The organism is Pseudomonas entomophila (assembly GCF_029478665.1).
Classification (GTDB): domain Bacteria; phylum Pseudomonadota; class Gammaproteobacteria; order Pseudomonadales; family Pseudomonadaceae; genus Aquipseudomonas; species Aquipseudomonas entomophila_F.
In genome coordinates this window covers 1-41,745 of the sequence record NZ_JARPQB010000049.1, presented here as the reverse complement: position 1 = coordinate 41,745, position 41,745 = coordinate 1, and the positions used below count along the sequence as shown (strand labels likewise).

Below are 41,745 nucleotides of genomic sequence, written 5' to 3'. Positions count from 1 at the left end.
GCGCCGCGCGGGCGGCGCTCGATTTTATAGGCGCGGCAAAGGTTCCGGCGTGCACTTGGTGACCCTTACTCGGCCAATAATCCTCGCACTCAAAGACCTTGAAAGGGCTGAGTCTTACAGCGAAATCGGCCGGCGTCCCGCGAACGCATGGGCCAACGTCCCACCATCCACCAGCTCCAGTTCCCCACCCAACGGTACGCCATGGGCGATGCGCGTTGCGGTCAGGCCCTTCTCGGCCAGCAGTTGGGCGATGTAGTGGGCGGTCGCCTCCCCTTCCACTGTCGGGTTGGTGGCCAGGATCACCTCGCTGAAGGTGCCCTGCTCTTCGATCCTGGCCATCAGCTGCGGAATACCGATAGCCTCCGGCCCCAGGCCATCCAGCGGCGACAGGTGGCCCTTGAGCACGAAGTAACGACCGCGATAGCCGGTCTGCTCCACCGCATAGACGTCCACCGGCCCCTCGACCACGCACAGCTGCGTGTCGTCACGGCGCGGGTCGGCGCACTGCGGGCAAAGCTCCTGCTCGGTCAGCGTGCGGCATTGTCGGCAGTGACCGACACCTTCCATGGCCTGGCTCAGGGCCTGGGCCAGGCGCGTGCCGCCGCTGCGGTCGCGCTCCAGCAGCTGCAGGGCCATGCGCTGGGCTGTTTTCTGCCCGACCCCGGGCAAAATGCGCAAGGCGTCGATCAGTTGGCGGATCAGGGGGCTGAAGCTCATGGGAAAGGCCTGACAGATCAATAAGACGCGGTTTATACCGAGCGTGGCGGACAGCGTCAAATCAAAGGCAAACGATGACCAACCGTTGCGGTTGACCCTTGAACCTGCCCTGCGTTCACAAGGCATATGCCGAGCGGTGAAAAATCCCGCAAGGACCGACCGCCTCCACACCTCGGTGGTATGCAAGCGGCCGTTGATGCAGATGTACGCGACACTCAAGCCGCGTACATTCCCGCTCTTACTGCCAATTGCTGGCAATGACGACGTCGAGCGCCTCCTTGTAGTTCTGCGGCAACGTCATCTGCCCTGCCGCGGGCGGCGCGAACGCCGCCATCGCCGAGACCAGCTGATCGACCTGGCCATCGAGCAATACCTTGCCATCGTTGGTGCGGAACTGTTCGATGTGCTGCGCCTTCTCCCAGTTGCCTTCACCCCAGAACGACCATTTGGATACCGTCACTTTGTCGGACGTGCCAATGACACTGACTTCAAGGTCCCAGCCGTTCTTGCGGAACCACAGCTGTTCGGTCAAAATTCCCGGGCCAAATTGCAGCACATCGATGTTGGTGTCCGCGTCGAAATCATTGATGACGTCCTGCCCTCCGCCACGTTCGAACTTGTAGAGATCGTCACCGACACCCCCTTCCAGACGGTCATTGCCAGCGCCACCATCGAGGGTGTCGGCGCCACTGTCACCAAACAGCTCGTCAGCGCCTTTGCCACCCAACAGCGTGTCATTGCCGGCGAACCCATAGAGTTTGTCGTCACCGTCAAGCCCATTGAGCACATCGGCCTGCGTTTCGTCACCGAACAGTTGATCGTTACCCTGGGTTGCGGAGCCCTTGGTCATTGCCTTGATCGTGTCGACGTTCCAGCGGGTGCCGTCGGCGAAGCGAATCTGCTCGACCTGGTACGAGGTGTTGGAGAACCAGTTGTTCACCTTCAGCGTGTCGGTGCTGCCTTTGATGCCGATGTACAGGTTGGACAGATCTCGGCTCAGGCTGAGGTCGGACGGCGCGATACCCCCTGCGACCTCGATCACATCGAGGTTGCCGGCCTGGGAATCGTAGTCGCTGATCTCGTCCTGCCCGGCACCCCGGTAGAACAGGTATGTGTCATTGCCAGCATCCCCCTGAAGCTTGTCATTGCCGACACCGCCGTCGAGGATGTCCGCCCCTGCCCCCCCAGAGAGCATGTCGTTGCCAGCACCGCCGTTAAGCGTATCGTTGCCCGACAGCCCGTAGAGCTTGTCGTCCCCTCCCAGGCCGTTGAGTGTGTCGTCGACGGATTCCGCACCTTGCAGCACATCGTCGCCCTGGGTGGCCACGCCTTTGACCAGGGCTTGCATGGTAGCCACATCCCATGACGTGCCATCGGCGAACTGAACCTGTTCTACCTGGTTGTCCTTGGCGTAGAACCAGTTGCTGACAGTCACCTTGTCGGTCGAGCCGATGATCGCCAGTTCCAGATGGTCGCCTTGACGCGATGCCTTGACGTCGGCCGCGGCAATGCCCTGGCCGAACTTGATTACATCGAAATTGCCCGTGGTCCAGTCACGGTCGGATATCGTGTCCTGCCCACCACCGCGCTGGAACAGATAGGTGTCGTTACCCGAACCGCCCGACAGCGTGTCATTGCCGATGCCTCCATCGAGGATATCGTTACCGTTGCCGCCATCAAGCTGGTCGTTGCCAGCCCCACCTATGAGCACGTCGTCTCCGGCCAGGCCATAGAGCTTGTCATCGCCCGCCAGGCCATCGATCCGCTCGTTGCTGTCGTCGCCATAGACGGTGTCGGCGGCTTCGCTCGGCGCTACCCGCGACAGACGCCGAAGATCGTCGACTGTCCAGACGCTACCGTCGGCGAAGGCCACACGTTCCACCTGGTAATTGGCGTCGGTGTAGCTGCGGATGGTCATCCGGTCCGTGGTGCCTTTGATGCCCAGCTGCAAGTCCCAGAGATCGCGGGTCAGGGTGATATCCGCCGCACTGATCCCCGCAGCAACCCTGATCGTGTCGTTGTTGCCGACGCTCATATCGAACTCGCTGATGCTGTCCTGCCCCATCCCTCGATAGAACAGGTAGACATCATCGCCCTGACCACCACTGAGGGTGTCATCACCGGCCCCGCCATCCAGGATGTCATTGCCGGCATCGCCGTTGAGCGAATCGTTGCCGTCGCCACCCTCGAGGGTGTCATTGCCCGTCTCACCGTACAGGTTGTCGTTACCGAGCCCACCGATGAGGCGGTCATCGCCGGCACCGCCATAGATCCGATCGTTACCCGCCAACCCGTCGAGCACATCGGCACCAATATCCCCGTACAGCGTATCGGCCCCCTGGCTGGGCGTGCCGCGCGTCATGTTCTTGAGCGCCTCGAGGTCCCAGATCGTACCGTCGGCGAACAGCACACGCTCGAAGCTATAGTTGACATCGTTGAAGAAGGTGATCGTCACTTTATCGGACGTGCCTTTGATCGCCAGGGTGAGGTAACCGCCGTCCCGGGTCAGCAGCACATCAGCCGGCGTGATGTCGGCGGCTACTTGAAGGGTGTCGACATTGCCCACGGTCGGATCGAAGTCGATGATCGTGTCCTGCCCCATGCCACGGTAGAAGCGATAGGTGTCGTTGCCGGTGTCTCCCGACAACCGATCGTTGCCTGCCCCACCATCCAGGATGTCGTTGCCAGCATCCCCATAGAGCGAGTCGTTGCCATCACCGCCGTTGAGTACATCATCCCCGGCACCACCGTAGAGGTAATCGTCGCCGGCCAAACCATTGAGCGTGTTGGCCTGGGCATCCCCACGCAGGTTGTCGGCACCTGCTGTGCCATTGATCACGGTAGTGGCAGGACTCACGACAATATCGAAAACATCGCTGACCTCGGCCGCCGATTGGTCCACCGCCGTGACCTTGATCGACAGCGTGCCGCCATCGAGCGGCGTGCCACTGAAGGTGCGGCTGGCTGCATCGAACACCAACCAGCTCGGCAGGGCCGCTCCGTTGGCCAGGGTAGCCCGGTAGCTCAGCCGGTCGCCTGCGTCGACGTCGCTGAAGGTATTGGCCGGCAGCACGTATTGCAATGCCTGGCCACTCTTGAGATTCAGGTCGACGATGGCATTGGCCAACTGCGGTGCATCATTGACGTTGGCGATGTTCAGGCTGAAGGCATCGGACACTGCGGCCCCCGCCTTGTCGGTCGCCGTGACCAGGATGTCCAGGCGACCGACTTGGGCATTGCCCGGCGTCCCGCTGAAGGTGCGGGTTGCCGCATCGAAGCTGAGCCAGCCCGGCAACGGCTTGCCATCGGCCAAGGTGGCGCGCAGCGTCAGGGCATCTCCAGCATCGGCGTCGATGAACGTGTTCGCGCCCAGGGCCAGGACAAATCGACTGTCCTCGGCCATGTTCTGGTCGGAAATCGCAGAAGATACCGTGGGCGCGCGGTTGGCCAGCGTGGCCAGGGTCGCGGTGTTCCATATCTTGCCGTTGGCGAACTCGATGCGCTCGATGGCGTGACCGCCAGCGGCGGTCCAACCCGAGACGATCTGCTGGCCGTCGTTCAGCCGCAGGATCATGCCCTGGGCCGAGTGCTCGACCGCCACATCGCGCTCCTCGATACCTGCCTCGAAGACGATGCTGTCGTTACCGCCCGCGAAACCAAGCACCTCACTGATGACGTCCTGGCCATGCCCCACACCGAATACATACCGATCGTTGCCACTGCCACCTTGCAGGAAGTCGTTGCCCGCGCCACCGTAGAGGCGGTTGTCCAGCGCATTGCCGATCAGTTCGTTGTCCGAGCTGTTGCCGGTTGCATTCAAGGCAGGCCCTACCAGTTCCAGGCGCTCGACGTTTGCCCCGAGGGAGAAGTCCACGCTGGCGAAGACACGGTCGAAGCCACTGTCGAGCACCTCGATGGCCTGGTCACCCAGATGATCGACAAAATAGCTGTCGTTGCCCCCGCCACCATACATCTGGTCCGCCCCCTGGGCGCCATCCAGCCGGTTGTCCCCACGGTTGCCGCGCAGGATGTTGTCGACCGCGTTACCGGTACCGTTGATGTCAGCATCGCCAGTCAGCTCGAGGTTCTCAAGATGGGTGGCCAAGGTGAAGGAGACCGAGCTGCGGACGCTGTCCGTGCCTTCATCGGCCGACTCGACGATGCGGTCCGCGCCATCATCGACCACATAGATGTCATCGCCCAGGCCACCCACCATCACATCCGCGCCCCCGGCGCCATCGAGCACGTTGTTGCCCGCGTTGCCAACCAGCCGGTTGGACAAGCCATTGCCCGTTCCGTTGATGGCCGCCGAACCCTGCAACTGCAGGACCTCCACCTCATCGGCGAGGACATGGCTAATGCTGGACTTGACCACATCGTAGCCACCACCGACCACTTCCATCACGACATCGCCAGGGTGATCGACGATATAGGTGTCATCGCCCAGCCGCCCCTCCATCACATCGGCACCGGTACCACCGTCCAGGATATTGCCCCCGGCATCCCCCACCAGCAGATCGTTACCCGCCGTTCCAGACAACAGCACCTTGGGCTGCGCGCCCCCCTGACCAAAAATGAAGTGGCTGGCTGACAGTTGGCCGGCACTCACGCCCTTGAGCGTCAGGTATTGGGTACCGCTGGCCATGGCCCCGAGCCAGACCCGCAGGTACTGCTGGCCATCAACGGTGACAGTACTGAAATTGAGGTCGGTAAAACCGCGCACCGCATGAATCTGCGACAGGTCGATCGTTTCCTTGGGGTTGCCCACCTCGAAGTCGTCGATCAGGTTGGCCATGACGCCTTGCGAGGCACTGTCACGCAGGTCTTCGACCAGCACGAAGCGATCGTTGCCGGCACCACCGGCCACCGAGGCGCCAGTGTGGGTCGCCGCGCCGTTGAGGTTGATGTTCGGGGACAGCAACGTGGTGGTAGCATGGTCGCTGATCGCCTGGTCACCCTCCAGATACAAAGTGTCGTCGCCGGCATCGCCACCCAGGTAATCCAGCCCGGCGCCACCGTGCAGCACATCGTCACCCGCCCCCCCACGCACGACATCGTTGCCTTCGCCGCCGTTGATCACGTCATTGCCACCGATGGGTGAGTCAGTCGAGGTCTCACCCACCAGCACATCGTTGCCCAGGCCACCCTGGATCGTGTCGCCACCGGTACCGCCGAACACCCGCTCACCCGCATCGTTGGTCCAGTACCGGAAGCCACCGCTGGTGTTTGGCAAGTTGCGCTCGGTTGCCGTGCCGTCCAGGCCGAAACCGTAGCCCGAGGCTTGCGACAGCTGACTCACGCGCACGGCCTCCGGCGTGTGGATGAAGCTGCTCAATGTAAGGCCGGCGGCCTGGACATTCCTGAGCATCAGCACCTGCCCATCGCCGAGCTCCAGGCGCGCATCGGCGCCCTGCTGGGAAATGGTCATCGTCGCATAGGTATCGGCGGTGAAGCCGGAGAGCACGATACGGTCGGTACCGATCACGAAATCGGTCAGGGTGTCGGTCTCCCCGGCAGCCTTGTCGATGATGAAGTAATCGGTATCGGCGCCACCGGTCAGGGTATCGTTGCCCTGCCCACCGACCAGCGTGTCGACACCGGCACCGCCGGCCAGCACATCATTGCCGCGCCCACCCACGAGGGTGTTGTTGGCCGCGTTGCCGGTCAGCGTATCGGCAAACTCCCCACCGATCAGGTGCTCGATCTGGCCTGGATTGGCAAGGGTCAGGCGCGCACCAGCCAAAGTGGCCTCGCCCTTGGACAGGTCAATGGTACTGGCACTGGAAATGGCCGCCACATTGATCGTGTCCTGCCCACCATCGGTGTCGTTGAGTACATTGCGCGCGCCTGTCCCGGCGAGCTGGGCAAACTCGTTGGTGTACACGTACTGGTCGTCGGCATTGGCGCCCCTGCCAAAGACATTCAGGCTCCAGTTGTTCAGCGTGCCAATGTCGCCCGTCGTGCTGTCGATCACTTGCAGCGTCCAGTTGCCTTGTACCGCCTCACCGCGCAGCAGCGCGGTGCTGAAGACATAGTCCAGGGTCTGCGCGCCATCGAAGCTGGCATTGCCTCGATCACTGGCGTCACTGCCGGGGACCTTGCCGGGTCGATTCATCAGAATCGACTCAGTGCCCGAGGGCGAGATCAGCTTGAGGATCAGGTCGCCGGGCCGGGCATGGGTCAGGCTCACCTTGACCTCGACATGCTCGGCCTGCAAGTCGACATTCCCCATGTTAAGCGAATGGCTGATCCCAGCGCCTTGCCCGTCGCTGATCGCCCGATTGAGCACGCCCGATTCCAAGGGTTTGGCCAGGCTGAGTTCGTTGGTCAGGATTTGCTGGCTGTTCCAGGTTTCCGCCAGACGCACCGCCGCGCGGGCGTCGACTTCGCCGTAGCCGTAGTCATGGCTGACGTGCATTCCACCACCGTTCCAGTTCTGGCTACCATTGGTCTGCCAGTGGGTGGCGCTGTCATTTACCTTGCGGGCAGAGATCGCAAGGATCTGCTGAACGTCGCGATAGCCCAACGTGGGGTTGGCTTCCAACATCAACGCAACGATGCCCGATACGATCGGCGCCGCGAAGCTGGTGCCCTGGGAAACGCTGGTGTCACTACCGAAGGTCGAGCCATTGTCGTTCTGAACCAGGCGCGAGGTCGATGTCACATTTGAACCCGGCGCACTGACCAGGATGCTGGCCCCCGGACTGGAGAACGGCTTGCCGCCCAGTTGCAATGCCCCCAGGTCGGTGGTCGCGTTGATCGCGCCAACGATGACACTGCTGCGGCTGTTGGTGAGATTCGAGTAGTTGGTGTTGCCGCCTTTCTCGCGGTCGTTGCCACCGGCCGTGACGATCACCGTGCCCAGGCCATCGCGGCCTTCGCCAATAGCCTGCTTGAACGGCGTGGGCATCAACCCCAGCTCGGTCGGCGTGAACTTCAGGTCGAAATGGTTGCTGCTGCCCCAGCTGTGGTTCACCACATCGTACTCGCGCATATGCGAAAGATTGCCGAAGTCATGCTTGTCGACCCAGTAACCGGCGATGCTGGCGTCATAGGCCACGCCGACACTGCCTTCACCGTTGCGCGAGGCGACCATCACGCCGGCGACGAGCGTCGCATGATCGCTGAACTTGCCGCCACTGCCCTCGCCAGCCATCTGCCCCGGGGTAGCGTTGGCCAGCCACTGCGGGTCGAGGTTATTCTTGAGGTCGGCGTGGTGGTAATCGAGGATTTCCCGAGTGGTGCCGAACGGGCTCTGGATTTCGACCTGGGCGATGCGTACGCCTTTGCCGGTGTAATCCTTCCAGACCGGCAGGATATTGGCCTGGGACAGGTACCACTGGTCGGTCACCAGCGGATCGGCCGGCAGGTCGGCGGTGCGCAGATAGACGGCAGCGCGCATCGTCGCGCTCTCACCAGTCCCCATGTTGACGACCGTAGTGGCCGCATTGCCCTTGGCGTCGGCCACGGTGTACTTGAAACCCATCACGCCCGTGAAGGTCGCATCCGGCGTGAACAGCACGTCGCCCGCCTGTGTCAGGCTGGCGCTCCCGCCCACCACCTCGAACAGGCCAGTGATGTGCAGGGCATCGTGCTGCCAATCGATATCGTTCTGCAGCAACTGCTCCTTGCCGATCAGGTGCGCGCTGGTGCGCTCGAAGGCGACACCCGCCCGATCCTTGCCCAGGACATCCTTGACCAGCAGGGGGTTCTCGCTGCCTGCGCTGATGGCGCTCGGAATCTCCACCTGCTTGAGGTTGCGGAAGTTGGCGCTCTCGACGTTCTTCAGGAAATCCGTGCCATCGCGGCCCGCCACCGTGTCGCTGATCCAGACACCTTCTGCGGTGCGGGTCAGACGGTAGTCGGCAAAATCACCCGACAGCTCCACGACGTCCAGGCCATCGCCACCTTCGATCATATCGTCACCGGCACCACCGATCAGCACATCGTCCCCGGCGCCACCGTTGAGGCTGTCGTCATCGAGGCCACCTTCGATCAAGTCGTTGCCTTCACCACCGAACAACTGGTCACGCCCACGGTGGCCACGCAGCACGTCATTGCCTGCGTTACCGTTGATGAAATCGTCGCCATCCTCGCCAGAGAGAGCATCGTTGGCCGAACCGCCGACCAGCACGTCGTCGCCGTCGCCGCCCCGCATGTAGACCGTGCTGTTGCCACCACCGATGAATACGTCATCACCACGCCCGCCCTGGGCAATCTCCACACCGGCCTCGGCCAGGTTCAGGCGTACCCCTTTGTCACCGAGCACCTGCACGATGTCGGTGCCGTCGCCACCGTGAATGTTGCCGGGCAGGTCGTCACCATCGATCAGCAGGACATCGTCACCGGCCCCGCCATTGAAGCTGTCGCGGCCTTGGCCTCCGGCCAGCCAATTGCTCTGGGCATCACCCAGCAGCACATCGTTGCCTGCCCCCCCGGTGGCGTTGTTGACCCCTTTCTGCGCCACATCGATGCGCTCCCCAGTGGTCGAAGCAGAAACATAGCCCTTGACCGGCGCCACCTGCCCGGATCCCTGGGTCGAAATGACCGTGCCGTTGCCATTGGCGCTGAACACGTGTCCGTTTGGGTTGGCCACGAAGTTTGCAGCGATGGCTTCCTTGGTCACGCCATTGTGCACAAAGGTGCCGCGCGCCAGGACTTCGTTGCCATCACGCACTTCGCCACTCTGTGCTTGGTTTCCGAGGTTGATCCGGGTGATGCCCAGTTCGGTCAGCGACTTGAGCTCGCTGGTTTCACCGGCCTCGATGGCGCCATTGCCGTTGAGGTCTAGCCAGCTCTTGCCATCGTGATTGCCATCGACCCAGACCTTGACGCTCGACCAGGCCGCATCCTGCCTGTCGAACACCCCGTCGGCATTGCTGTCGAGACTGGCCAGCGCAGCGAAACCATTGGCGAAACGCTTCTGCCCGGCATCACCATTGCTGCCTGGCGCCCCACCAAAGTATTCGGAAAGGGTCTCGCTGATGTTGTCGATCTTGCCATTGGCATTGGTGTCGACCACGACAATGCCATCCTCGGTACTGACCCAACCGGTTTCCTCGAGGCTGCCACCATCGTTGTCCGCGTCGAAGAACACCGGGGCCGTCAGGTAATCGGTCAGGCGCACGCCATCGCCATTCAGGTCCAGGACCAAAGGGTCGGTAGGCAGGGTCAGGCGTGCGCGGGCATCGCCTGAGTTCAGCAGTGCTCCCAGGGTGCTGCCATAGGATAGCCCCTGGCTGGAGCCACGCAGGCTGAAGTCGAACACGTCGCTGGCCGTGTTGATGTTGCCCGGGCGATAGCCGTCGGCAAGGATCTGGGTCGCGGCGGCAGTGAAGGTGTTGTTGACCCAGTTGCCCTGCATCTGGTTGATATTGAGCTTGTTGGGGTCGTAGGTGATCTTCCAGCCACCACCGTTGCGCACCAGACCATCGGCCACCTGGGCGGCATTGCGCTCGTGGTCGGTGGCGCCCTTCTCGGTCACGCTGCCCGCATTGTTGATATCGAGCTTGAAGTAATTGTCACTGACCGACGCAATGGGGGTAGAAGGAACGCCCACGTATTTCTTGATCTGCGCGGCATTCTCAAGGTAGACCTCGCCCCCGCTTACACCGCCACCGGGCTTGGGTGCGTACTGGCCACCGGGGTTGTCGGCGGCAAACTTATCCGCCCTGGCGGTAGCCCACTCCTTGCCATTGTTGTAGTAGGTGATCAGTACCGCATCCTGGGTGTCCTGATCGTAAGAGGCCCAGGCGGCACCCGCTCGCTCCGTATAGAAAGCGCGACCTTCCTGCAACATCAGTGCGGCGAACTTCAGGCTGGCACTGTTTTTTTCATCAGAGAGGTCACTGACCAGCGACTTGTAGTCGCCGTTATAACCTTTCAGGCCCAACGGGTCGTTCTCGGGGTTGCCAGCATTGTACTTTGCCAGCAGGTCGATCGCGGTCAGGATCTTGATATTGCCTGGCCCGACATCATTGAGTACCGGGTTGTCCCATTTGATCAGGCCTTTCTTGATCGAACCGGCCGAGACCACATCACGCAGGATCTGCTGATCCTTCACCACGCTGTCGTAGTTGTTTTTGATTTCTTCATGGCTGAAAGCGGAAACCCGTGCCGTCTGGATCTTATCGACGGTACCTAGCGACTCATACTCTTCGCCGATCGCCCCGAGTATGCCCTGGGCGGTGACATCCGCCGCGCCAAGCTGGTTGGCAATCGCCTTGGCCTGCTCGGTCTGGCTCTTTATGTATTCGAATGTAGACTCTCTGAACACCATCACTCAATTCCTTCTGACTAGATAACTTGACCAACCTTTGCAGGGGGCCGGGTCATGAAGAGCCATACCCAAACATCATGATCCCCCCCAGAAAAACGCCATGCCCCACAACGGAGACCATGGAAACGACCAGGCCGGCCCTTTTCCAGGCAAGCCAGCGGCCCATGCGCCACACCACGTCACACAAGCCGCCCAACCAACCCAATTGCGCCAGTGCCAGAAGCTGGATGAACAGCATCGGCAGCGTCCAGTGGTCACCGCCACTGCCGTGGATCCAGACCAGGTAGGAGAATGCGGTCAGCGGCAGGCTGCATCCCCAGATGAACAAGGACGCCGCGTGCACGGGCCTGAACGTCAACAGCACCAGGCTCGCCAGCAACACGCCGAGATACACGGGGCCGACCACGGCCCCCAGCAACGCCTTCAGTTCCAACATCCAGGACTCTCCAATGCGGCTATTACACCCACCAGCAGGCTGCGGCCTCAGCGTTCCCGCAGGCTTTCATTCGCATACTGTTGCAAGGGGCTCAGGAAGTAATCGATGACCTTGCGCCGATCGGTCTTGATCTCGACCGTAACCGACATGCCTGGCGACAGCGCAACCTTCTGGTCGCGCACCCAGATGAAGTCCTGCAACAAGCGCACGCGGCTGCTGTAGATCAGCCCGCGTTTTTCATCGTCGATGGCGTCGTTGGAAACGCTGACAACTTCGCCCACCACCGTGCCGTACTTGGTGAAAGTGAAGGTTTCCACTTTCACGCTGGCCTGCTGGCCCTCTCGGACAAACCCCACATCCTTGTTCTCCAGCATTGCCTCTATTTCCACTGGCTGGTCGCTGGGTACGATGACCATCAACGGTTGCGCGGCAGTCACGACGCCACCGATGGTATGAATCGCCAATTGCTGCACGGTGCCGTCCACAGGCGCGGCGAGGCTCATCAGATGGTCACGCTGTTCGGCCTTTTTCAGTTCCTGGGTCAGCGAGGCCACCTGCTGCTCCGCTTGCTGCTGCAGGTCAAGCATGCTGCGACGGGTCTGCGCCAGGGTGCCCTCGCGACGACGCTCGGCCTCCTTGCGGCTGGCCGTCAATTCGATCACCCGTGCCTGCTGCACAGCCAGGTCACGCTCCTGGTCGAGCAGGGCCTGCTGCTTTTCCAGGTAGGCATGCCGCGGCACATACTGCTGTTCGAGCAAGGAGCGGTAGTCATCGGCCAGGCGGCGAGTGATCGGCAGCGTCTGCTGCAAGGAGGCGACAATGGCCTTGGCCGACTGAATCTCCGCCGAACGCTGCTCGATCTCTGCACTCACCTGGTCCAACGCATTGCGCATTTCCAGGTACTGACCCTGCAACCAGCGTTGCGCCGCTTGCACCTGCTCAGCCCCAGCCCCCGGCAGGTAACCCGCCAGAGGGCCTGGCGCCTGGTTACCCTGAATCGAATCGAGCAAAGCGCTGGCGCGCGCACGATCGACCTGCGCGGCCAGCAACTCGCTTTGCAAACGCTTGACATCGGCGCCGGAGGCGCTCGTGTCGAGTTCCACCAACACATCGCCAGCCTTCACCACTTGGCCGTCATAGACCCGAATCGCCTTGACCACCGCCACCTCGCTCGGTTGGATGGTCTTGCTCTTGCCGCTGGCCACCACCTTGCCACGGGCCGTCGCCACGACTTCGATCTCGCCCAGGCATGCCCAGGCCAGCGCCAGTGCGGCAAATAGCATGATGGCCCACAGGATGTAGCGCGGCGCCGGGTGCGTGGGCTGCTCCTGCAGGGCCAGCGCGGCCGGCAGGAACTGCACCTCATGCGCCAGGCGTGGTGGTGCGTCCAACTGTTTTCGCCGGCGCCAGGCCTGGCTCCAGGCGCGCCGGTAGCGCTGCCATAGTTCACGTTTGGCGGAGGGTTCACGCATGGCCACTATCCTTGTTGCAAACGGTGCAGGCGCGCGTAGTGCCCCGCCTGGTGTTCCAGCAGTTGCGCATGAGTGCCCTGCTCGACGATTTGCCCGCGGTCCATCACCACGATCCGGTGGGCATCGCGCACCGCCGACAACCGGTGCGCAATGATGATGACCGTGCGGCCCTTGCAGATGGTCTGCATGTTCTGCTGGACGATGCGCTCGGACTCATAGTCCAGCGCACTGGTCGCCTCATCAAAGATCAGGATCCGTGGGTTGCCGATGAGTGCCCGGGCAATCGCCACTCGCTGGCGCTGGCCACCGGACAGCGAGGCGCCGTGCTCACCGACGGTGGTGTCGTAACCTTCCGGCAACTCCAGGATGAAGTCATGCGCACCGGCCATCCTGGCGGCATGCATCACCGCCTCCAGCGGCGCGCCGGGATCGCTGAGCGCGATGTTCTCGCGGATACTGCGGTTGAACAGCATGTTGTCTTGCAACACCACACCGATCTGTCGGCGCAACGACGAGACATCGGCCAAGGCCAAATCCATGCCGTCGACCAGCACTCGACCTCGTTCAGGCACATAGAGACGCTGCAGCAAGCGGGTCAGCGTGCTTTTGCCCGAACCCGAGCGCCCAACTACACCAATGACCTCACCGGCCCCGATGTCCAGGCTGACACTACGCAATACCTCGGAGCCGTCGGGCCGGTAGCGGAAATGCACCTGGTCGAACTCGATACGCCCCTTGAGCGTCGGCAACGCGCTGCGGGTCGTCTGCGACAGCTCGGTCTGAGTATTGAGAATATCGCCCAGGCGCTCGACCGAAACGCCCGTCTGCTGGAAGTTGGTCCACAACTGGGCCAGGCGCATGATCGGCTGGGCCACCCGCCCCGCGAGCATGTTGAACGCGATCAGCTGACCGACGGAAAGCTGCCCGTCGATCACCAGGCGTGCACCGAGCCAGAGCGTCGCCACGGTCACCAGCTTGCCGATCAGGGAAACACTTTCATTGGCGACGGTGGACAAGGTCTGGGTCTTGAACCCGGCACTGACGTACGCCGCCAGTTGGTTGTCCCACTTGCGTGTCACCTGCGGCTCGACCGCCATCGACTTGAGCGTGTCGATGCCATTGACTGTCTCCACCAGGAATGCCTGGTTTTCCGCGCCACGGGCAAAGCTCTCGTTCAGCCGCGCACGCAGCATCGGGGTGATCACCAACGAGACGACGAAGTAAAGCGGCAGTGACAACAGCACCACCAGCGTCAACCAGCCGCTGTAGAAGAACATCACGGCGATGAAAACCACCGAGAACAGCACATCCAGCAGCAGTGTGATGGCATTGCCGGTCAGGAAGCTGCGGATATTCTCCAGCTCACGCACCCTGGCAACCGAGTCACCGACGCGCCGGGCCTGGAAGTACGACAGCGGTAGCGTCACCAGGTGCCGGAACAACCTGGAACCCAACTCGACGTCGATACGGCTTGCCGTATGGGCAAAGACATAGCTGCGCAAGCCACTCAGGATGGTTTCGAAGAGCATGATGCCCAGCAGACCGATGGCGATCACATCCAGTGTGGTCAAGCCGTGGTGCACCAGCACCTTGTCCATGACCACCTGGAAGAACAGCGGCGTCAGCAGCGCAAAGATCTGCAGCACGAACGACACCAGCAAGACTTCACCAAGCAGCTTGCGGTATTTCACGATGGCAGGAATGAACCAGGTGAAATCGAATCGCGACAGCTCCGCCGCTAGCGATGCCTGGGAGCGCAACAGGATCATCTCGCCCCCCCAACGCGCCTGCAATTGCTCGACATCGAGCAATTCCGGACGCTGGGAAAGGGGGTCGTGGATCAACACCTTGCCCTCGTCGACACGGGCGATGATGAAAAAACCTCCACCGCTGTCACAGGCGATGGCTGGCAATGGTGTTCGCGCCAGCCGATCGAAGGTGGTACGGATGGCCTTGGCCTTCAGATCGAGCTGACGGGCGGCTAGCAGAATCTCGGCCCTACCGAAGGCCTGGCCCTGCACGAGATACTCATGGGCCAGTTGCTCGGGTGAAACCGCGAGGTTGTGAAAGCGCGCCAACATGGCAAGACAGGCCAAACCTGTGTCGACTGCGCCTTTGGTTTGGGCCGCATCGGCCCCGGGTCCTTGCATAAGTGCTTCCATGCTGGTGAATCATCGAATACGCCGGTTGATCTTGCCCTTGGCGTGCCCCGGCCACGGGAGGAGCACACTCCCACCTCATGCCCGAACAGACCAGGCATGGCAGCAGGGTTCTGGCTAACGCCGGGATAATCCCGCAACGGAGGCCGACATCAGCTCCGGCGGTAGAAAGTCGCGTTGTGGCTCGTAGTCAGCTTTCAGATAGCTGGCGAGCGACTGCAAATCATCAGCAGCCAGCATGCCGGCCGCCTGTTTCAATCTCAGGTTGTTGAGGATGAAGTCGTAGCGGGCGTTGTTGTAGTCGCGCACGGCCTTGAACAACTGGCGTTGGGCATTGAGTACATCGACGGTGTTGCGCGTGCCGATATCGGCCCCGACCTTCGAAGCTTTCAACGATTCCTGGCTCGACAGGATCGTCTGCCTGCGCGCATGGATCTGCTCGATATCCGAGTTGACGGCACGGAAGAAATTACGCGCATCGAGGACCACCTCCCGGCGCTGGCCCTCGCGCTGCTCTTCGCTCTGCGCCAAGCGTTGGTAGGCCTCGCGCGACTGCGAGCTGGTGCGCCCACCGTTGAACAGCGGGAGGTTCATTTCCAGGGCGACGCTGCTCTGGGCGACGTTGCCGCGATAGCCGTCAAGCCCGAAGTCGCTTGGGTTGCTGTAACCAAAACTGTCATTGTCGCCACGCCGATAGGACACCACCGCATCGACGGTCGGGGCGTGGCCAGCACGACGCTGGCTGAGGTTTTCCTCCGCCGCTTGCACGGCATAGTTGCTGGCCTGCAGCGTCAGGTTCTTCCCCAACGCCGCATCGACCCAGGCTTGGGTGTCATCGGGGACTGGGGCATGCACGGGCATCTGATGACGCATGCCTTCAATGCTCGCGTAAGGTTTGCTCGTCAGACGAATCAACTGTTCAAAGGCATCGTCCACCTGCCGCTGCGCCAGTTTGCGGTTGGCCATCGCATTGTCGTAGGCCGATTGTGCGTCCAGCACGTCGGTAATACTCGACAATCCGCCCTTGAGCCGAGCCTGCGCCTGGTCACGCTGCTGCTTGAGTGCGGTCTCTTCGGCAACCGAGGTAGCGTGCTCATCTGTGGCGCGCAGCGTCTCGAAGTAGACCTCGGCGGTCTTCAGGATCAGCGCCTGCTCCTTCGCCGACAACTCCAATGCCGCTTGTGCAGTGCTGGCCTTGGCCGCCTTGAGCTCGAACCAGAAAGCGGCGTTGAAAAGCGGTTGCTTGAGATTGGCCTGGACCGTCGTGCCGCTGCGCGCCCGGGTCAGCTCGGGTTTGTCGCGGGTCAGGCGAGTTGATTCGACGGTCGAGCCGACGCTGATGGCAGGCAGCAGATTGGCCCGCGCCTGGGGCAAGGCCTCCTGGCGGGCGGCAAAATCGGCACGAGCAGCCGCGATCTCAGTGTTGTGCTCAACAGCTTGCCGATAGACAGCCATCAATTCGGCGCGCTCCGATACCGGTACGGCCAGGGCACATGAGGAGAACAGCCAGGCTAGAACGACGACCCGTTGAGCACGAAACATGAACACATCCTTTTGCACATACCCAGCATCCTGCCTTCCCGAAAATCTGCGCCTTTGGATTGTTGGCACCGAACGGTACCCTGCACAACTGGGGAGTCTCGAGCAATGGCACATTGCCATTTGAGGGGGTGCGGCATACTAAGCGATCAATGCTGGCAAAATCAATTAAGAACCAATACTGTTTGCAGCGCTCCAGTGCCTTTTTCGAGTGGTAAAAAAACCCGATGCACGCATCGGGTTTCTCAAAGGCCCCCACTCACCCGCGGGGGCATCTGGCGTTGCCTGGACAGCGCCTCAGAACGGCATCTTGAAACCAGGCGGCAACTGCATGCCAGCGGTCATGCCGCCCATCTTTTCCTGGCTGCTCTGCTCGATCTTGCGCACGGCGTCGTTGAGTGCAGCGGCGATCAGGTCCTCGAGCACTTCCTTGTCGTCGGCATCGGTCGACATCAGGCTCTGGTCGATGCTGACGCGCTTGACGTCATGGCGACCGGTCATCACCACGCTCACCAGGCCGCCACCGGACTGGCCAGTGACTTCGGCGTTGGCCAGCTCTTCCTGCATCTTCTGCATCTTTTCCTGCATCTGCTGGGCCTGCTTCATCAGGCCGGCCATGCCACCTTTCATCATGGGGGTATACCTCGATTGGGTCATGTGATGCGGCCCGGCACGGGGCGGGCCGCATGGTTATTCGTTCATTGCCCCGGGTTGGCCAGGGCGTCCACAGGCTCAATAGTATCCTGCCTCACCGTCGCGCCGAACTGCCGGATCATCTGCTGGATGAGCGGGTCCTGCTCGATCGACACCACGGCCTCGTGCTGGCGCTCCGAGCGCTTGCGCGCGGCGGCCTGGGCCGGAGTCTCCTGCTCAGGGCGGATCAGCTCGATCTTCAGACGGATTTCACGCCCGAGCTGCTGATTGAGCGCGTCGTTCAGGCGCCGCTGTTGCGTGCTGTTGAACAGCGCGCCCTGCCCTGGGTCCAGGTGCAGCAGCCAATCGTCACCGTCGGCGGCGATCAATGTACAGTTCGCGGCGATGTTGCCTGTCATACCGGAGACAGGCAACTGTGGGAATAATTCCAGCCATTGCAGGGCCAGGCCGGTGGCCGGCTTGGATGCAGGCAGGGGTTCCGGGGCTTTGACCGGCTTTTCTTCCTGCACATGCTCGGCCAGTTCGTCCAGGTAGCTGAAGCCTGCCGGGTCGCTGTCCGCAACGTAGTAATCCTCGTCCATCGGCGGCTCGTCGTCACGATCCATGCCGACCGCGCCATAGGCAGCCGGATCGAACGGTGGTTCGTCGTAGCCCGGCGGGCTGGCGACGGGCTCGGCGGCTGGCGCCTGGATGACTTCGGGTTGTGGCTCGACGGCTGGAGGCGCGGAAGGTTCTTCCCACGGCAGGTCGACCACCTCCTCGACCGGCTGCGGCTCGGGCACCGGCTCAGGTGCTACCGCAGGGGCAGCCTGCACTACAGGCTCAACAACCGGTTCAGGCTGGCGCTCGACTGGCGCAGGGGCTTGCTCGGCGACTTGAACGACGGGGTCGGCAACGGGTGTCTCGACGGCAACGGCCGCCACTGCCACCGATTGGGCCGGATCAGCTGTGGCCTGGCTGATCCCCACCGGCTTTAGTACCGGTTTCGGCGCGTCGTCGCTATCGGCCGGGCGGAACGCCAGCATCCGTAGCAGCACCATCTCGAAGCCACCGCGCGGGTCTGGCGCCAGCGGCAAGTCGCGACGGCCGATCAGGCCCATCTGGTAATAGAACTGCACGTCTTCAGCCGGCAGCGCCTGGGCCAGGGCCAGCACGCGATCGCGGTCGCCCTGGCCGTTGTCGACGGCCTCGGGCAACGCCTGGGCAATGGCAACGCGGTGCAGCACGTTGAGCATTTCCGAGAGCACGCCGTTCCAGTCCGGCCCTTGCTCGGCAAGGTCGCGAACGGCCTCCAGGAGCGCCCGGGCATCGCCCTCCAGCAGCGCCTGCAGCACGCCATAGACCTGGCCGTGATCGAGGGTGCCGAGCATCGCCCGTACATCGGCGGCCAGCACCTTGCCTTCACCGAAGGCGATGGCCTGGTCGGTCAGGCTCATGGCATCGCGCATGGAGCCATCGGCGGCACGCCCGAGCAACCACAGGGCATCGTCCTCGAACGGCACATTCTCGGCGCCCAGCACGTGACTGAGGTGCTCGACCACCCGCTCCGGGCTCATGTTCTTCAGCGAGAACTGCAGGCAGCGCGACAGGATGGTCGCCGGCAGTTTCTGCGGATCGGTGGTGGCGAGGATGAACTTGACGTAGGGCGGCGGCTCTTCCAGCGTCTTGAGCAAGGCGTTGAACGAGTGCGTCGAAAGCATGTGCACTTCGTCGATGAGATAGACCTTGAAGCGCCCGCGGCTGGGCGCGTACTGCACGTTGTCGAGCAGTTCGCGGGTGTCCTCGACCTTGGTGCGGCTGGCGGCGTCGATCTCGATCAGGTCGACGAAGCGCCCCTCGTCGATCTCCCGGCACACCGAGCAGGTGCCGCAAGGTGTGGAGGTGATGCCGGTCTCGCAGTTCAGGCACTTGGCGATGATCCGCGCGATGGTGGTCTTGCCCACCCCGCGGGTGCCGGTGAACAGGTAGGCGTGGTGCAGGCGCTGGTTGTCCAGGGCGTTGATCAAAGCCTTGAGCACATGGGTCTGGCCGACCATTTCGCGGAACGAGCGCGGACGCCATTTACGTGCAAGAACCTGATAACTCATCAAAAAACCATCGTGACCGGAGCGGGCGGAAAGAGCGCTAATGCTAGCGGAGCGGGGCCGAAATTGCACCCTGCCGATCTCGTCTAAGCTCAGTGACGGGCACGCGAGCGGACAGATCAGGGAGGATGCGACGTGCGCCGAGTCCTGGCCTTGCTGTTGTTGTGGACCACCCAGAGCCTGGCCGAGCCGCTGGCGCTGCGCTTCTCCATCGCTGAAAGCTGGAGCATGCCGTTGATGCGCACCGAGCAGGAGCAACCGGTGGAGGGCATCCTGTTCGACCTGATCCAGGCCCTCGCCCGCGAGGTGGGCGTGCGCCCGCAGTACCACGTGATGGCCCGCCTGCGCCTGCAAGAGGCCATGCAAAATGGCGATATCGACGTGCGCTGCTACGTCTCCCCCCAGTGGCTGAGCGAGCGCCCAGGTGACTACTTGTGGAGCGTCCCGCTCATCGAGCAGCGCGACTTGCTGGTTGGCCGTGCCGGCGACAGTGGCCCGGCCAGCCCTGGCGACCTGACGCCCCAGGCCATCGGCACCGTGCTTGGCTACACCTACCCTACCCTCGAACCCCTGTTCAGCAGCGGCCGCCTGCAACGCGAGGACAGCCGCAACCAACTGCTGGCGCTGCAGAAGCTCCAGGCCGGGCGCTATCGGCATGCCGTAAGCAACCAGCTGTCGCTGCAGTGGTTCAATCGCCAACTGCCGGCGGCGCAGCGGCTGCGTGGCCTGAACGTACTGCAGGAACAGCCGTTGGGCTGCATGGTGCGCAACGACCCGGCGCTGCCGACCCAGGCGCTGCTGAGGGCCCTGGTGCGGCTGAAGCAGTCCGGAGAGATCGCGCGGATCATCGAGCGCTATACCCGTGAGCCCCCGCAAGGGCACCTGGCCGAGGGCGACAGATACTAGCCTGTCACCCGGGCCACGCCGAGCGCAGCCAAGTACAGGCCAAGGCCGAACACACTGTGCGTCGCCAGGCTGCGCAGGCAGCTCTTCAATGGCGCGGGCGTTCTCGCCGCAAAATAACCCGCCCCCAGTGCCGGCTGGACCACGCACAGGGGTACCAGCACCGACACGACCCCGAACAGCAGCGCCGGCCTGAGTGTCGGGTCGAGCAGCCAGCCCTGCCCGACCACTCCGATCAACAGCCCGGCGAACAACAGCCCGGTGGCATAGTGGATCAGCCACCCCCATATCCGTTCGCCCTCGACCGGGGCCGCCTTGACGATTGCCGGGTGCCGCCAGCGGCCCTGGAGCAGATGCCCGGCCCAACGTCCGATCATGGCGTAGTTCAGGGTGGTGACGCCCAGGCGCCGGAGCACGAACGTCCACAGGTCCATGACCAGGGTGGCGCCTATACCGATCGACAGGATGGAGGGAATCAGGGGAATGGTGGTCATGGCGAATACCCTTGGCGGATTGACGGAAAAGTCCATGCCGCGCAGCATGCAAGTTGAAGTCGACTTCAAGTCAAGGAATCAACAATGGACATTGCCGATGTCGCCAGGCGCACGGGAGTACCGGCCTCCACGCTGCGCTACTACGCCAACAAGGGCTTGCTCAGGTCGTTGTCGGTGCGTGGCCAGCGCCGGCAGTTCCCGGCCGATACGCCGGAGCGCCTGGCATTGATCGCCCTGGGCCAGGCGGCCGGTTTTTCGTTGGACGAGGTGGCGGCGATGCTGGTGGAGCAGCAAGTCGACCGGCAGATGCTGTTGGTCAAGGCCGACGAGATCGACCGCCGGGTCAGGCGCTTGCAGGCAATGAGCAAGGGGTTGCGCCATGCGGCGGCGTGCCCGGAGGAGAATCATCTGCAGTGCCCGACATTCCAACGCCTGATACAGGTGTCAGCCGCTCAGGGCAAACGACGCAAGCACCTGTAGGAGCCGACCTTGCCGGCGAACACCGGCAAGGTCGGTGCCATCGAGCGGTGATGCCCCTGTTCGCCGGCAAGCCGGCTCCTACGGGAGGTGAGGCTCAATTAATAGCCATGAAGCTCACGGAACAGCTGGCTTTTATGGTAGTTGATCCATTCTTCCACATCATAGGGTAGATACACTTGGCGGCGCGCCCGAGACAATGCGATATACACCTCGCAGATCCGCGCATCAAAGGCATAGGCATCCTTGAAGCGGTTAACCGACATCAGCTCCGGCGTCAGAAGTACCCGCTCGAACTCCAGGCCTCCGGCGTCTTCAGCCTGAATCAGAATCAAACTTGACGGATGGTTTCGCACACGCACGCACAACGATGCGACATCGCCCATCAAGAAGCCACTTTCAAGGGCTGCCTCGACCCACCGGAAGGACTCATCGTATTGATTTGATTCTCGGACCTGCGCCCAATCCAGCATCTGTGAAAAATAGGGATGCATCGGCTCCTGACCCGCCTCGGTCTGCGGATAGAAGTCAGGTCTGAACAGACCTACAACAGAACGCATGAAATGCGCCATGTTGGTAAAACGCAGCTCATCGAGTGCCGTTGCGCTGCCAGGATCTTCGGAAAAACTTATCCACCCTTGAGGTGCCAGTTCCATTGCCCACTTCATGGTGTCCCATGGAGAGGCCGTCAGAATCACGCAGCCCGAAGGCGGCACGAAACCTTCGGGAAAACGCTCGATGACAACGTCGGCACTACCAGCTCCTTCGAAGGCAAGTTTTGACTTACTGCTGTGTTGGCTGATAAGAGGATTGATCAGTTTCTCAACCTTTGGCCCAGAGCGAACGGAAAAAGCTACGTCCCTTCGTCGAACCTCGCGCTGCCATTGAATACCTGGCCCTTTGGGCTTCTGGTATTCATCACCCAAGGTAATCAATGCTTGCTTGCCACGCTCGATGATCTGCATGAGAGACTGTGGCACATCCTGACTTTCGTCGATGAGGATGTGGCTAATCTGACGCGCCACCATACAACCCGCAAGGCTCGCCCGCTTGACCTTAAGTAGAGACTCAAAGCCGGTAAAACGGTCCCAGTCCATGCATGCATTCAGACGCTTCCAAAGCCTGCTTGTATACTCGAGTAGCACTTGCTGCTCCATAGAGCTCAAAGGGCGTGAAAAGTGCGGTAAATGCCGACGCGAAATCGCATGATCGCGGGACTCACAATAGCGCCTTAGAACATCAAGGCAGATATCGATGGCCTTCTCCGGCTCATAATGACGAAATCCCAGAATACCGAGTTCAGCGGCCAGCTGTGCCTTACCTTGCCAACGCATCTGCTCAGCAAGAATCTCATGACCAGCTAGCAGGCTCTGCGCAAACTCACCGAAAGTTTGCTCCCGAAACCATGTACCAGCACCTATCCGCTTCCGTAAAGCAAAAAGCTTGCTTTTCGTGCGTGCGAGAATGAGCACACGCCCCTTCGGCAATATGTCCTTCAAAGCGCCCAGCAAGTGGCTTTTTCCAATACCCGCATAGCCTTGCACATCCAGATGCTCGTCCAGGTTGGCTCGGAGAGTCCGCAACAACTTATCCTGTTCGGTAGTCAACCAGCGCTCTCTATTTAGCCCTGTTATGACTTGCTGACTGAAGGGATTGCGTGCATGAAACTGGTTTACCCTGAAGCAAAAATCCCATTTTCCGCTCGGTAACAAATATTCCCGCGCCAACACCTGCGCCGACTCTAGAAAGCGAACTCTGGAAGCTTTAAGCACATCAAGACCGAAATACAGCTTGCGCGCGTCGTATAACCTGCGAGCCTCCGACAGCAAGCTGACATTTTCCGAGTGTTTGCCATCGACATCCCAAGCGATCAGTTTGCCCAGAAATACTTCCGCCTTCACATGATCGACTTTGCCGCCGGTCATCGGCAGCTTCTGGATGACCAATATTGCGGCGAGCTCCGGCCCGCTCAGGGATTCCAGTGCCACCTCTCCTTGAAGCACGCCCTCGCATGTCTCTGCCGTAACTGGGAGATAGATCGGACTGGCAAAATCGAAGTGTTCTGGCTGCATACGTGCTCCGGCACGAAGGATTTTTCAGGGTTTGGTGCCGTGGGACTCTGATCCGACCAACAGTTCAAACTGGTAGGCGCCCAACGAACCCGACATGCCTCCTGGGCAAGTGCTACCGGACGGCGACTCATCTAGAACCCCGTCAAGTTCGTGCAGTGCCAGCTCCAGCAACTTGCGCAGATCGTGAACGCTCTTTGCCGAGACCTGCAACTGTAATTGGAGCCGCGTGTCAGGGATCGTCACAGAAGCAGGCCGCGTCGCCTGCTCCAGGATGCGCTCATGCTCCTCTTCCATCTGGTCGAGCACCCGTGACAGCTCCAGCACTCGCTCCGGATGGGCGATCATCTGGTCCTTGATCTCCAGGCGGCGCATCTGCCATTCCCGGATCTTGTGACGGGTAATTTCGTCGACATGTTCCACGGTCACTTTCTCCTGGCCGAACGGACTGACACGATGGGTGCATGATAAGGCGCTGCGCAGGATTGTGCAGGCGTAAAGGCGTGTTTGGATGTAAAGGCGGGGATGAAACGAGAGCGGGCGAGAAAAAGCCTACGCCCAAAATGGAGGCGGCCCCACCAGCCACACCCCGGCACTCGATGTTCCCGCTATGGCTGCTCCCTTCCGGGCCTGACCAGGTTAACGGGTAATCAATGCGGGGGGACCGATGGGGCCACCACGACGGCTCGCCATGTGACGAGCCGCGCTATTGTACAGCGCCGGGAAGAAGTTACAACCTTTGAGCGAGAAAAAACCATCATTTCTCAAGGACTTGTGGGCATGACGCAATAGCGGCGCCGGCCCGAACCCTGTAGGAGCGGCTTCAGCCGCGAAACAGCCACCGCGCAGCCTGGCACCCGCTTCGCGGGTGATCGCGGCTGAAGCCGCTCCTACACCTGTCAGCAGGTCAGGGTCAGAGGGTGATACCTTGGTCGGCCATGAAGGCCACGAACTGCTCTTCATCCAGCACCTTGACCCCCAGCTCATTGGCCTTGGTCAGCTTGGAACCGGCGCCCGGCCCGGCGACCACGCAGTAGGTCTTGCCGGACACCGACCCGGCCACCTTGGCGCCCAGGCCTTCCAACTTCTCCTTGGCGACATCGCGGCTCATGCGCTCCAGGGTTCCGGTCAGCACCCAGGTCTGGCCGGCCAGGGGCAGGCCTTCGGCGGATTTCTTCTCGCAGGACCAATGCATGCCGAAGTCCAGCAACTGGGCCTCGATGGCACGGGCCAGCAACTGGTTGGCCTCGTCCCTGAAGAACTCGCGCACCCCTTCCGCCTGCTTGGTATTCAAGGCCTGGCGCAGGTCGATGCCATCGGCGGCGATGATCTTGTCCAGGGTGCCCAGCTTGTCCACCAGCTTTTCCGCGCCGGTCGGGCCGACCGAGGGAATGTCGAGCTTGGCCAGCATGCCGGCGAGCGTGGTGCTGGCGGCGAACTCGGCGCCCAGCTCACCCTCCTCCTGCAACTGCATGCCGCTGGCCAGCAGTTGCGCGATGACATCGCGGTTGTGCGCATCCTCGAAGAAGTTGTGGATCTCGTAGGCGACCTCCAGGCCGATGTCCGGCAGATAGGTGAGCACCTGCGGCAGCGCCACCTGCACCCGCGCCAGGCTGCCCAACGAGCGCGCCAGCACCTTGGCGGTCTCCTCGCCCACATCAGGGATGCCCAGGGCATAGATGAAGCGAGCCAGGCTCGGCCGCTTGCTGGCCTCGATGGCCTCCAGCAGCTTGCGGCTGGACACCTCGGCGAAACCTTCGAGCGCGACCACCTGTTCGAATTCGAGCGTGTAAAGATCAGCTGGCGAACGGATCAGGCCTTCATCGACCAACTGTTCGACACTCTTCTCGCCCAGCCCGTCAATATCCATGGCGCGACGCGACACATAATGAATGATCGCCTGCTTGAGCTGAGCGGCGCAGCTCAGGCGACCGACACAGCGATACACAGCACCCTCGCTGATGGTTTCCTTGCCCTTGCTGCGCTTGACCAGCTGGGTGCGCTCGACCTGCGAACCACATACCGGGCATTCGCTGGGCACTGCTACCGGGCGGGCATTTTCCGGACGGCGGTCGAGCACCACCTGCATCACCTGCGGAATCACATCGCCGGCGCGGCGGATGATCACCGTATCACCGATGCGCAAACCCAGGCGTGCGATCTCATCCATGTTGTGCAAGGTGGCGTTGGAGACCATCACACCCGCCACCTTGACCGGCTTGAGACGCGCCACGGGCGTGACCGCGCCAGTGCGGCCGACCTGGAACTCGACGTCGAGAACCTCGGTGAGCTCTTCCATGGCCGGGAACTTGTGGGCGATCGCCCAACGTGGCTCGCGGGCACGGAAGCCCAGCTCGCGCTGCGACGCCAGGCTGTTGACCTTGAACACCACGCCGTCGATCTCATAGGGCAGGTCGTTGCGGCGCGCCCCGATGTCACGGTAGTAAGCCAGGCATTCTTCGATACCGGCAGCGTGCCTGAGCTCGCGACTGATCGGCAGGCCCCAGGTCTTGAGTTTTTCAAGGATACCGATATGGCTATCACCGAACGGCTCGGATACCTGGCCCACGCCATAGCAGCAGAACTCCAGCGGACGGCTGGCGGTGATCTTCGAGTCCAGCTGGCGCAGGCTGCCGGCCGCGGCATTGCGCGGGTTGGCGAAGGTCTTGCCGCCGGCTTCGGCCTGGGCTGCGTTGAGCCGATCGAAACCGGCCTTGCTCATGTACACCTCGCCACGCACTTCCAGCACGGCGGGCCAACCCTCGCCCTGCAACTTGAGCGGGATGTTGCGCACGGTGCGCACGTTGCTGCTGATGTCCTCACCGGTGGTGCCATCGCCCCGCGTGGCGCCCTGCACCAGCTGGCCATCGCGGTACAGCAGACTGACCGCCAGGCCATCGAGCTTGGGTTCGCAGCTGTAGTCCACGGCGGCCTGCGCGGCGAACAGGTTACCACCCGGCAGGTCCAGACCCTCGACCACGCGACGGTCGAAATCGCGCAGGTCGTCCTCTTCGAAAGCGTTGCCCAGGCTGAGCATCGGAATTTCGTGGCGCACCTGGCTGAATGCCGCCAGTGCCGCACCACCAACACGCTGGGTCGGCGAATCAGCGGTCACCAGGTGCGGGTGCTCGGCCTCCAGCGCCTTGAGTTCATTGAACAGGCGGTCGTATTCGGCGTCGGGCACGCTGGGCTCGTCAAGCACGTAGTAGCGATAGTTGTGCTGGTCGAGCTCGGCGCGCAATGCATGAATTCGGGATTCGGCGTTCATTCTTCGTCTTCTCTTGCAAAGCAAAAGAGCAGCCCCAGGCTGCTCTTTTGCTTGAATCATCGCGGCGTGGACCGAGGCAAGGCCCACCCGCTCGGTAACATCAGCGTTTCTGCGTGAGCGCGCGGCGCTCGAACTCGACGATACGCTGGCGGTAGTGCTCGATGGTCTGGGCGGTCAGCACGCTGCGCTGGTCGTCCTTGAGCTCGCCGTCGAGCTCGTGGGCGAGCTTGCGGGCAGCGGCGACCATCACGTCGAAGGCCTGCTTCGGGTGACGCGGGCCGGGCAAGCCCAGGAAGAAGCTCACCGCACGGGTGCTGAAGTGGTCGATGTCGTCCAGGTCGAACACGCCCGGCTTGACCGCGTTGGCCATGGAGAACAGCACTTCGCCGTGGCCTGCCATGCTCTCGTGACGGTGGAAGATGTCCATCTCGCCGAAACGCAGGCCGCTTTCCAGAATGTTCTGCAGCAGCGCCGGGCCCTTGAAACCGCCTTCGTCACGGGAGATGACACTGATCACCAGCACTTCCTCGGCCGGTGGCAGTTCCTTGACCGGCGTACTGGGCGTGGCAGCGGCGCCATGGCGATTGTTGTCAGCGACAAAGTTGTCCTTGTCGTCGGCGAACAAGTCCGGCTCACGGGCCTCGGCAGCCAGGTTCAGGTCGCCCTGCTGCGGCTCGCTGTGATTGCGCTTGCCGCGCTTGGAGGCCTTGGCCGGCTTGGGTTCGCGCTCACGCTCACGCGCGGGCGCGCTGACCGACGGCAGGTCGGACTCGTCCAGCTCAGGTTCTTTATGCGTCTCCAGCACGCGCGAAGGGCCGAGCACCTCGGCGCCGCCTTCATCGTCCGGCGCGTTTGCATAGCTACGGTCCAGGCGGAACTTCAGCTTGCCCTTGCCGCCGCGCATGCGCCGCCAGCCGTCGAAAAGAATACCGGCGATGACAATGATGCCGATGAGGATCAGCCACTCGCGCAGACCGATTTCCATGTAATCCCGTGCCTCTATAAAAAATATGCTTGAAAACAAAGGCTTCAAAGGCCTTTAACACGTGGCGCCAACTCTATGTTCTGACAGGCGTTTTACCACGCAAAAAACAAGTGACATTAAGCTAGCACGACCAAAGGCAACTTTACACCGTCTGTCGCACCTGCTGGGGATTTTGCCTACAGGTTCGCACCCCTATTCGCTCATCAGGCGTCGACCATGGCCATCGCCTCCTCCACATCGACGGCGACCAGGCGTGAACAGCCCGGCTCGTGCATGGTCACCCCCATCAATTGCTCGGCCATTTCCATGGCGATCTTGTTATGGGTGATATAGATGAACTGCACGCTTTCGCTCATTTCCTTCACCAGGCGCGCGTAGCGCCCAACGTTGGCATCGTCCAGCGGCGCGTCGACCTCGTCGAGCATGCAGAACGGTGCCGGGTTCAACTTGAAGATGGCGAACACCAGTGCCAGTGCCGTCAGTGCCTTCTCGCCGCCGGACAGCAAATGGATGGTGCTGTTCTTCTTGCCCGGCGGGCGCGCCATGATCGTCACCCCTGTATCGAGTAGATCTTCGCCCGTCAGTTCCAGATAAGCGCTGCCGCCACCGAAAACTTTTGGGAAAAGTGCCTGCAATCCGGCATTTATCTGATCAAAGGTATCCTTGAAGCGGTTGCGGGTTTCCTTGTCGATCTTGCGGATGACGTTTTCCAGGGTCTCCAGCGCCTCGACCAGGTCGGCGTCCTGAGCGTCCAGATAACGCTTGCGTTCGGACTGCTGCTCGTACTCCTCGATGGCCGCCAGGTTGATCGCCCCGAGGCGCTGGATGCGCGCCTCGACCTGCTCCAGCTCCTGTTCGGTGCCCTGCTCGCTGGCCTGCGCATCGAGCGTCGCGAGCACACCCTGAAGATCGTAGCCGTCGCCCAGCAGTTGTTCCTGCAAGGTCTTGCGGCGCACGTCCAGCCCTTGCGACTCCAGGCGCTGCTGTTCCAGCTGGCCGCGCAGCAGCTGGGCCTGCTGTTCGGCCTGGGTACGGCGCCGCTCGGCATCGCGCAGCTCGCGGTCGGCTTCGTCCATGTGCAGGCGGGCCTGGCGCATTTCCTCGTCGACGCTCATGCGCCGCTCGAGCAGTTCCTCGAGTTTCAGGCGCAACTCTTCCTGCGGTGCCTCGCCTTCCTCCAGGTTCAGGTTCAACTGCTCCTGGCGCTCGCTCAGGCGCGCGGCCTGTTGCTCCAGGCGCTCCAGCGCCTGGCGGGTGGAATCGTGCTGGGCACGCAGGGAGCCCATGCGCACCGCCAGCTGGTGGGCATGATCCTTGTGCTGGCGGGCCTCCTGGCGAACGCGGTCGAGGCCCTCGCGCAGGGTGTCGCGACGCGCCATCAACTGCTCGCGCAGCGCTGTGTCCTGGGCCATCAGGTCCAGGGACTCTTGCAACAGCAACCGCGCTTCACCCAGTTGCTCGTGCTCCAGGGCGCGTTGTTCCTGCACCTCCAACAGCTCTTCCTGCAGCCTGCGCAGGCGCAGCTCAAGTTGTTCGGCACGGGCATGGCCGGCAGAAAGGCGGGCCTTGAGCTCGCCATGCTGGCGGCTTTCGTCCTGACTGCGCCGGCGCAATTGCTCGCGCTGGTCTTCGTGGTCGAGTTGCTGTTCGCGCAGGCGCTGCAACTGTTCGTCCAACTGTTCGAGCAGCGCCTCCTGCTCCAGTTGTTCCTGGCCAAGGCGTTCGATTTCCTGGCCACGGGCCAGCACGCCGCCCTGGGCCTCACCACCACGACTGATACGCAGGAAATGGCGCCCGACCCAGTAGCCATCGCGGCTGACCAGGCTCTGGCCATCGCCCAGCGAGGCCCGCAAGGTCAAAGCCTGCTCCAGGCTTTCCACCGGTCGGACCTGACCGAGCCAGGGCGACAGGTCGGTGCGACCCTCGACCTTATCCAGCAGACTACCCGGGATTCGCGCGCCATCGCCCGCGCCCAGCAGCAAGCGCAGCTCGCCCTGTTCCAGGGTGGTGAAGTCGAGGTTGTCGAAATCGTCGAGCAGCACGGCCTGCAGGTCGGCGCCCAGCACCGTTTCCACCGCCAGCTCCCAACCCGGCTCGACCCGCAGGCCTTCCGCCAGCCGGGGGCGCTGTTCCAGCCCTTGCCCGCGCAGCCAGTCGGCGGCATCGGCGCCAGGCTCCAGCGCGGCTTGTTGCAAGGCTTCCAACGAAGCCAGGCGGCCACCCAGGCGCTGCAGATCGCCCTGCTGCTGTTGCTGGGCCTGGCCGGCCTGCTGCAACTGCTCACGCACCGTATCGAGCTGCTCGACCACCTGGCGCTCCTGAAGCTGCAGTGCTTCGAGCAGCAGTTCGCTGCTGGCCACCTGCTCGCTGAGGTCGGCCATCTCGACATCCTGCGGGTCGGCGCCCAACTGGTCGCGCTCCTCGCCCAGCTTGCGCTGGCGCTCGGCCAGGCGCTCCAGGCTGGATTCGAGCTGCGCCAGGCGCGCCTGCTGCACTTCAGCCTGGCGGCGTGGCTCGGCGGAGCGGGTGTTGAAACCGTCCCACTGCTCCTGCCAGCCGTGCATGCCCAGCTCGGCTTCCTCGAGCGTCGCGGCGGCCTCTTCAGCTGCGGCCAGGGTGAGTTCCTGCTCCGGCTCGAGCATCGCCAGCTCCTCGCCCAGGGTGGCCAGCAGCGTGCGATCGTGGCCCAGGTGCGACTCGGTCTCCAGGCGGGTGCGTTCGGCTTCCTTCAAGTCGTCCTGCAACTGGCGCAGGCGTTGCTGCCCATGCTGGATGCTCTGCTCGACCCGGGCGATATCGCCGGCCACCGAATAGAAGCGCCCCTGCACCTGGTTGAACCGTTCGGACAGCTCATGGTGGCCATCGCGCAGGCGCTCGATGCTGGCATCGGCGTTGCGCTGCTCGGCCACCAGTGCCTCGAAGGCAATCTCCTGGTCGCCGATGACCATCTCGCGCTGGCGCACGCGCTGATCCAGGTCACGCCAGCGCAGCGCTGCCAGGCAGGCCTTGAGCTGGCGCTCCTGGGCCTTGTACTCGCGGTACTTCTCGGCAGCCTGGGCCTGGCGGTGCAGGCGTTCGAGCTGGCGCTCCAGCTCTTCGCGCAGGTCGGTCAGGCGCGCCAGGTTCTCTTGTGTGCGGCGAATGCGGTTCTCGGTCTCGCGGCGGCGCTCCTTGTACTTGGAGATGCCCGCCGCTTCCTCGATGAAGTTGCGCAGTTCCTCGGGCTTGGCTTCGATCAGCTTGCTGATCATGCCCTGCTCGATGATCGAGTAGCTGCGCGGCCCCAGGCCGGTGCCGAGGAAGATGTCGGTGATATCCCGGCGCCGGCATTTGGCGCCGTTCAGGAAATAGGTGTTCTGCCCGTCGCGGGTGACCTTGCGGCGGATGGAAATCTCGGCGTAGGCGGCGTATTCGCCCACCAGCGTGTTGTCGCTGTTGTCGAACACCAGCTCGATGCTGGCCTGGCTGACCGGCTTGCGGCTGGTGGAGCCGTTGAAGATGACGTCGGTCATCGACTCGCCACGGAGGTTCTTCGCCGAACTCTCGCCCATCACCCAGCGCACCGCGTCGATGATGTTCGATTTGCCGCAACCGTTGGGGCCGACCACGGCCGCCATGTTGCTGGGGAAGTTGACCGTGGTCGGGTCGACGAACGACTTGAACCCGGCCAGGCGAATGCACTTCAGACGCATCGGTCAGGTCCGCGCCAGCGCCGCCAGCACCAGCTCGCAACTGCGCTGGCAATACGCGGTGAGCACCTCGCGGATGCGCGGCAGGTCACGGGCGACCACGGCACCCAGCAGGCTGGCGAACAGGTCGAGATAGTCGACCATGTTGGCCTGGCGCTGGTCGAGGGCCAGGTAGTAGGCGCGGCTCATGGCCGGCTGCAGGTTCTCGACGGTCTCCTGCAGGTAGGGGTTGTTGGCGAACGGATAGGCGGCGCGCATCACCGCGAAGCTGTCGGCGACGAACGTCTTGATGTCCCGACCGGCATGGGCCTGCTGCAGGCGCTGCTGGATGTCCAGGAACGGGCGCAGGTCGCTTTCGGTGCGCCAATGCTGGGCGACGGCGTTGCCCAGCAGGATATAGAACTCGCCCATCAGCTCGCACAGGCTGCGTACGCTGTTCTCGTCCAGTTCGGTCACATGGGCGCCACGACGCGGCAGGATCGCCACCAGGTGGCGGCGCTCGAGAATGAGCAACGCCTCGCGCACCGAGCCACGGCTGACATTCAACGCCTGGGTGACCTTCAACTCCTGGATGCGCTCGCCGGGCGCGAGTTCGCCGCGGATGATCCGCTCGGCCAGGTAGTGGGCAATTTGCTCGGAGAGGCTGTCCGGCGCCTTGAACGTCATGGTTTTCCTTCGCAATCTGGATAGCTGTGCACAAGGGCGCGATTGTAGCGCACTTGGTCCGCCTGCGCGCAGCGGAACATGGGGCTTTGTGCGACTTGCCGGTCAACCGTCGAGCTCGGCGCGAACTATGCTTGGGGAAAGGCTGATCGAGGTCGTTCGGTGCTGCTCGAGCAAAATCTTGACTCGAAGGTCAGAAATTTATTGACCACAAGGTCAGGCGTTGCTTAGAGTCCGCCCGAACAACAATAAAATCATTGCGAGGCCCTCCCCCGTGATCCAGTTTCTCGTCAACCAGGAGCTGCACAGCGAGCACGCCCTGGACCCGAACATGACGGTGCTGCAATACCTGCGCGAGCACCTGGGCAAGCCCGGCACCAAGGAAGGCTGCGCCAGCGGCGACTGCGGCGCCTGCACCGTGGTCGTGGGCGAACTTGTCCAGGCCCCGCAGGGCGGCGACAGCATCCGCTACCGCAGCCTCAACTCGTGCCTGACGTTCGTCTCCTCCCTGCATGGCAAGCAACTGATCAGCGTCGAAGGCCTCAAGCACCAAGGCGAGCTGCACAGCGTGCAGAAAGCCATGGCCGATTGCCATGGCTCGCAGTGCGGCTTCTGCACCCCCGGCTTCGTCATGTCGCTGTTCGCCCTGCAAAAGAACAGTGAAGGCCACGACCTGCATCAGGCCCAGGAAGCCCTGGCCGGCAACCTGTGCCGCTGCACCGGCTACCGGCCGATCCTCGCCGCCGCCGAACAGAGCTGCGCCCAGCCCTGCCGCGACCAGTTCGACGCGCAACAGGCGCAGACCATCGCCCGCCTCAAGGCCATCGCCCCGCAACACACCGGCGAGCTCAACAGCGGCGACAAACGCTGCCTGGTACCGCTGACCGTGACCGATCTGGCCGACCTCTACAGCTCGCACCCCGAGGCGCGCCTGCTGGCCGGCGGCACCGACCTGGCGCTGGAGGTCACCCAGTTCCACCGCGCCTTGCCGGTGATGATCTACGTCGGCCACGTCGCCGAGCTCAAGCGCATCGACAAGACCGCCACGCACCTGGAGATCGGCGCCGCCACACCATTGACCGACTGCTACACCGCGCTCAACGAGGAATACCCCGACTTCGGCGACCTGCTGCACCGCTTCGCCTCGCTGCAGATCCGCAACCAGGGCACCTTGGGCGGCAATATCGGCAACGCCTCGCCGATCGGCGATTCGCCACCCCTGCTGATCGCCCTGGATGCGCAGATCGTCCTGCGCCAGGGCGAACGCCAGCGCACCCTGGCCCTGGAAGACTACTTCATCGACTACCGCATCACCGCGCGCCAGGACAGCGAGTTTATCGAGAAGATCATCGTGCCGCGCGCCAGCAATGACTGGACGTTCCGCGCCTACAAAGTGTCCAAGCGCCTGGACGACGATATTTCCGCAGTCTGCGCGGCATTCAACCTGAGCATCGAGAACGGTGTGGTCAGCGGTGTGCGCATCGCCTTCGGCGGCATGGCGGCGATCCCCAAGCGCGCCCGTGCCTGCGAAGCCGCCCTGCGCGGCAAACCCTGGAACCAGGCCAGCGTCGAGCGCGCCTGCCAGGCCCTGGCCGAGGACTTCACCCCGCTCAGCGACTTCCGCGCCAGCCGCGAGTACCGCCTGCTGACCGCGCAGAACCTGCTGCGCAAGTACTTCATCGAACTGCAATCGCCGCACATCGAAACCCGGGTGACCGCCTATGTCTAACCATCACGCCGTCAAGAGCCAGGCCGAGATGGCCGCACTGTTCAGCCAGGACCTGACCACCGGGGTTGGCCGCAGCCTCAAGCACGACAGCGCCGACAAGCATGTGGCAGGCGAGGCGGTGTACATCGACGACCGCCTGGAATTCCCCAACCAGCTGCACGTCTACGCACGCACCGCGGACCGCGCCCATGCGCGCATCCTGCGCATCGACACCACCCCCTGCTACCAGTTCGAGGGCGTGCGCATCGCCATCACCCACGAGGACATTCCGGGGCTGAAAGACATCGGCCCGGTGGTTGCCGGCGACCCGCTGCTGGCCATCGACAAGGTCGAGTTCTTCGGCCAGCCGGTGCTCGCCGTGGCCGCCCGCGACCTGGACACCGCCCGCCGCGCGGCGATGGCGGCGATCGTCGAGTACGAAGACCTGGAGCCAGTGCTGGACGTGGTCGAAGCGCTACGCAAGAAGCACTTCGTGCTCGACAGCCACACCCACCAGCGCGGCGATTCGGCCGCGGCCCTGGCCAGTGCGCCACACCGCATCCAGGGCAGCCTGCACATTGGTGGCCAGGAGCACTTCTACCTGGAGACCCAGATCAGTTCGGTGATGCCCAGCGAAGACGGCGGCATGATCGTCTACTGCTCCACGCAGAACCCCACCGAGGTGCAGAAGCTGGTCGCCGAGGTGCTCGACGTGCCGATGCACAAGATCGTCGTCGACATGCGCCGCATGGGCGGCGGCTTCGGCGGCAAGGAAACCCAGGCCGCGAGCCCCGCCTGCCTGTGCGCGGTGATCGCACGCCTGACCGGCCAGCCGACCAAGATGCGCCTGCCCCGCGTCGAAGACATGATGATGACCGGCAAGCGCCACCCGTTCTACGTGGAGTACGACGTCGGTTTCGATGACAGCGGCCGCCTGCACGGGATCAACTTCGACCTGGCCGGCAACTGCGGCTATTCGCCCGACCTGTCCGGCTCGATCGTCGACCGCGCCATGTTCCACTCCGACAACGCCTACTATTTGGGCGACGCCACGGTGCACGGCCACCGTTGCAAGACCAACACCGCCTCCAACACCGCCTATCGCGGTTTCGGAGGCCCGCAAGGGATGGTCGCCATCGAGCAGGTGATGGACCATATCGCCCGACACCTGGCCCTCGACCCACTGGCCGTGCGCAAAGCCAACTACTACGGCAAGACCGAGCGCAACGTCACCCACTACTACCAGACCGTCGAGCACAACATGCTCGAGGAGATGACCGCCGAGATCGAGGCCAGCAGCGACTATCACGAGCGCCGCGAATCGATCCGCCGCTTCAACGCCAACAGCCCGGTGCTGAAGAAAGGCCTGGCGCTGACCCCGGTGAAGTTCGGCATCTCGTTCACCGCCACCTTCCTCAACCAGGCCGGCGCGCTGATCCACATCTACACCGACGGCAGCATCCACCTCAACCACGGCGGCACCGAGATGGGCCAGGGCCTCAACACCAAGGTCGCGCAGGTGGTGGCGCAAGTGTTCCAGGTCGACTTCAACCGTATCCAGATCACCGCCACCAACACCGACAAGGTGCCCAACACCTCGCCGACCGCCGCCTCCAGCGGCGCCGACCTGAACGGCAAGGCCGCGCAGAACGCCGCCGAGATCCTGAAAAAGCGCCTGACCGAATTCGCCGCGCGGCACTACAACGTGACCGAGGAGGACGTCGAGTTCCGCAACGGCCATGTGCGGGTACGCGACCAGATCGTCAGCTTCGAGCAACTGGTGCAACAGGCGTACTTCGCCCAGGTCTCGCTGTCGACCACCGGCTTCTACCGCACGCCGAAGATCTTCTACGACCGTTCCCAGGCCCGTGGCCGGCCGTTCTACTACTTCGCCTTCGGCGCCGCCTGCGTGGAAGTGATCGTCGACACCCTGACCGGCGAATACAAGATGCTGCGCGCCGACATCCTGCACGACGTCGGCGACTCGCTGAACCCGGCCATCGACATCGGCCAGGTGGAAGGCGGCTTCGTCCAGGGCATGGGCTGGCTGACCACCGAAGAGCTGGTGTGGAACAACAAGGGCAAGCTGATGACCAACGGCCCGGCCAGCTACAAGATCCCGGCCATCGCCGACATGCCAGTGGACATGCGCGTGAAGCTGGTGGAGAACCGCAAGAACCCCGAGGACACGGTGTTCCACTCCAAGGCCGTGGGCGAGCCGCCGTTCATGCTGGGAATCGCCGCCTGGTGCGCGATCAAGGACGCCGTGGCAAGCATCGCCGACTACCGCGTGCAACCGGACATCGACGCGCCATCGACACCGGAGCGGGTGCTGTGGGGCTGCGAGCAGATGCGCAAGGCGGTGGCTGCGGCGCAGCCTGCCGAGCAGGAACTGGAACCCGTGACACACTGACGACGCCGCCCCCTGCAGGAGCGGCTTCAGCCGCGAAGCCGGCATCGCGGTGCCTGGCAGCCGCTTCGCGGCTGATCGCGGGTGAACCCGCTCCTACAGGGACCGAGTCGTTTGAAAGAGGATTTGGATCATGCACCAATGGATCAACGCCCTCGCCGACCATCAGGCCCGCGGCGAGCCCTGCGTCCTGGTGACCATCATCGAGGAGCGCGGCTCCACGCCACGCAACGCCGGCTCGAAGATGGTGGTCAGCGCCAGCAGCCTGTACGACACCATCGGCGGTGGCCACCTGGAGTTCAAGGCGCTGCACATCGCCCGGCAGATGCTTGAGGAGCACCGCAGCACGCCGCACCTGGAGCGCTTCAGCCTGGGCGCCAGTCTCGGCCAGTGCTGCGGCGGCGCCACCGTGCTGCTGTTCGAACCCATGACTGGCGTGCAGGCGCAGATCGCGGTGTTCGGCGCGGGTCATGTCGGCCGCGCTCTGGTACCCTTGCTCGCCGCGCTGCCCTGCCGGGTGCGCTGGATCGATTCGCGCGAGCAGGAGTTCCCCGAGCAGATCCCCAACGGGGTCAGCAAAGTGGTCAGCGAGGACCCGGTCGACGAAGTCGCGGACTTGCCCGCCGGCAGCTACTGCATCGTCATGACCCACAACCACCAGCTCGACCTGGAACTGACCGCCGCCATTCTCAAACGCAATGATTTCACCTGGTTCGGCCTGATCGGTTCGAAGACCAAGCGGGTCAAGTTCGAACACCGCCTGCGCGAACGCGGCTTCGACGACGCGCTGCTGGCGCGGATGCGCTGCCCGATGGGCCTGGCTGAAGTGAAGGGCAAGCTGCCGATCGAGATCGCCGTGTCCATCGCCGCCGAAATCATTGCCACCTACAACGCCTGCTTCGGCCAGCACGACGCTGCCGTGAACGCAGGCCCGATCGCCCAATTGCTGCCGCCTTCCCGGCGCAGCCAGACCCACTGACGAGCGTACCCATGACCGCAACACGCAAAGCCTACCGCGCCGCCATCCTGCACAGCATCGCCGACCCGGCCGAAGTCGGCCTGGAGGCCTCCCAGGAGTACTTCGAGGATGGCCTGCTGGTGGTCGACAACGGCCGCATCAAGGCCCTCGGCCACGCCTGCGACCTGCTGCCGACCCTGGATGACGCCATCGAAGTGGTGCACTACCCGGACACCCTGATCACCCCGGGCTTCATCGACACCCACATCCACTTCCCGCAGACCGGCATGATCGGCTCCTACGGCGAGCAACTGCTGGATTGGCTGAACACCTACACCTTCCCGTGCGAGAAGCAGTTCGCCGACAAGGCCCATGCCGACAAGGTGGCGAAGATCTTCCTGAAGGAGCTGCTGCGCAACGGCACCACCACCGCCCTGGTGTTCGGCAGCGTGCACCCCGAGTCGGTCAACGCCCTGTTCGAGGAAGCCGAGCGCCTGGACCTGCGCCTGATCGCCGGCAAGGTGATGATGGACCGCAACGCCCCCGACTACCTGACCGACACGGCCGAATCCGGCTACACCGAGAGCAAGGCGCTGATCGAGCGCTGGCACGGCAAGGGCCGCCTGCACTACGCGGTGACGCCGCGCTTCGCCCCCACCAGCACCCCGGAACAACTGGCCCTGGCCGGCCAATTGCTCAAGGAGCATCCGGGCGTGTACATGCACACCCACCTGTCCGAGAACCTCAAGGAGATCGAGTGGGTCAAGGCGCTGTTCCCCGAGCAGAACGGCTACCTGGATGTCTACGACCACTTCGAACTGCTCGGCGAGCGCTCGGTGTTCGCCCACGGCGTGCACCTGTGCGACGACGAGTGCAAGCGCCTGGCTGAAACCGGCTCGGCCATCGCCTTCTGCCCGACCTCCAACCTGTTCCTCGGCAGTGGCCTGTTCAACCTGCCCCAGGCCGAGCGCTTCAAGGTCAATGTGGGCCTGGGCACCGACGTGGGCGCCGGCACCAGCTTCTCGCTGCTCAACACCCTGAACGAGGCCTACAAGGTGATGCAGCTGCAAGGCGCGCGCCTGCACCCGTTCAAGTCGCTGTACCTGGCCACCCTCGGGGGTGCCCGCGCCCTGCGCCTGGACGACCGTATCGGCAGCCTGCGCCCGGGCAACGATGCCGACTTCGTGGTGCTCGACTACAAGGCCACGCCGCTGCTGGACTACCGCATCCAGCAGTCCAACAGCATCGAGGAAACCCTGTTCGTGCTCACCACCCTGGGTGACGACCGTACCGTGCGTGAAACCTACGCCGCCGGGCGCTGCGTGCACCAGCGCTAAGGTTGCTTGGCCAAACCCCGGTAAAGCACGCCGCCGATCGCCGCCCCGATCAGCGGCGCCACCCAGAACAGCCACAGCTGTTGCAAGGCCCAACCACCGACGAACAAAGCGGGCCCCGTACTGCGTGCGGGGTTCACCGAGGTGTTGGTCACAGGGATCGAGATCAGGTGGATCAAGGTCAGGGCCAGGCCGATGGCGATCGGTGCGAAACCGGCCGGCGCACGGGCATCGGTCGCACCCATGATCACCACCAGGAACATCGCCGTCATCACCACTTCGCTGATGAAGCCTGCCGCCAGCGTGTAACCGCCAGGCGAGTGCTCGGCGTAGCCATTGGACGCCAGCCCGTTCGACAGCTCGAAACCCGCCTTGCCGCTGGCGATGAAGTAGATCACCGCCGCCGCGATGATCGCGCCGATCACCTGGGCGATCACGTAGGGCAACAGCTCTTTGGCCGGGAACCGCCCACCCACCACCAATCCGAACGACACGGCGGGGTTGAGGTGACAGCCGGAGATATGGCCGATGGCGAAGGCCATGGTCAGGACAGTCAGGCCGAATGCGAAGGCGACACCGAGGACACCGATGCCGACAGGTGAGCTGGCGGCCAGTACCGCGCTGCCGCAACCACCCAGCACCAGCCAGAAAGTGCCGACCAGTTCGGCACCCATGCGCACACCGAGGGACGTAGTCATGAACCCTTCCTCACGTAGTTGAACGCAAAAGCTGCGCAAGCCCAACTACATTTTTCAGGGGTCTGCAACTAGTAAATTTATCAGGTATCTGGCCGAAGGCCAGTCATGACAAGGGCCGCTGCGCGCCCCATCATCAGCGCGCCGCCCCTGCAGGGGCCGGCTTGCCGGCGATGGGCTGCGATGCGGCCCCAATGGCTTGCCTACCGAGGCAAACGATCAACCCTTGGCCGAGACCTTGGGTTTTTTCTGCAGCAGGTGCGAGAACACCGCGTGGAGGTCGTCCGAGGCGCTTTCCTCGTCGAGGTTGAGCTTGCTGTCGATGTGGTCCATGTGATGCATCATCAGGCTCACCGCCTGCTGCGCGTCACGCGCCTCGATGGCGTCGATCAACTGCATGTGCTCGTCGTAGGAGCAGTGCGAGCGGTTGCCGCTTTCGTACTGGGCGATGATCAGCGAGGTCTGCGACACCAGGCTGCGCTGGAAGCTGACCAGTGGCGCGTTGCCAGCTGCCTCGGCCAGCTTGAGGTGGAACTCGCCGGAGAGGCGAATGCCCGCGCCACGGTCGCCACGGGAGAAGCTGTCGCGCTCCTCGCGGACCATCTGGCGCAGTTCGTTGAGCTGCTCGACGGTAGCGTGCTGTACCGCCAGTTCGGTGATGGCGCGCTCGACCATGCGCCGGGAGAAGAACACCTGGCGCGCCTCCTCGACCGTCGGGCTGGCCACCACCGCGCCGCGGTTGGGCCGCAGCAGCACCACGCTCTCGTGGGCCAGGCGCGACAAGGCGCGTCGGATGATGGTGCGGCTGACACCGAAGATTTCGCCCAGCGCTTCCTCGCTCAACTTGGTGCCCGGCGCGAGGCGTTGCTCGAGGATCGCCTCGAAGATGTGCGCATAGACGATGTCGTCCTGGGTACCACTGCGGCCGGCCTTGCCAGTGCGCGCAGGTTTTTTCAGAGGTTGCAGCTGTTCGTTCATGGGCTCTCGAGCACGAAGGATCTGCCTGTCGGACCGTGACTGTAGTACCTGTCAGCGGGTGGGGCGAGTCCGGGAAAAAGATGAAGGACCAAGGTATGGCGCCATTGTACACAGGCTGACCCGTTTCTGCAGGTGGCCTACTCCCTATATAGCCGTTGTACGAGCGTTTGTGCGCACAAAAGATAAAACATTATTTGCATTCTTTGTACACAAAAGCATAATCCTGCGAGCAACTTTCTGACCCAGAAGTCAACAAAATGGTCGGACGTCTGCCACACCCTCCCTCGCGAAGCCCCCAAGTGCATTGGCTCAGGACCAGGCTTCGAACAACAAGAACGACTTGAGGAGTACTCGCTGTGGAAAGCCGCAAATCCGAAGCCCCTGCGCTGGATCTCGCCCCACCGCTCGAAACGAGCTGGCTGGAGCGGATTTTCAAACTCAAGCGACATGGCACCACCGTCAGGACCGAACTGATCGCCGGGGTGACCACCTTCATCACCATGGCCTACATCATCTTCGTCAACCCCAACATCATGGCCGACGCCGGCATCGACCACGGGGCGGCCTTCGTCGCCACCTGCATCGCCGCCGCGCTGGGCTGCCTGCTGATGGGCCTGTACGCCAACTGGCCGGTCGGCCTGGCACCGGGCATGGGGCTCAACGCCTTCTTCACCTACACCGTGGTCGGGACCATGGGCTACACCTGGCAGGCCGCGCTGGGGGCTGTGTTCATCTCGGGCGTGCTGTTCATGTTCCTGACCTTGTCGCGGGTGCGCGAATGGCTGCTAAACAGCATTCCAGTGAGCCTGCGCCACGCGATGGGCGCCGGCGTGGGCCTGTTCCTCGGGCTGATCGGCCTGAAGACCGCCGGTATCGTGGTCGACAGCCCGGCCACCTTGATCAAGCTCGGCTCGCTGCACGAGCCTGGCCCGCTGCTGGCGGCGATCTGCTTCCTGATGATCGCCGTGCTCAGCTACCACCGGGTGTTCGGTGCCATCCTCATCAGCATCATCAGCGTCACCCTCGCCGGCTGGGGCCTGGGCCTGGTGCAGTATGGCGGGGTGTTCTCGCTGCCGCCGAGCCTGGCGCCGACCTGGATGGCCATGGACGTCGCGGGGGTGTTCAACGTCAGCATGATCAGCGTGGTGCTGGCGTTCCTGTTCGTGCACATGTTCGATACCGCCGGCACATTGATGGGCGTGGCCCAGCGGGCCGGGCTGGTGGCGCCTGACGGGCGTATCGAGAACCTGTCGCGGGCATTGAAGGCCGACAGTGCCTCCAGCGTGTTTGGCGCGGCGGTGGGCGTGCCCCCGGTGACCAGCTACGTGGAAAGTGCCGCGGGCGTGGCTGCCGGTGGCCGCACCGGGCTCACCGCCGTGGTGGTCGGCCTGCTGTTCGTCGCCGCGATGTTCTTCGCGCCGCTGGCGGGGATGATCCCGGCCTATGCGACGGCCGGGGCACTGATCTACGTGGCGATGCTGATGATGGGCAGCATGGCGCACATCAACTGGGACGAGGCCACCGACAGCATTCCGGCGATCGTCACGGTGATCATGATGCCGCTGACGTTCTCCGTGGCGGATGGGATTGCCCTGGGGTTCATCAGCTATGTGGCGCTGAAGGCGGGGACCGGCAAGTTCAAGGAAATTTCCGCGAGCCTCTGGGTCCTGTGCGTGATCTTCATTGCCAAGTTCGTGTTTCTTTGACGTGAGGCCTGGGTTGCAGCAGCGCCTATGAGATCGAGCGCCGCCCGCGCGGCGCATCGCGGATGAAT

Annotated in this window: 24 protein-coding genes and 1 other RNA gene; 7 read left to right on the top strand and 18 right to left on the bottom strand. The window is 63.1% G+C overall.

All coding sequences use genetic code 11. From position 1 onward, the window contains the following. Window positions 1–114 precede the first annotated feature (114 nt). The 8 genes from recR to dnaX all read right to left on the bottom strand — a co-directional run bounded on the left by recR (window position 115) and on the right by dnaX (window position 19,343). On the bottom strand, window positions 115–717 hold the full coding sequence (gene recR / locus P5705_RS21500; protein ID WP_277462886.1) for a recombination mediator RecR: 603 nt from the start codon (window positions 715–717) through the stop codon (window positions 115–117). A gap of 238 nt (window positions 718–955) precedes the next feature. Then, a complete protein-coding gene (locus P5705_RS21495; RefSeq protein ID WP_277462884.1) occupies window positions 956–10,996 on the bottom strand; it encodes a calcium-binding protein in 10,041 nt (3,346 codons plus the stop codon). A 52-nt stretch (window positions 10,997–11,048) separates the two neighbouring features. Then, window positions 11,049–11,432 carry a hypothetical protein gene (locus P5705_RS21490; protein ID WP_277462883.1) on the bottom strand — a complete coding sequence of 128 codons (384 nt, stop codon included), beginning with the start codon at window positions 11,430–11,432 and terminating at the stop codon, window positions 11,049–11,051. A gap of 47 nt (window positions 11,433–11,479) precedes the next feature. Further along, the gene (locus P5705_RS21485; RefSeq protein ID WP_277462882.1) at window positions 11,480–12,904 is read right to left on the bottom strand and encodes an HlyD family type I secretion periplasmic adaptor subunit; all 1,425 of its coding nucleotides are present in this window, start codon (window positions 12,902–12,904) and stop codon (window positions 11,480–11,482) included. 5 nt (window positions 12,905–12,909) lie between these two features. Continuing rightward, on the bottom strand, window positions 12,910–15,054 hold the full coding sequence (locus P5705_RS21480) for a type I secretion system permease/ATPase (RefSeq protein ID WP_277462881.1): 2,145 nt from the start codon (window positions 15,052–15,054) through the stop codon (window positions 12,910–12,912). A 126-nt stretch (window positions 15,055–15,180) separates the two neighbouring features. Then, window positions 15,181–16,605, bottom strand: a complete 1,425-nt coding sequence (locus P5705_RS21475; protein ID WP_277462888.1) for a TolC family outer membrane protein — start codon at window positions 16,603–16,605, stop codon at window positions 15,181–15,183. 294 nt (window positions 16,606–16,899) lie between these two features. After that, window positions 16,900–17,235, bottom strand: a complete 336-nt coding sequence (locus P5705_RS21470) for a YbaB/EbfC family nucleoid-associated protein (RefSeq protein ID WP_023632783.1) — start codon at window positions 17,233–17,235, stop codon at window positions 16,900–16,902. Window positions 17,236–17,300: 65 nt separating this feature from the next. Next, complete coding sequence (gene dnaX, locus P5705_RS21465) at window positions 17,301–19,343, bottom strand: DNA polymerase III subunit gamma/tau (RefSeq protein WP_277462879.1); 2,043 nt, start codon at window positions 19,341–19,343, stop codon at window positions 17,301–17,303. Window positions 19,344–19,475: 132 nt separating this feature from the next. Between dnaX and P5705_RS21460 the strand changes: the two genes are divergently transcribed. Beyond that, the gene (locus P5705_RS21460) at window positions 19,476–20,246 is read left to right on the top strand and encodes a substrate-binding periplasmic protein (protein ID WP_277462878.1); all 771 of its coding nucleotides are present in this window, start codon (window positions 19,476–19,478) and stop codon (window positions 20,244–20,246) included. On the opposite strand, the gene P5705_RS21455 is transcribed toward P5705_RS21460, so the two are convergent. Further along, window positions 20,243–20,737: a DUF2938 domain-containing protein gene (locus P5705_RS21455; RefSeq protein WP_277462877.1), complete on the bottom strand. Its 495-nt coding sequence runs from the start codon at window positions 20,735–20,737 to the stop codon at window positions 20,243–20,245. The genes P5705_RS21460 and P5705_RS21455 overlap by 4 nt on opposite strands. Before the next feature lie 84 nt (window positions 20,738–20,821). Here P5705_RS21455 and P5705_RS21450 point away from each other — a divergent pair, with 84 nt between their 5' ends. Beyond that, complete coding sequence (locus P5705_RS21450) at window positions 20,822–21,217, top strand: helix-turn-helix domain-containing protein (protein ID WP_277462876.1); 396 nt, start codon at window positions 20,822–20,824, stop codon at window positions 21,215–21,217. Window positions 21,218–21,315: 98 nt separating this feature from the next. Here P5705_RS21450 and P5705_RS21445 read toward each other — a convergent pair whose 3' ends face one another. The 7 genes from P5705_RS21445 to P5705_RS21415 form a co-directional block, all read right to left on the bottom strand. Continuing rightward, window positions 21,316–23,286 carry a hypothetical protein gene (locus tag P5705_RS21445; protein WP_277462875.1) on the bottom strand — a complete coding sequence of 657 codons (1,971 nt, stop codon included), beginning with the start codon at window positions 23,284–23,286 and terminating at the stop codon, window positions 21,316–21,318. A 24-nt stretch (window positions 23,287–23,310) separates the two neighbouring features. Further along, complete coding sequence (locus P5705_RS21440) at window positions 23,311–23,706, bottom strand: hypothetical protein (RefSeq protein ID WP_277462874.1); 396 nt, start codon at window positions 23,704–23,706, stop codon at window positions 23,311–23,313. Between the two features lie 150 nt (window positions 23,707–23,856). Next, an RNA gene (gene ffs, locus P5705_RS21435) (signal recognition particle sRNA small type) lies at window positions 23,857–23,953 on the bottom strand. A 243-nt stretch (window positions 23,954–24,196) separates the two neighbouring features. After that, window positions 24,197–26,551, bottom strand: coding sequence for an NAD-dependent DNA ligase LigA (gene ligA / locus P5705_RS21430; protein WP_277462873.1), 2,355 nt, complete (start codon window positions 26,549–26,551; stop codon window positions 24,197–24,199). 100 nt (window positions 26,552–26,651) lie between these two features. Then, a complete protein-coding gene (gene zipA / locus P5705_RS21425; RefSeq protein WP_277462872.1) occupies window positions 26,652–27,536 on the bottom strand; it encodes a cell division protein ZipA in 885 nt (294 codons plus the stop codon). A gap of 203 nt (window positions 27,537–27,739) precedes the next feature. Beyond that, complete coding sequence (smc, locus tag P5705_RS21420; protein WP_277462870.1) at window positions 27,740–31,228, bottom strand: chromosome segregation protein SMC; 3,489 nt, start codon at window positions 31,226–31,228, stop codon at window positions 27,740–27,742. A 3-nt stretch (window positions 31,229–31,231) separates the two neighbouring features. Continuing rightward, window positions 31,232–31,891, bottom strand: coding sequence for a GntR family transcriptional regulator (locus P5705_RS21415; RefSeq protein ID WP_252091180.1), 660 nt, complete (start codon window positions 31,889–31,891; stop codon window positions 31,232–31,234). 271 nt (window positions 31,892–32,162) lie between these two features. Here P5705_RS21415 and xdhA point away from each other — a divergent pair, with 271 nt between their 5' ends. The 4 genes from xdhA (at window position 32,163) to guaD (ending at window position 38,301) form a co-directional block, all read left to right on the top strand. Further along, the gene (gene xdhA, locus P5705_RS21410; protein ID WP_277462868.1) at window positions 32,163–33,617 is read left to right on the top strand and encodes a xanthine dehydrogenase small subunit; all 1,455 of its coding nucleotides are present in this window, start codon (window positions 32,163–32,165) and stop codon (window positions 33,615–33,617) included. Continuing rightward, complete coding sequence (xdhB, locus tag P5705_RS21405; protein ID WP_277462867.1) at window positions 33,610–36,009, top strand: xanthine dehydrogenase molybdopterin binding subunit; 2,400 nt, start codon at window positions 33,610–33,612, stop codon at window positions 36,007–36,009. The genes xdhA and xdhB overlap by 8 nt, the downstream gene beginning before the upstream one ends. A 130-nt stretch (window positions 36,010–36,139) precedes the next feature. Continuing rightward, the gene (xdhC, locus tag P5705_RS21400) at window positions 36,140–36,985 is read left to right on the top strand and encodes a xanthine dehydrogenase accessory protein XdhC (protein WP_248919364.1); all 846 of its coding nucleotides are present in this window, start codon (window positions 36,140–36,142) and stop codon (window positions 36,983–36,985) included. An 11-nt stretch (window positions 36,986–36,996) separates the two neighbouring features. Next, window positions 36,997–38,301 (top strand): guanine deaminase, encoded by a 1,305-nt coding sequence (gene guaD, locus P5705_RS21395; protein WP_277462866.1) that lies wholly within the window; start codon window positions 36,997–36,999, stop codon window positions 38,299–38,301. Here guaD and aqpZ read toward each other — a convergent pair. Both aqpZ and P5705_RS21385 read right to left on the bottom strand, forming a co-directional pair. Next, window positions 38,298–38,996, bottom strand: a complete 699-nt coding sequence (aqpZ, locus tag P5705_RS21390) for an aquaporin Z (RefSeq protein WP_277462865.1) — start codon at window positions 38,994–38,996, stop codon at window positions 38,298–38,300. The genes guaD and aqpZ overlap by 4 nt on opposite strands. A gap of 216 nt (window positions 38,997–39,212) precedes the next feature. Continuing rightward, the gene (locus P5705_RS21385; protein ID WP_213660276.1) at window positions 39,213–39,971 is read right to left on the bottom strand and encodes a GntR family transcriptional regulator; all 759 of its coding nucleotides are present in this window, start codon (window positions 39,969–39,971) and stop codon (window positions 39,213–39,215) included. Window positions 39,972–40,327: 356 nt separating this feature from the next. Between P5705_RS21385 and P5705_RS21380 the strand changes: the two genes are divergently transcribed. Next, a complete protein-coding gene (locus tag P5705_RS21380; protein ID WP_213660275.1) occupies window positions 40,328–41,677 on the top strand; it encodes an NCS2 family permease in 1,350 nt (449 codons plus the stop codon). The last annotated feature ends 68 nt before the right edge of the window (window positions 41,678–41,745 follow it).

Excerpts from the sequence above, each read along its gene's own strand:
- xdhC (WP_248919364.1), top strand. The coding sequence starts at position 36,140 with ATGCACCAATGGATCAACGCCCTCGCCGACCATCAGGCCCGCGGCGAG.
- ligA (WP_277462873.1), bottom strand. The coding sequence starts at position 26,551 with ATGAACGCCGAATCCCGAATTCATGCATTGCGCGCCGAGCTCGACCAG.
- xdhB (WP_277462867.1), top strand. The coding sequence starts at position 33,610 with ATGTCTAACCATCACGCCGTCAAGAGCCAGGCCGAGATGGCCGCACTG.
- P5705_RS21450 (WP_277462876.1), top strand. The coding sequence starts at position 20,822 with ATGGACATTGCCGATGTCGCCAGGCGCACGGGAGTACCGGCCTCCACG.
- P5705_RS21495 (WP_277462884.1), bottom strand. The coding sequence starts at position 10,996 with ATGGTGTTCAGAGAGTCTACATTCGAATACATAAAGAGCCAGACCGAG.
- P5705_RS21385 (WP_213660276.1), bottom strand. The coding sequence starts at position 39,971 with ATGAACGAACAGCTGCAACCTCTGAAAAAACCTGCGCGCACTGGCAAG.
- P5705_RS21470 (WP_023632783.1), bottom strand. The coding sequence starts at position 17,235 with ATGATGAAAGGTGGCATGGCCGGCCTGATGAAGCAGGCCCAGCAGATG.
- P5705_RS21415 (WP_252091180.1), bottom strand. The coding sequence starts at position 31,891 with ATGACGTTCAAGGCGCCGGACAGCCTCTCCGAGCAAATTGCCCACTAC.
- P5705_RS21455 (WP_277462877.1), bottom strand. The coding sequence starts at position 20,737 with ATGACCACCATTCCCCTGATTCCCTCCATCCTGTCGATCGGTATAGGC.
- guaD (WP_277462866.1), top strand. The coding sequence starts at position 36,997 with ATGACCGCAACACGCAAAGCCTACCGCGCCGCCATCCTGCACAGCATC.
- recR (WP_277462886.1), bottom strand. The coding sequence starts at position 717 with ATGAGCTTCAGCCCCCTGATCCGCCAACTGATCGACGCCTTGCGCATT.
- P5705_RS21445 (WP_277462875.1), bottom strand. The coding sequence starts at position 23,286 with ATGCAGCCAGAACACTTCGATTTTGCCAGTCCGATCTATCTCCCAGTT.
- zipA (WP_277462872.1), bottom strand. The coding sequence starts at position 27,536 with ATGGAAATCGGTCTGCGCGAGTGGCTGATCCTCATCGGCATCATTGTC.
- P5705_RS21490 (WP_277462883.1), bottom strand. The coding sequence starts at position 11,432 with ATGTTGGAACTGAAGGCGTTGCTGGGGGCCGTGGTCGGCCCCGTGTAT.
- aqpZ (WP_277462865.1), bottom strand. The coding sequence starts at position 38,996 with ATGACTACGTCCCTCGGTGTGCGCATGGGTGCCGAACTGGTCGGCACT.
- dnaX (WP_277462879.1), bottom strand. The coding sequence starts at position 19,343 with ATGAGTTATCAGGTTCTTGCACGTAAATGGCGTCCGCGCTCGTTCCGC.
- P5705_RS21480 (WP_277462881.1), bottom strand. The coding sequence starts at position 15,054 with ATGCAAGGACCCGGGGCCGATGCGGCCCAAACCAAAGGCGCAGTCGAC.
- P5705_RS21475 (WP_277462888.1), bottom strand. The coding sequence starts at position 16,605 with ATGTTTCGTGCTCAACGGGTCGTCGTTCTAGCCTGGCTGTTCTCCTCA.
- smc (WP_277462870.1), bottom strand. The coding sequence starts at position 31,228 with ATGCGTCTGAAGTGCATTCGCCTGGCCGGGTTCAAGTCGTTCGTCGAC.
- P5705_RS21485 (WP_277462882.1), bottom strand. The coding sequence starts at position 12,904 with ATGCGTGAACCCTCCGCCAAACGTGAACTATGGCAGCGCTACCGGCGC.